Raw genomic sequence first — 57,171 nt, 5'->3', positions numbered from 1 at the left:
GCTGTAGGCGGGCCCGGCGGCGCCGGCGCGGATGTCCAGGCGCTCCCCGAAGAAGTTGCGGTGGCGGTTGACGGAGGCGATGGCGGTACCGTCGGGGGCGCAGAACTCGTGCTTGACCGGGTCCAGGGCCATGAGTCGGGCCCGGGAACCGCCCTTGTCGTAGAAGGGGTCGTCGGCGACCTTCCTGGTGAGGTCCAGACCGAGGCGGGCGGCGGCCTCCCCGATGAACCGGGCACCGTGTTCCAGGTGCGCCACGGCCCCGTCCTTGGTGCCGAGGTAGACGACCTCGCGCATGTGGAAGCCCCACAGGCGGCGCAGTCCGTCGTAGTGGTCCTCGTTGCGGAAGCACCGGCCGGCGGCGGAGAGGCGCAGGCCCTCCTCGCCGACGTCCGTGCCCTCCAGGGAGAGCAGCAGTCCGTAGCAGGTGGCGGACGGGAGGAGGTAGCCGGTGGGGGTCAGGGGGCGCTCGCCGGGGGTCTCCCCGGCGGCCAGGGCGTCGAGGGCGTCCGGGGCCACGCGGCCGGCCCAGACGCCGAGGTGGGGGAAGTTACGGAAGAAGTCCAACCGGGCGAGCCCGTCGACGGGCAGCAGGGGCGGTCCCATGACCTCGGGCGCCCCGGAGTCCGCGGCGAGTCCGGTGAGGAGTCCGTCCAGTCCGCGCAGGAGGGCGGTCAGGGTCGGGTCCAGGGTGACCAGGCCCGGACCGGGGCTCTTCAGGTCGGGGCGCCGGGGGGCGGAAAGGGGTGTGCTCATGGAAACCGCTTCCTCTGGGGGTGGACGAACGGAGCGAAAGCGTGGGGTCGGTCGGGCGGCCCGTGATCACGGGCTCCCCGACCGGGTGCGGGACCGGTGGGCGCGCTCCGCGGGCGGACCGGCGTGGTCGCGCGCCCGGGGTGCGCGTCGGCGCGGGGGCATCGAAGTCGTGTGCCTCGATGTCCGTGGTCGCCGTTGACCGGGGGCGCGCGGCGGCGGTCGGCCGGCCGGCTGATGTCCCATCAGGGGCTCGGTCACGCACGGCGACATTAGGCCGCTCCGCTTCGGAATGTCTAGACCACATGACGGGCATGGCGGAGACGTCCGGACCTTGGCCGAAAATAGCCGTCTGCGGCAATCGGGCCCTCGCGGAGGGCACTTGACAGCAGGCATGGTCTACACCAATTCTGCTCTCGACGCCGCGCCTCCGACCGCCGGATCCGGAATCCGACGGCCGGACGCGGAACCGGTCCGCGCGCCCCGATCCGCCCCCACGGTCCGCCCCCAGCGGCCCGCTCCTCCGGTCCGACGCCGTACCGGGCTCCGGACCACGGCCCGGGCCCCGGACCCGGGCCGGAGCGGCATCCGCGCCCGCCCCGTCGACGGCGGGCCGCGCACCGGACGGCCTCCCGACCCCAGCCCTGGAGGGATCACATGACGACGCCCACCTCCCGCCGCGCCCTCCCCCGACTGCACCGGGCCGCCACCGAACGGCCCTACTTCAGCGCGGACGGCGAGTCCTACCTCGCCGGGACGACCCTGCGCGAGCTGACGAAGTCGAGACCGCTGCGGGTGCTCTCCGAGGCCGATTTCGCGCACTGGCAGACCTTCGGCCACGTCATCGTGAAACAGGCCGTCACCCCCGAGGCCGCGCGCCGACTCCTCGACTTCACCTGGGAGTTCCAGGGCCTCGATCCCGAGCGCCCCGACAGCTGGTACGAGGACCGGCCGTGGCGCTCCGAACTGGACCGGCAGCTGCACGTGTACGGCTTCGTGGAGGCGTACCACCACCAACTGCTGTGGGACAACCGGCAGGCCCGGCGCGTCTACGACGCCTTCGTCGACGTCTGGGACTGCGAGGAGCTGTGGGTCACCCAGGACCGGCTCAACCTCAACCCTCCCAACGTCGGCAACCGCGACCGCGCCCTGATCGAGCCCACCGACCGGGGGTTCGACATCGATCTGCACTGGGACATCGACACCACCCTCGGCGTCCCGCCCCAGCGCGTGCAGGGGATCATCGCACTCAACGAGACGACCCCGGAGGCCGGCGGCTTCCAGTGCGATCCGGAGCTCTTCCGCCGGTTCGAGGAGTGGAAGCTCTCCCAGCCCGCGGACCGGGACCCGCTCCGCCCGGACGTGGACCGCGCCGAGTACCCGGTCGTCCGCCCCCACCTCGAACCGGGCGACCTGCTGATCTGGAACGGTCTGCTCGCCCACGGCGTGGCGCGCAACACCTCCCGGGACCAGGTACGGGCCGTCCAGTACCTGTCGATGATGCCCGCGCTGGAGGAGCACGAGCGGCTGCGGCGGTCGCGGGTCGAAGCCTGGCGACACCTGCGGACCCCCCGCTGGAACCGTACCCTCGTCGGGGATCCCGTCCTGCACGAGTCGAAGCGCTACCCCACCGCCGTCCTCGACCCCCTGGGCAGCCGCCTGCTCGGGCTCACCTCCTGGCACGAGGAGGACGGCGCCGGCGATGGGGCCGGCGAAACTGCCGCGGGCGCTCCCGACGCCGCGTCCGGCACGGCCGCCACCGACCCTCGGGGGGAGTCGACGTGCGCCGAGTCTGCCTGACCCTCCCCACGAACCGCCCGTCCGCCGCGACCATCAGGGCCGTGGCCGAAGAGGCCGCCCACGGCGCCCGGGGCTCCGACACCGAGGTGCACCTCCTCGTCCTGGACTCCTCCGACCCCGCCACGCTCGCCGCGCACCGCGAGGTCGTGGCGGCCCTGTCCCCCGCGCCCGGGGTGGTCGTCCACCACTACGACGAGGACCGGCAGCGGACCTTCCTGCGCAAGGTGATCGAGCGCTCCGGAGCCGCGTCGCCCGGACGACTCCTCGACCTCGTGCTGCCGTCCGGCACCTCCTACGGCGCCTGCACCGACCGGGCCTTCCTCCTCGCGGAAGCCCTCGGCTGCTCCTCCGTGCACCGCCGGGACTCCGACAGCCGCTACCAGTACCTGGACGGGGAGCCGGTCTTCCCCTTCCCGCTGGAGCTGGCGACCCTGGGGCCACCGGCCTCCGAGGTCTCCGGGCGGGTCACGCGCAGCCGGCTCGACCCCGCCTTCGCCGACCGGCCCGTCTCCCTGGTCGGGGGCTCCTTCGTCGGCGAGATGTCCGTCGACCTGGACGAGATCCGCCGCCTGGACCCCGCGGTGTACGAGGAGGTCGTCGGCCTCTCCGTGCCCGAGGGCATGCCGGAACTGTGGCGCCGCAACCTGATCGCGGAGTCCTTCCGGGGCGCCGGGAACACCGCCTTCACCCGCGACCTGACCACCCTGACCCGCGTCAGCCCCACGCGCGTCGACATGTGCAACATCGCCCTGGACCGCGAGGTCTACTCCCGGGTGCCGCTACCGCCCGCCCTCGACACGATCGGCAGCGACTACTTCCTCATCCACCTCGTGCACGACGCCGGACTGCCCGGCGTCCTGCACAACCGACACATCGTCAACTACCACACCCCGGAACGCCGCTCCGGCGCCGGCTTCCTCGCCTACCACCTGCGGTACGCCAAGTTCCTCCTCTCCGGACCGCTGTTCGAAGCGGTCTACGACACCCTGCGGCAGGCCGGCGACGCGCTGCTCGACGGCGACGGACGGATCCGCCCCGAGGCCGTGGCGCCCGCCCTCCGGGCCGGGGCCGCCGTGGACCGCACCCGAGGCGCCGAACGGCTCGCCGCCCTCACCGGCGCGTACCGGAGGCTGGGCGGCCGGTACGCCGAGGCGGCCCACCGTCTGACCGGGCACGCCGAGGAACTCCTCGACGAAGTCCACCGGGACCTCGCCGACTTCGCCCTGCTGGCCGACGCCTGGCCCGCGCTGACCCTCGCCGCCCGGACCCTCGGCGGCCCCGGCCCGGCGAACGGGGCGGTGCGGGGGAGCCGCGCGCAGGACCTCGCGCACGGATCGGCGGACGGGGCCGCGCACACCCCGATGAGCGGAACCACCGGCGACCGGACGGACCGGCGCACCGCGGGGAGCCCCGCATGAGCCGCACGACCGGGCCGCTCCACTCCGCCGCGCCCGCGTCCGGACCGACCGCCGCGGCACCGGACCCCGTGGCCCACACCCGCACCCTCACATACACGGGCGGCGTGCCCGGGCGCGGGCCGGTCACCCTGGGCCAAGCCAACATGATCCGCTGCATGCTGCGGGACGAGCCCGAGCACATCAACATCCACGACGTGTGGCCCGTCCCCCCGGGCACCGACACGGAAGCCGTGCTCACCGCCCTGCGCGCGCTGGTCGTCCGGCACGCGGCACTGCGCACGACCTTCCCGCCCGCCGCGGACGCCGCGGCCCGCGAGCAGGTCGTGGCCTCCGAGGGCTCGTTCACGGTCACCGTGCTGGATCACGAACGGCTCCCCGTGGCCGGCGCCGGCCACGCCGAAGCGCTGGCCCGGCGAGCCCGAGCGGTGCCCTTCCGACTGGACCGGGACTTCCCCCTGCACCTCACCCTCGTCACGAGCGCCGGCACCCCCGTGTTCCTGGCCATGGCGGCGAGCCACGCCGCGACGGACGCCGGTGCCCTGGCCGTGCTCAAGGAGGACTGGCTGGCCCTCCTCGCCCTGCCGGCCGGTGGCACCCTGCCCGCGCCGACCTCGCTCACTCCGCTGGAGCAGGCCGCCGAGGAGGCGAGCCCGGCGGGCTTGCGCAAGGCGGAGGCGTCCCTGCGGCACTGGGAACGGATCCTCCGCACCGGCCCGCAGGCCATGTTCGCGGAACCGGGCGCCGAGGGCACCGAGGTGGCCACGCCGAAGCTCGGGCTCCGCTCGCGCCGGGCGGCCCGCGCCCTGGAGGCGGCGGCGGCACGGACCGGCTCCCCACCATCCACCGTGCTGCTGTCGGCCTGGTGCGCGCTGGTCGCCCACCGCACGGGCCAGGAGGCGTGCGTGCTCGCCGCCCCGACCTCGAACCGCTACCAGCCACGGCTCGTGCGCGCGGTCGGCACCCTGTCGCAGGACGCCCTGCTCCACCTGGACACGCGGGTACCGACCTTCGACGCGCTCCTCAAGAAGGCATGGGGCGCGGCCCTGGGCGCCTACCGGCACAGCCGGTTCGACTCGCTGCGGCTGTGGGAGATGATCGACCGGGTCACCTTCGCGCGGGGCAGCCGGTTCGCCCGCGACGTCGTGTTCAACGACGTCAGCAGCCTGCCCGGCACCGTGGCCTCCCTGAGGGCGGAACCGGACGCGGACGGCGGGGACCCGGAAGGCGGGGGCCCGGAGCACGAGCTGCGCTGGGACGAGGGGCAGGTCCTGCCCACCCGGATGCTGACCTTCGTCCACGCGACCGCACCCGTGCTGCGCCTCGACCTGTGGGCCGATCCGGCCCTCTTCCCCCGCGCCGAGGCGGAGGGCTTCCTCACCGGTCTGGTGCGGCTGTTGGAGGCGGCCGCGATGGCCGACGTGCCCCTCGCCTCCCTCACCGAGGTGACGGGCGTGCGGCCGGTGCCGCGCGGCCCGCAGTGGGTCCGGGCGGACGGCTGCTGGACCTCACCCCCGCTCGTGGCGCGGACGCTGCGCGAGGCGCTGGGCGCCCCCGCCGTCCACGTCACGGCGGACGGACTCACCGCGTACATCGCCGCCGGCCCCGCCGCGGTGACCGCGGAACGGGCGCACACCGCGCTCATGGAGGCACTGCCCGGGCGGCCCGGCGTACTGGCCCCCCGCCGGTACGTGATCGTCCAGGACCCGCCGGCGGAGGCGGACCGGAGCAGCGCGTGGCTCCGTCAACGGATACTCAGCGAAGGGACCGGCCGGGCTCCGGCGGATGTGACATGACGATGGATGAGGCAGTGGTGTCCCCACAGCCGGGCGGCAGGCCGCCCAGCCCCTGGAGGTCGAGCCGCTTCCGGCTCCTGTTCACCGCGCGCAGCGCGTCGCTGCTCGCCGACGGCATGCTGATGGTGTCGCTGACGACCGCCGTGCTCGGCGCCGGATACGGCGCTTCGGGGGTGGGCTACGCGCTGGCCGCGTGGATGGCGCCGATCGTGCTGCTCGTGCTGTTCGGCGGGGTCCTGGCCGACCGGTTCACCCCCCAGGTGATGATGGTGGGCGCGGACCTCGTGCGCATGGTGGCCATGCTCGTGCTGGCACTGCTCCTGATCGGGACGGGCGTACGGCTCTGGCACGTCATGGCGCTGCTGGCACTCAGCGGCGCCGCCACCGCCATGTTCCAGCCGGGGCTGGCGAGCCTGGTCCCGCAGGTCGCCGAGGACATCCAGCGGGCCAACGCCCTCCTGCGGATCTCCGAGGCCATCTGCACCCTGCTCGGCCCCGGGGTGGCGGGCCTGCTCGTCGCCTACTGGAACGTGGCGGGCTCCTTCGCCGTCATCGCGGGCGCGTACGCGCTGAGCGCCCTCGGACTGGCTCCGCTGCGCCGGCTCGGCACCGCCCCCGACACCGACGACGACCCCATGTGGCAACGGCTCCTGACGGGCTGGCACGAGTTCCGTTCCCGGGCCTGGCTGTGGGGGGTGATCTCGCTCTGGGCGGTATACGGCCTGTTCGTCTTCGGCCCGGCGATCCCCCTCACCGCGGTGCTGCTCACCGAGCAGCACGGGGCGGGCGGGTACGGCTGGATCGCCTCGGCCGACGGTGCCGGAACCATCATCGGCGGTCTGCTGGGCATGCGGGTCCGACCCCGCCGTCCCCTCGTGGCGGGGGCGTGCGCCATGCTCTTCTTCTCCCTCAACCCCCTCGCTCCCGCGCTCGGTTGGTCCTTCACCGTGACCGCGCTGACCGGGATGGTGGCGGGCTGCGGGTTCGCCTTCTGGGGGGTCATGTGGGCCACCAGCGTGCAGTCGCACATACCGCTGGCCGTCCTGAGCCGGGTGTCGGCCTACGACGTGGCCGGCTCGATCATGGTCATCCCGGTGGGCCGCGCCCTCGCCGGTCCGGCCGCCGGGGCCTTCGGCGCGGACCGGGTCCTGCTCTTCTCCTCCGTCGTCGGCCTCGTCTGCATCGGCGCGATGCTCTGCGTCCCGGCGATCCGGGCCCTGGGCCGCGCCCCGGAGGGCAAGTCCGCGGACCCCGGGACGCGGCCGCTGCCCCGCGCGGAGGCGACGACGGACTCCTGAGGCACCGGGCGACGGGGCCCGACCCACAACCCGAGGAGGGGCCGGCCACCCGAGAGCGGCCGGCCCGGCCGCCCTCTCCCCGATGCCGGACGGGGGCCGGGATGGGACCATGGGGATGGCTGTGCGTGCTCCGCCTGGTTGCGTCGTGAGGGGTCGCGATGGTCGAAAGACGGCTCCGGCTCTCTTCCCAGGTCGGGACGACCGTGCGCGACGAGGGAGCCGGGGCGGCGTGCGTGCTCCTGCACGGCGCGCCGTTGGACCGGCACGCGTGGGACGGTCTCGTCCCGCTGCTCTCCGACCGCTGTCGTGTGCTCGTCCCGGACCTGCGCGGCCACGGGTCCGCGTCGGAAGGGCGTGCGGCCGGGTCGGTCCGGGAGTTCGCCGAGGACCTCACCGCGCTCCTGGACCTCCTCGACGTGCCGCGGGTGGACCTGGTCGGCCATTCCTTCGGCGGGCAGGTGGCGCAGCGGTTCGCCCTCGACCGTCCCGAGCGGGTCCGCTCCGTGGTGCTGCTGTGCACGCGTGCCAGCCCCTTCCCGCCGTTCCGCGCCGTGGCGGACGAGCTGGAGGCTTCGGGCCTCGGCGATGTCGAGCCGACCGTCGCCCGCTGGTTCCCGGCCGAGGCGGTGGCAGCCGACGTGCCCGCGGTCCGCTACGCCCGGGACCGCGTCCGCGCGGCCGACCCCGCGCGGTGGGCGCGCGTCCTGCGGATGATCGCGGACTTCGACGTGCTGGGGGCGCTCCCCCGTCTGGACGTGCCCGTCTCCGTCGTCGCGGCCGCGCACGATCGGGTGGCCGACCCGGAGGCCATGCGGGGCATCGCCGAGGCCGTTCCCGAGGGGTCCTTCCACCTGTGGGAGGGCGCGCACCACTGCGCTCCGCTGCTCGATCCGCCGGCGACCGCCGATCTCGTGCTCCGGGCCCTCGCCCGGCGCGGCGGTCCCCGCTGACTCCCCGGCCCCTCCCCGTACGAGCACCGCCGACCGCCCGGGCCCCGTGGGAGGGGCCGGACGGCCGGCGGTGGTGGACGGGCCCACGCCCGGCGGGGGCGGACAGGCCGCCGGCCGGGTCGCGCGCCGTCAGGACGGGCGGTTGGTGCGGAAGTCCTCGCGGAGGGCGTCGAGGATGTCCGCGGCCCCGGTGAGGCCGATCGCGCGGCAGCGGTCCGCGCCCGCCGCCAGGCGGGCCATGGCCGCGTCGTAGCGGCCCAGGCCGTTGCCCTCGACGAGGGCGGCGATGCGCAGGGCCTCCGCGCGCGGCACCTCGCCGTCCTCGCCCCCCTCGGTGTGGGCGGCGATGGCGGCCTCGGCGGCGGTCAGGGCTTCCGGGAAGCGCTCCGCCTGGGACAGGACCCGGGCGCGCCGGTAGGCCACCGCGCCCCGTTCGTGCCAGCGGACGAGGGACTCCTCGTCCGTGACGGCGGCGATCAGCGCCTCGCAGCGGTCGAGGTGGGCGAGGGCCGCGTCGATCCCCTCGGCGCCGTCGGTGGCCATCGCCACCCGCGCGAACTCGCACATCATGCGGGCCACGGGGGACGGGTTCGGGCCTTCGGCGTGCGCGGCCACGGCCCGACGGTACGCGGTGTCGGCGGCGTCCCGGTGGCCCGCTTCGGCCAGGGCGACGGCGGCCTCCGCGGCCACCAGGGTGTGGATCTCGCGGTCCTCGGGCCAGGTGGCCACCACCTCGGCGAGGCGCAGGAACTCCTCGGCCGCCGGGAGGTGTTCGTCCAGGGCGCGGAGCCCTCGGGCCAGGGTCAGGCGGACCTGGGCCACGATCCGTTCGTGCTCCGGCGCGCCGGCGTCCCCGGCGGACAGGACGGACTCCAGGACGGCGACCGCGTCGGCCTGCCGGTCGGCGCGGCCCAGGACGTCGGCGAGCTGCAACCGCAGGTCGGTGGCCTCGGCGAAGGAGTCCTCCCGGTCGAGCCGGGCCGCGGCCTCCGCGAGGTGGCGTACCGCGCCGTTCGTGTCGCCCAGGTGTGCGCAGGCGTGGCCCAGCATGCCGTAGGCGGACGCGAGCGGGAATTCGGCGTCGTCGTGGCGGACGGCGTCCGCGATCGCCTGGTGCAGTTGTTCCGCGGCTTCCGCCGGTTCGTCCTTCGCGAGGAGGAGCTGTGCCAGTCGGGCGCGCGGCCGGCCGGCGCGCCAGGGCATGTCGGCGGCGAGGGTGTCCGCGATCGCCGCGCGGAGTTCGCTCTCCGCCAGGACCACGTCGCCGCGTCGGCCGGCCATGTCGGAGGCGAACTGTCGTGCGTTGGCGACGTGTTGGGGGAGGGACAGGCGTTCCGCCTCGGACTTCAGCAGTCCGTTGACCTCCTCGAACCACCCTTCCAGGGCGCCCTGTTCCTCCTCGGGGGCCTCCCGGAGGGCGACGTGGAAGGCGGCGAAGGCGCAGGAGTGCAGGACGCCGAGGTAGGCGGCCGCGCGGTCGGCCGCCGTCTCGGCGCCCGTCTCCAGGGCCTCCTCGGCGGTGGCGCCCTTCTCGATCGGGGCCTCGTCGAGGAGGCGCCGGGCCAGCTTCAGGGTCTTCTCGACCACGGCCCGGACCTCCGCCGCGTCGGGCACGCCCCGGCCGGCGGCCGCGAGGTCGGTGTCCGTGTCGTCGTCCCCGTCCCGGAAGCCCGTGGTGGTCCAGGCGAAGGCGCGGGTGCGCGCGGAGAGGGCGTCCCAGGGCCGGTCGAGCTCGTCGTGCAGTTCGGCCGCCCGCTCCAGTTCGGCGACGCCCTCGGCCGGCCGGTCGTCCCGGGCCAGCAGGAAGGCGCTCTGCTCGGCGAGTTCGGCGCGGAGCAGGTCGGCGGGGCCGGGCGCGTCCTCGGGGGCGCCGGTACCGTCCGCCAGTCGCGCGGCGATCCGCTGCCACAGTCGGGTGTCGGCGGGGTGCCGGGCCTCGGTCGACCGCCGTGCCTCGCGCACCAGTTCCGCGAAGTCCTCGGGGAGGTTCACGGCGGCCGGCGACGGGACCGCGGCGGTCGGGGCGGTCCGCGCGGGACCGCCCGGCACGGCCGCGCTGTGCAGGCCGAGCGGCAGCGGTTCGGCGAGCAGGGGCGGCTGGGCCAGTCGCGCCCGGCGGCGGTCACCGACGGCGGTGGTGCCGTTGCGGGCGTCGAAGGCGGCGGCCAGGGGTTCGGCCTCGGCCCGTACGTGGTCGAGGAGTTCGCCGGCGGTCCAGCTCCGTCCGAGCGGGCCGGCGACGGCGGCGTCCGCGTGCCCGTCGGCCACGATCCGGGCGAGCAGCAGCTCGGTGCCGGTGAGGAAGCCCAGCTTGTCCAGCGGGGCGCCGGTCGCCTCGAACAGCGGTCGGTTCTCCGCGAGGATCTCCAGGCCGCGGCCCTCGTTGCGCGACAGGGCGCAGAATTCCAGGTGCAGGCCGGCCTCGTGGAGCATGCCGGTGTTCCCGCGGACCCGCCGGTAGCCGGTCAGGTGGTGGGAGCGGGCCTCGTCGGCGCGGCCGCTCCGCAGCAGGGGAAGCAGGGCGCGGGCCTGGCTCATCTGCGGTTCCTCGCTGCACGTCGAGTCGCCGTCCAGGACCGTCCGCCAGGTGTCGAGGGCCGTGGCGTCGTCGCCGGCGGTCACGTGGTGCCAGGCGAGCTGTCGGACCTCGCACGCCTCGCAGTCGCTGAGGTCGGTGCGCGGGCGGGTGGCCCACAGGTCGTAGGTGTCGTCGCCGCTGGTTCCGGTGTGCGCGGCGACGTGGTGGCGCATGGCGGCGACGGGCTGGAGGGCGTGGCCGGCCGAGCGGTAGCGGTCGGCCATCCGGTCGATCCAGCCGCCGATGGTGGCCAGGGGCACTTCCGGGACCTGGAGCAGCGAGGTGGTGACCCACTTGAAGCGCCAGAAGACCTGGTGGGCCTCCCATTCGCTGAAGGCGTCGGGCTTCTCGTCCCACAGCTTCAGGAGCCGGGCGAAGACGACCGGTGCCTTGCGGTGCTCGCCGGTGAACTCGTACGCCGTCATGAGTTCCAGCAGGGCGGTGACGAGGACGTCCGGCTGTTCGAACGGCCCGGCCGCCTCGACGAGTTCCTCGGCGGTGACGGTGCGGGGCAGGCCGTGCGGCCGGTCGTTGTTCTCGCGGAGCGCCTCGAAGACGGCCTCGGGTGTGTCCAGCATCTACAGTTCCTTCCGGGGCTCGGAGCCGGGGCCGGCCGCGCCCGGGTGGTGCATGGCGTGGGTGAGCAGGCCCATGAAGGCCCGGTTGAGCAGGGCGCTCTCGCTCGCGCGCAGCGGGCGGCGGCTGAGCAGCAGGGCCTGTCCGTACAGGGCTTCGGCGGTGGTCACCGCGAGGCCCCGCTCGGTGATGGTGAGGGCCTGGCGGACCAGCGGGTTGAGGTGGTTCAGGACGAGGCGGGCCGGGGCGGTGTCCTGGCGCAGCGAGCCGAGGATGTCGGCCCAGAGGCCGTCGCCGTCGGAGGCGAGGTCGGCGCGGGTCCGCTCGTGGCGGGCCTCCCGGTTGTCCAGCAGCAGCGCGGGGGCGGTGACGGGCTGGAAGTCGCGCAGGACCACGTCGCAGTCGTGGGCGCCGATGGTCTCGCGGGCGACGGCGAGGAACGCGGCCGCGCGGAGTTCGGCGGTCGGGTCCACGGTGTCGAGGTGCGCGGTGACGGTGGCCGGGTCCAGGTCGGTGACGGTGGTGCCGGGGCGGACCTCGGGCAGGCGGTGCACGAGGTCGCGGTCGTAGGTGTAGCCGCCGTTGACGACGCCGAGCCCGGCGGCGGAGGCGATGGGCGCGACCTGGCGGAACTCCTCGACGCTGCGGGTGACGAGTACCGTCCGGTGGGTCCGGACGAACTCCTCCAGGGTGACGTTGCCGTCGGTGGTCTCGAACGGCAGCCACGGCAGCAAGATCCGCAGCAGTTCGTCGTCGTAGCGGGCCAGCGCCTTGACCGCGAGGTGGTGGATGCCGACGAACCGGTGCAGCAGCGCGGGGTCGCTGGCCGCCAGCCCGGTCAGCCAGTCGCGGACGCGGTCGCCGAGGGCGTCGCGGACGGCGGCCAGCGTGCCGTCCTCGTAGAGGGCCTCGCGGGAGGCGGTCGGGCGGAGGCTGGTGGTGTCCACCACGCAGCGCACGAAGAACGCCCAGTCCGGGAGGAGTTCGGGCGCCTTGTCGGTGAGCAGCATGCCCTTGAGGTGCACGCGGTGGCCGGCGCGCTGCGAGGGGCTGACGGCTGTCGGGAGGACGTAGGCGACGCCGCGCAGCCCGGCGGCGGGCAGGTCCAGTTCGATGGTGCCGAGCGGTGTGAAGTCGAAGAGGTCGCGGCAGTAGGCGGTGAGCGCTTCGCGGCGGGCCAGCGGGGTGCGGTGCGTCGTCTCCCAGGGCGGTGCGGCCGTGACGAGCTCGCTGTCGCCGCGCGGGCCGACGACGGTGACGGGGTACCGGAGGAGTCCGCCGTAGTGGCGGGCCAGGGCCGTGACCCGGTCGGGGCCCGTCCACTCCGCGTTGTCGGCGCGCGGGGTGAGGCGGACGGTGGTGCCGGGTTCCGGCACGGCCGAGGCGGGCAGGGCACGGAGGCTGTAGCGGCCGTCGGAGTGCCCGCGCCACTCGACGGCGGGCGCCGTCGGATCGGCCGCGGACCGGCTTACGACGGTGATCTCGTCGGCCACCACGAAGCAGGCGAGGAGGCCGATGCCGAACTGGCCGATGAAGTCGCCGCGGGCGGCGTCCAGTCCGGCCCCGTCGAGGGCGCCGTCGGCGGTCCGCTTGGAGCTGTGCCCGATGGTGGCGAGGAACCGGTGCACGTCGGCCTCGGTCAGGCCGATGCCGGTGTCCGTGACGGTGAGGGTGTCGCCGGCGCGGACCGTGATGGCGGCGGGGGCGCCCGGCTGGAGGGCCTGGCGGGCGGTGATGGCGTCGACGGCGTTCTGCAGCAGCTCGCGCAGGTAGACGCGGGGGCTGGAGTAGAGGTGGTGGGAGAGGAGGTCGACCAGGCCGCGCAGGTCGACCTGGAAGGTGTGCGTGGCCTCGGTGTTCTGAGGTCGGGTCACCGGCAGAAGTCCTTCGGTGGGCGCCCGCGCCGGACGGGCGCGGGCGGAAACGGGGTGCGGGGCGGGTGGGAACGGGCGGGGCGGCGGGCGCCGCCGGCGCTTCCGGGCGGCCCCGGCCGCGGGTGGCGGGGCGGCTCGGCTCGGCTCGGCTCGGCTGTGGTCACGTGGCCCGTGGTCGGGCGGTCACGCGTGCGGTCTTTCGGAACGCCGACGGCGCCCTGGACGGACCGCGGACCCGGCGGAGCACACGGGAGGGCCCGTACCGACGAACGGCCGGTGCGACCTGGCGAAACCGGTGCGGCCCGACGTGACCGGCGCCGCCGGGTCAGCGTCCCGCGGCCGAGCGCTGCTTGCGGTAGGCGGCGACGGGGTCGTTGTCCAGGTAGTTCCACGGGGACTCGGTGACCCGGCCCTCGGTCAGTTCGAAGCACTCGCGTGCCGCTTCGCGGTCGCCGGCCAGCGAGAAGGCCATGGCGAAGGCGTTCAGCAGGGAGGCCCAGGAGCGACCCCGTACGAACTCCGGGTGGCGGTAGGAGTGTTCGGCCGCGGCGTGCAGCGATTCCCGCACCTCGGGGAGGCGCATGTACGCGTCGTCCTCGCCGCCGTCGAGGTGCAGCCACTGTTCGATGTGCGCCTCGGCGACGAGCCCGCCCAGCATGGTCCCGGCCGGTGCGCCGAAGACGGCCTCGCGGGCGAAGGCGTGCATCTCCTCGTGGGAGCCGCCCCACTTCTCACAGACCTGCTGGAGCCGTTGGTCGTGGGCGCCCAGGTGCTGGGGGTACCGGCGCACCGTCGCCTCGAAACGACGGCGGGCGATCTCCGGGCCGACCTGGAGGCCCCGGCCGGTGACGAGGAGCCCGTACCAGGGCGCCGACCAGCGCGGTTCCAGCTCGGCGGCCTCGTACAGCCACTCCTCGCCCTGCTGCAGCCGCTCGTGGAACGTACGGAACTGCTCGCGGGACACGTGCTGGGCCCGCAGGCTCGTCCGGGCCTCCCAGCCCCAGGTGATCTGTCGGAAGCCGCCGACGAGCCGGGGCATCGCCGAGGCCGGCTCCGCCTCGATCGCGCGGCCGATCCACTGCTCGACGCCCTGGGTGTCGGCGATCGCCCACACCAGCGCGGTCCGGTTGCCGCTCTCGGAACTCGCCTCCAGCAGCGCGCGCAGCGCCGGCCAGTCCCCCGCCGCCGCGGCCGCCCGTGCGAGCGGCATCTGCGGATCGTCCGCGTCCTTGTCCAGGTAGGCGACGGGCCGGCCCGTCATCCTCCCCAGCGTGCGCCCCATGCCACGGAGCAACGCCATGTCCCCACCCCTTGCCGATGTCACCCGGGGAGACCGTCTGTCCGCTCCCCGTGCGGATAGTGACTATCACGCCCGTCCGACATTCGCACAGTCGTTTGCCGACCCGGCCGCTCGGCCGCTCTATCGGTCGTTTGCGCAGGCAGGAGCGTTTTGATCACGGATTGATCTCGGCGTACAACCCCCTCGCGGTCTCGTCCGTCGAACCTTCGGAACGGGAGAGGACCGACCTGGCGCACGCCTCGCGCGCGGGTCGTACCGATCCCCACGCAGCAGCACCGAGCAGCACCCAGCACCGCCGAGCACCACGTTCCACCCGATCCAGCCGGAGTCTTTCGTGAAGCATCCCTCGCACCGCCGCGGCCCCGCCCGGGCCGCAGTCGTGGCCACCGCCCTGGCCGTCGCGACGACGGTCGCCGGCACGGCCGTCGCTGCCACCGTTCCCGCGCCTGCCGCACCGGGGCCGGTCACGCAGCGCGCGGCCGCGACCGGGGCCGTCGCCGCCACCGAGCCGGAGCCGACCCCCACCGCACCGCTGTACTACCTGACCGGGATGCTCGCGTCGGGGCAGATGTACGTGTACTCGCGCAACGGGCGCGGCGGTCTCGACACCCGGTCGGGGGCCTACGTCTGGAAGGGTCTGAAGCGCGTCGTGTCGGTCGATCCCGACCTGACGGGCTACCAGGACGGCGCCTACCACGTCATGACGAACGGGGTGCTCAACCAGTGGCGCCACGGCGTCCTGAAGAAGGTCGCCACCGGCTGGCAGCAGTACTCCGTCGTGATCTCGCCCGGCGCGCTGGCGCGCGGGGCCCGGCACGCGGACCTGCTGGCCCGGGACGCGCAGGGCGTGCTGTGGCGGGTTCCGTTGAAGGCGGACGGCACGCCCGCGCCGCGGGTCCGGATCGGGGCCGGCTGGAACGCGTACACGCAGATCGCCGGGGTCGGGGACTACACCGGGGACGCCCGGGCCGACCTCGTCGCCCGGGACGCCAAGGGTGTGCTGTGGCTGTACAAGGGGACCGGCGACGGGGCCAGGCCGTTCGCGCCGCGGGTCCGGATCGGCGCGGGCTGGAACGCGTACGACCGGCTGGTGGGGATCGGTGACGTCGACGTCGACCTGCGCAGCGATCTCCTGGCCCGGGACCCGAAGGGCAACCTGCTGCTGTACAAGGGCACGGGCAAGGCAGCGGCCCCCTTCAAGCCCCCGGTCAAGATCGGTCACGCCTTCAACGAGTACCGCGACCTGTTCTGACCGCTCCGACCGGCTCCCTGACGGGCTCTGCCGGAAGGCGACCGGGGGCCGTGGGCCGGCGACCCTACGGGCGCTTCTTCGGGGGCGGCGCCGGGCGGGGCGCCGAGCGCTTGGCCGCTCCGGGGGGCGCCACGATCGGCATCACGGAGTCGGGTTCCTGGGCATCGGGCAGGGGCAGGTGGCGGGCCGGGGAGGAGCGCTTGGCCGCCTCGGGCGGCGTGTGCGTGGCCGGCCGCGAGCCCGGGGGCGGGCCGGGCCGCGGCCCGGTCCTGCCGGAGGGCCGCCCCTCCTCGGCCGCCCGCTCGGTCCGCTCGCCGTCGCGTTCGTCTGCCATGGTCCGGCTCCTCCGCGCTGCTTCGTCCGTCGGCCCGGATGGGCCGTGTCCACTCTCGGTCACGGCCCACCGTCCGGCCCGTCCGCGCATGCCATCCGGGGGACGGTACGGCTCGGGCCGGTGGGCGCCTCAGAGGTGGACGGGGCGGACGTGGGCGGCGGAGAGGTGCAGTTCGTACGGCACCCAGCAGTCGGAGCTGAGGGTCGCCACGAAGGTGCCGCAGGCGCAGCGTTGGTTCATCCCGCCGGTCGGGGTGGCCCCGCAGCAGGCGGAGGAGACGTGCACCAGTTCCAGCCCGCGGGCGTCGTCCGGGTCGACCACGATGTTGCCCCGCGGCCCCCGCGACACCAGACACCCGGTGTGACCGTCGCCCGCGCCGATGGTGCCGTAGCGCGGCATCGCGCGCCGCGGTACCTCGGACACGACGAGCGGGGCGCCGTAGGGCTCCGTCTCGACGGCGTAGTGGCCCGCGGGCACCGTCGGGGGTGACGGACCCGGTTCCTCGTCGTCCGCGAACTCGGGGAACGGGGCCTCCGGCACCTCCGGCAGCCCGATCAACGGCCGCGTCAAGGCCGCGCCGCAGGCGGCGCAGACGAACACCACGGGCCCGGCGGTGCCGCCCCCCGTGGTGTCGCCGTCCGCGGGGCGTACGAGAGGCGGCCCCGGGAGCGGTGCTCTCTCGGACCTGGGTTCCCCGTCGTCCGTGTCCGTCATGGTCACATCCTGAAGGGTCAAAGGGTCAAAGGGTCAAAGAGGCAAGAGGCAAGGGGCAAGGGGCAAAGGGTCAGCGGAATTCGACGGTGATGCCGAGGCCGGTGAGGAAGTCGACCACGTCGTCGACGTAGGGCCGCTCGCCCGCGGTGTCCACGGTCACCTCGGCCAGCGCGCGCCGCGCCACCGCCGCCTCGTGCCAGACGAGGGTGAAGGGGGTGGCGGGTGCCACCCCTCCGCAGGGGCAGCCCCGCAGCACGCCCCAGCACTGGGGGTCGTGGCCGCCGGGTCCTGCCACCGCCTCCCCGAGCGCGCACAGCAGGCCGGGCACGTCGGTGACGTGCCGGCCGTCGAGATGACGCACGGGGGCGGCCACGTCGTCGGAGGCGTCATCGGAGGGGCCGTCGGAGCCGGTGGAGGTGGCGGCGGTGCCGGCCCGCCCCGCTTCGTGGCGCGCCGCGGCGAAGGCCCCCCATTCCCTTCTGCCTTCGGTCGACAGCCCGGCCCACGTGCCGGTTTCGGTGGGCGGGCCCTCGTACCACGCCTCCCAGACCGGCCGGGTCTCCGGGAGCGGTCGCGCGACGGGGCCGGCCGCGAGCCACAGGTCGAGGAGCGTGCCGCCCTCGGTGGACGGGCGGGACGCGAGCACGCTGAGCGCCAGGTCGTTCCAGCTCCGCATCACCTGACCGGACCGGTCCACGGCGAGCAGCCTCAGGCGGTCGCCGTCGGCCCGCGGGCGCACCAGCCGGCGGAGCAGGTACTCACCGGGTTCGCAGCCGATCAGCCGCATCGGCGGCGCCGTGACCAGCGGCCGCAGCTCGCTGTAGAGGCCCTCGATGCGGTGGCAGACGCCGAGCCCGCCGCCGCCGGCCCCGTTGAACAGGCTCCATTCGGCGTCGGCGGGCTCGGTCCGACGCCAGACGGGCCCGCGGGCCTCCGCCTCGACGACCAGGTCGTACCGGGCGGGGTCCGAGGCGGAGGGCTCGGCGGCGGTCAGGACGGCGTCCGGGAGTTCCCAGTGGTCGTCACCGTAGGCTCCGCCCGGATCGCAGGCGGGGTCGGCCCCGAACACGGGGAAGTCCACGATCACGGCGAGTTCCCCGAGGGGAACGGGCCGTCCGGACCCGGCGTGGAATCCTTCGACGGCCTTGAGGAGACGGCCGACGGGCGCGCAGTCCACGAGCATCAGGCGTTCCCGGCGGGGCGCCGGGTCGACGAAGAGGCCGTCGGCTCCCGCGCAGCGCGTCCAGACCGTCAGCTCTCCGTCCCATTCCTCGCTGACCAGGACGTACCTCAGCGGAAGCTCGCGCTCCCACGTCCAGACCGTGTCCTCGGCCTCCACGCCCACCTGCCCCTTCCCCGACCGCGACGACCGGTCCGCCCGCGAACCCGACCTAGAAGACGGTGTCGGCCGGCACCGTCCCGGACAGTAGGGACCCGGCGGCGGCGGGCTTGAACGGGGCCGCCCGGTCGCCGGTGCCCGCGTAGAACTTGGAGTCCGACGCTCCGACCGCGTACAGGTCGATGCGGCCGTCGCGGTCCCCGTCGTCCTGTGTGGCGGAGGCGGGAGCGGAAGCGGAGGAGGGGGCGGCCGGGGTCACGCCGAAGGCGGCGGGTGCCGCGTGCGCGGCCGTGGTCAGGGCCGTGCCCGCCGTGACGGCGAGCACCGTGGTCACGGCGACGGCCAGCCGGTGACGCGTGGCGGTTCGTGCGTGGAACAAGTGAAGTCCTCCCCCGGAAAGGCGGGGCGCGTCGACGCCCCTTGGAAATGACCCGCGACCGCGGGAAAGGTTGTACGGCGGTTCGCGCCGCGTGGCGCGTTCTCGTCGGGCGAAGCCCGGACGACGGGTACGGGGGCGGGCCCGCGCCTCGCCCCCCGTGTCGCCTGCGCGTCGGGCGTGCCGCTCGGCGCGCGTCGCGCGGAGGGTCGGCCGCCGCGGGCGGACCTGTCCCCCACCGATGACGCGCACACTGTACGCAGACGTGTACGTGGTGCGCAAGCGGCTTGTCTTCGGACGGTCGCCGCAGATGGGAGCGCGTGCGCGACGACTGTACCCTCGGCGCGTACATAGTGCGCAGCATGGGGTGTGGGAGGCGTTGTTCGTGGCGACCGGGTCCTGTTCCGTACCGTCCGTGTGGACTCGTTCGAGGGCAGACCGGCCGCCCTCGCACCTGACCCGGGAGGTGATCGTGCGGGAGGCGATCGTGGTCCTGGACGCGGAGGGGGTGGAAGCGCTGACGATGCGGAAGCTCGGGGCCCGGCTCAACGCGGGCGCCACCTCGGCCTACCGGCACGTCGCGAACAGGGAGGAGCTGGTGGAACTGGCCGTGGACGCGGTGCTGGGGGAGGTCGTCCTGCCGGAACCGGAGGGAGCGGTGGGGTGCGGCGGCTCCGGCTGGAGGGCGGCCGTCTCGGAGTGCGCGCGGTCCTTCCGCGCCACGGCGATCCGGCACCCCTGGCTCTGTGCCGAACTGGGCCGGTCCGGTCTGTCCCACGAGGGCCCGAACCTCTCGGCGCTCTCCGCGGGGCTGACCCGGCTGTTCGACGGCGTCGGCCTCGCGGACGTTCCCGGCGCGATCGACGCGGGCTTCGCGTACGCCGTCGGCATGAGCACCACCGAATCGGCCTGGCTCACGACGGTGGCCCGCTCCGGCCTGACCGAGGCCGAGTTCGTCGCCCGGTCCCTGCCCGCCGGCCCGGGGACCGCCGAGACCCACCGGCAACTCCTCCGGGACCCGGCGGCCTTCCGCGACCGGAAGTTCGCGGCCGGCCTCGACATCCTCCTCGACGGCCTCACCACCCGCCTCCCCCACCGCACCTGACCCGGGATCGGCGCGGACGACAGGACCGGGGCGGCGCGCCGGACACTCCCGGCCCGCCGCCCCGGTCGCCGCTCTCGGCTCCGGTACCGCCGGCCGCTACCGCTTCGCCTTCCACCAGGCGTCGGTGGCCTCGCGCAGGGTGTTCGTTCCGCAGTGCACCTCGCCCATGCCGAGGTGGTACGTGTACCAGTCGTCGATGTACGACACCTTCAGGCCCTCGCGCCGGTACGCGGCGCTGACCGCCTCGGTGAACACGTCCTTGCCACCGATGACCGGGCCCCACTGTCGGGGCGCGAGGTAGCGGTCCCGGCCCAACAGCACGCCGTTGACCGCGCCCGGAACGTACGCGCTGGTCATGACGGTGCCGCGGCCGCCCGCGCGATCGGCGCCGGCCGGCAGTCGCTTCTGCTGTCCGTGCTCGCGCAGGGCCTCCGGCAGCGGTGCGCCGCCGGCACCGAGCCGCGACAGCCGCGGCACGCGGTCACCCGCCTCGCCCTGTTCGGTACCGCGCGTGTAGAGGGCGGGCACGCGGACGACCTCGGCGTCCGTGGCGCCGGTCTCCCGCTGGAGGACGGCCAGGTTGGCCTTGACGCGCTCGGCAGCGAGGAGGTTGTCGGCGACCAGCCACTTCGACGCGAGGGCCTGCGCGATGGTCTCCTCGGGTGCCGGCGTCTCCCCGGTCCCCGGCACCGAGAACATCCTGGTCCCGCCGTGCCCCGCCTTCTTCGCGTCCCTCAGGAGCTTCAGCCCCGCCTCCGGATCGGCGATGCCGATCTTCCAGCCGCGCGGAGTGTCCGCCGGGAGGAACTGGACGAACTCGTCGACGTGCCCCACGTGCAGCCAGGACGTGTCCAGCAGCAGCGGGTCCTGGAAGCCTTGGGACGTGAGCAGCGTCCGCATCGCCCGCGCCGGCTTGGAGCCGTTGTCCTTGCGCTCGCCCATGATGATGCGCCCGGCCGGGTAGGAGCGGCCGCCCCGCGCGTACGGCGGGACGGTCTCCAGGTTCCCCATGGAGTTCAGCGTCCACTCCTCCGAGTCCCGGACTCCGGACACCTGGACGACGCCGACGCCGTTGCCCCGCAGCTTCTCGAACAGCTCCCGCCCTGCCGTGCGGTCCGCCTGTGCGGAACGCAGCATCACCCGGATCACCTGTCGGCGTCCGCCGGGGCCGGTCATGCTGACGTAGCCGGGCTCGACGAAGTCCTGGGCCCAGATGTCGCCGTACTTGTCGAAGGTCACCAGGGGCTTGTCTATGCCGGCGGCCTTCGCCTCGGCGGCCAGGCCCTTGACGAAGGCCCGCTGGCGCCGGGCGTAGGGGTCGGAGCCGGGCACCGTGGTCACCATCACCTGCTGGGCCCGTTGCAGGTGATGGTGGGTGAGCAGCGGCGCGGCCCGCAGGGTGACCTCGTCGGAGGCGCTCCGGCCCCGGTCGGTGACGGTCAACCGGATCACCGCGCGGCCGTCCCAGACGGCCGTGTCGCGTATGACGTCCCGGCCCTCGACACCGAACTCCACACCGGAGCGCAGCTCGGCCGCGGTCAGGCGGGTCCGGGTCGTGACGGGCGCCCACGCGTCGCCCCGCTTGACGAAGACCCGGACCTGACGGGCCCCGGCCACGAGACTCACGGACCCCCGGGCCGAGCCGGAAGCGCCCGACAGGGGCACGGAGCGCACCCGTGCCAGGTCGGCGGCGTCCGCGGCCCCGTTCACCACCTCGTCGGCCGCGTCGTTGCACGCGGCGAGTTCGGTATCCGTCAGCTTGCGGCCGCCGGGCCCGATGGTCCTGCACCGCTTGGTGTCATCGTCGATGTTGGGCAGGAAGACCGCGCCCCGCCCGGCGCTCCAGCCGTCCTCTCCGTCGGTGTCGGTCGTCCCGGTGACGTCCACGCGTCCGTCCCGGTCGACGTCCGCCCGGAGGTCGACCTTGGGCGGCGCGGCCGCCGACACCGGCGCGACGGGCACCAGGACGGCCCCGATCGCGGCGACCGCCACGGTGGCGCGCCTCACATGGTTGCTCGTACCCAACACGGTTTCCTTTCAGGGGGGATGGTCCGTCGTCCCCGAAAGAGCCCGGCCGCCACGGGTCCGTTGCCCGGCGCGCCGGGATTCATCCCGCGGTCGCACCCCCTCGCCCCCGCGGACGAGAGACCCGCACCCCGTGGCATGACGACGCGAAGGGGTGCGGTGGGGTATGGGTCGGCTACCGGTCTCGGCTTCAGCTACCGGTCTCGGGATCCGCCTCGGCTTCAGCTGCCGGCTTCGGCTTCGGCTTCGTTGAAGAGTTCCGCGCAGTCGCGGGTGAAGGCACAGAGCCCGGCCACGGTGGCTTGGTACTCGCGCGGATCCCGCACCGTGTTCGACGTGCCCGCGGTCCAGTGCTCCCACAGCCCGCCGGGCGCGAGGTAGAGCGCCGCTCGCTCGGTCACGAGGACCGCGTCGAGGTGGAGCAGCGTGCTCAGCACCCCGGTCTGGTCCCAGATGATGTCGGTTCGGGGCAGGTACCGGTCCAGGTAGGCGCAGAGCAGATCGACGTCCGCGTCGGTGCCGAAGGTGGCGAGGGCGAGACTCGGAGACCCGTGGTAGGCACCCTCGCTCGCCATCAGGCTCTCGCCGAGGCGGCCCCGGAACTCGGTCCTGCCGGCCACGGCGATCAGCCAGCAGGCGACCCGTCGCGCGCGCCATTCGCCGTCGAGGAGCACGTGGAGTTCCGTCGGAGTGATCTCTCGGGCGGCCTGGACGAGCTCCCTCATGAACAGCTCGCGGTCGGTTCCGCTCCGCCGCAGCACGCCACCGTTCAGCTTCATGTACCTGCGCCCGGGCATGACGAACCTTCGGGCCACATCCATCAGTTCGGGGTCGTCGAGAGAGCGCATGCCCGCATTCTCATCCGGCGACGGACCCGATCGCCGGCGGTTTACGCGCGGTCGGTACGCACGGCGCCGACGCGGCGCGGGCTGCTGCATCCGGGCGACGCGCGGGCCGCCGCACCGCCGCCGGGGACGAGCGGAAAGCTATCTTCGTCGCCATGTCGCCGACTCCCCGCACCACGGCCAACCGGTACCCCGAGCGCGTCACCTACGACCGGGAGGACGTGTACGCCATCCTCGACGAGGCCCTGGCCGTCCACGTCGGCTTCACCACCGATCTGGGACCGGTGGTCATCCCGACCCTCCACATGCGCGTCGGCGACCAACTGCTTCTGCACGGCTCGGCGTTCGGGCGTTTCATCCGGACCGCGGCCTCCGGCGCCCCGCTGTGCGTGACGGCCACGCTGATCGACGGGGTCATCCTGGGACGGGCCTCCTCGCACCACTCGGCGGCCTACCGGTCCGCGATGGTCTTCGGCCGGGCCACCGCGATCGAGGATCCCCAGGAGCGCGCGGACGCGCTCGCGCAGGTCGTGGAGAGCGTCATTCCGGGGCGGCTGTCCGGACCGCACGCGGCCCGGCGCCCCAGCGTGGAGGAGGCGGAGTACACGGCCTGCCTGACCATGCCCATCGAGGAGTTCTCGATGAAGGTCCGCGCCGGGTTCGCCCGCGACGAGCCGAAGGACGACGGTGTCGAGTCGTGGGCGGGCTGGATCCCCCTGACCACCACGCCCGGGACGCCCGTCCCGGACACCCTCACGGGCGACCGCTTCCCCGCACCCGCGTACGACCCCTCGATCCACCGCTTCCGCCAGAACTGACCGGCAGAGGGCAGAGGGGAAATCGGTCGCGGTCGCGGGCCGGCGCCCCTAGCCTGCCTGGCATGATGACGGCTGAGGACGTGTTGTCCGTGCTCGACCTGCTCCGGGGCGCGGGGACGGACGTCTGGGTCGGCGGCGGCTGGGGGATCGACTGCCTGGTCGGTGAGCAGACGCGGGACCACCGAGACCTGGACCTGATGCACCGGCAGGAGCAGGAAGGGGCCGTGCTGGCGGCCCTGCGCGGGGCCGGCTTCGTCGAGACGCTGGACCAACGGCCCGTCCGCTTCGTACTCGCGGCGCCGGACGGTCGCGAGCTCGACCTCCACCCGTTGGTGTTCGCCGGGGACGGCTCGGCGGTGCAGGCGTCGCCGGACCCCGCGCACCCCTTCGTCTACCCGTCCGCCGCCTTCGTGTCGGGCACCGTCGGCGGGACACCGGTCCCGTGCCTGTCCGCCGCCCAGCAGATCCACTTCCACCAGGGCTACGAGCCCACGGAACGCGACCGCCACGACATGGCCCTCCTGCGCCGTGCCTTCGGCCTGGCGACGCACTTCTGACCCGGGTTCCGACGCGGTTCCGAGGCAGACCTGCCGTGCGAAGAACCGCGCGCGACGCGGGGAGAGGGCTGGTGCGATGAGAAGGGTGGGGCGGGGAGAAGGGTGGGGCGGGGCGGTCGGAATCGAACCGACGACCTCCGGGATGATCTCGCGGCGCACTGCCCGCTGTGCTACGACCCCGCCCCGAGGGGAACTCTAGCGCGATTCCTCGGCGCGACGCTTCTCGTGACGCTTGCCGGTCAGGCCGATGGCGATCCAGAAGGCCATGATGACGCCACTGATGATCAGGCTCTTGGGAGGGAAGGCGAAGCCCGAGGCGATGACCAGGAAGGACATGAGGAGGATGCCCCGGGAAGAGGTCATGAACCGGTCAGCGGCAAGGATCATGCCGAGGGGTTTCGACGGAGTGGTGGGGCCCTGCTCTTCGGCCATGTGCGCACTTCACCTTTCTTGCGTTGCGGTTGGTACCGGACATGCGCCCCTGGTGGGGTCCCGCGTACTGCCGGGACCCCACCAGGGTTTCATCATGGAGGGTCAGCGAATCAGCGGGTGGCGAAGCCCCAGTGCTGGTTCACCTTGGCGCGACGCTGGCCGTAGCTCTTCTCACGGCGGAAGCTGTCCATCCACCGGCGTGCGCTCTGCGGGGTGCCGACCTGACGCATCCGCGCCCACGAGCCGGGGAAGAAGGCCGCGGCCGCGCCGTAGGCGCCGCTGCGGGCGTAGCCGCCGCGGGTGCGGCGTGCCGTACCGATCCGGTAGTTGGCCATGCCGCCACCTGCGCCGATCGCCGCGCCGATGATCAGGCCGCCGGCGCCGGCGCAGATGCCCGCGGTCGCCGCGATGCACGCGGCGCCGAGGACACCGATGCCCGCAGCGGCCGCCCAGCCGTAGAACCTGCGGTGCCTCCGGATGTGGCGGCCCACCGAACTCTTCTTGAAGCTGTTCCACTTCTTCTTGAACCAGCCCCACTTGCCGTCGAGGTCGTAACGGTTGATCGGGTCACCGTTGACGTACTCGTAGGCGTTCGCGTTGCCGCCGTACACGGGGTCGGCCGAGAGGAAGCGACCCGTGTCGCTTGCACTGCAAAGGGCTCCGGAACGGTCGGGTGGATCCGGGGGCGACCCTGAGCGGACGTCACCCGCGGCGAGGATCGCCTCGTCGTGCCGTGGTCCGCGGCCGTCGGGTGCGGGGCGCTCCTCAGACGAGGTCGAGGAGTCCGGTGTGGACGGCGGCGTGGCCCCGGTACTCGTCCACGAGCCGGATCCGGAGGATCCAGTGGGCGGGACGGCCGTCGTCCAGGACGCGTCGCAGGGGCAGGGCGTTGTCCGGGCCGATGAGCGTGTCCGGACGGCTCGTGCGCGCGTACGGGCCCTGGCCCGAGGTCGGCCCCCGACCCGGGGTCGGGGGCCGGCCCGGGATCGGTGCCGGTTCCGGCGGGGCGGTGAGCCGGCCGATATGACAGGACCCGAGGGTCCGGTCGGCCCGGGCGGCCAGGACACGGACCCGGGTGTGCAGGTCCCGGCCGGTGGAGGCGGCGTGCGGTGACGTGCGGTGGTGGCCGTGTGTTTCCCGGCTCGGGCGGGGAGGGGCCCGGGCCGACAGGGGCATCGTAACCACGGCGGCGGCAGGCGGGGCAGGGGGCGATCCTCCAGCTCTCGCTCGGGGTTCGGCCCGCGAGCTGGAGGGATCTACGGCGGGCGGGCCGCGGTGGGGAGCCGGCGGGGCGCACGGGCCCCTCGCGGGCGCGCGGGCCGTGCGCGGCTCAGCCGTGGGTGCGCAGCAGGTCCCTCAGCCGGTCCTCGTCCGCCCCCGTGAACTGGTCGATCGTGGCCCCGTCCTTGTGGAAAGGTCGGGGCCGCGCTGACCCCGCAGGCGGCGGCGAGCTCCTCGCTGAGGACCACGTTCACGCGGACGAACGCGACGTCCGAGAACTCCGGCGCCTCGGCCACCCGCATCAGCCTCGGCCCGATCCGTTGGCACTTCCGGGCACCGGGCTCTCCGAAGAAGACCACGACAAGTCGGTCCCGGTGCTCCGCCAGGAACCCGTCGAGCTCGGACTTCGTGTCGACCGTGTGCATGCCGCCCCCTTCACCCTCGCTGCGCCTTTCGCCGCGGGCCGTGCCCGTACGACGACCGGCCTCCCCGACAGCCCTACCCCGCGCGAGGGCCGATGACCGTGCCGACCGCACCGACGGGGCAGACCACGAGACCCATGTCCCCGAGGTCCGCGCGGCGGGTCAGCGGATGATGCCGTACCGGAACAGCGTGTACACGAGCGTCGCGGTGCCGGTGACGGCGGTGAGGGTCCACCCCACGGTGATGTCGACGGTGGCGGAGGTGCCGGGGAGGGCGGCCACGGCCCGGCTCAGGAAGTAGCCCGCGTAGGTGCCGGCGACGGTCCAGAGCAGCACGGGGCGGAGCTGGGGGTGGCGTACGAGGAAGTCCCGGAGGAAGCGGGTCGCGCGGCCGGTCGCGGCGGGCGCGCCGGCGCCGACGGCGGTGATCAGGCGCACCACGCGCCGCGGTCCGAACCGCAGCAGCAGCTCGAAGGCCCCGGCCACGGGCACGCACACGAAGAGCACCCGCCAGGAGGCGAAGTCGTCGTGGGGGTCGGAGCCGATGACGAGCTCGTACGCCATGGCGAGGGCGTACCCGCCGCCCAGGGCGGGCAGCAGCCTCGCCAGGGCGCGGCGCGTGGCGCGAGCGGATCGACGGGCCACGGGAGCGGCGCGGGAGGACCCCCACCATCGCCGGATCGTGGTGCGGTGCGCGCTCCCGGTGCCGGTGCCGATGGCCGTACCGGTGGGGAGGGCGGCGGTCTCGTCCCGGTCCTCGGGCCAGGCCGGGGCGGCCCGCTCGCCGAGCAGCCCGGCCGCGGACACGTCGTGTTCGCCGAGGCCCGCCACGTAGTCCCGGAAGGTGACGTGGACGAACCGGAAGCCGCCGCCGGAGCGGCTGAGCAGGGCGCGTTCCGAGGAGTCGGTGAGGAAACGGGACAGGCGCCACGGCAGGACCCGGCGGGCGGCCAGCTCCCAGCGGGCGGACCAGTATCCGAGCCACGTCCCGGCGGGGCCGCTCCCGATCAGCAGGAGGAGCGTGACGAGGAACAGGGCGGCGAGGTCCCGCCACGGTCCGTCGGCCCGTGCGGTGGTCCCGACGGCGGCGAGGGCGACGGCGAGGAAGGCCGCGCACTGGCCACCGGCGACGCGTCCCGAGGCGCGCAGGGCCTGGGAGGGCGCGCCGGGGGCGTCGCCGGCGGCCGAGGCGCCTTTGACGAGGGCGAGCGCGAGGCACATCACGAGGCCACCGGGCACCGCTCCCATGAGCCCGTACGCGAAGCCGAAGGCGACGCCTCCGGCCCAGCCGCCGGCGACCGCGCCGAGGACCCCGCCGACGAGTCCGACGTTCGCGCCGTCGAAGAACGTGGCGGGCAGTCCGGAGAAGAAGTGGCCGACCGATTCCAGGACGCCTGGTTCGTTGCGGCCGGCGAGGATGCCCTCCCAGGAGTAGGCGTCCCCCCAGGGGGAGTCGACGCCTCCGGTGAGGACGCCCACCGTGGCCCCCAGGAGGACCATGGGCACGAGGCGGGGCACGCCCGGGGAGGTGGACGCGCCGGGGGCCAGGGCGACGAACGTGATGCCGAGCGTCCCCGCGCCGATCCAGGCGATGGCGTAGAGGACGAGCCCGGTGTCCGTGACGGTGCCGAGGGTGACCCCGCACAGCAGGCACACCCCCAGCATCACGCCCAGCCCTTGGAGGGCGCCCCGGCCGGCGTCGGCCCACGCCCAGGACCAACGGGAGGCCAGGCGGTCCCGCTCCTCCTGGAATCCGCGGCCGAGGGCGAAGGCCACGGTGCCCGCGGTCGTGAGCTGCGCCAGGTAGAGCGGAGGGCGGCCGGTGAGCAGGGCGGCGCCGGCGAAGAGCGGCAGGGCCACGAGGGCGAACAGGGCCGGCGCGATGAGCATGGCGGCCGCCGTGCGGGTGCTCGGGCCGCGCGCCGGGCGGGCCTCGTAGCCGGCGCTGCTCCAGTCCGGGGTGATCCAGTCGGGGAAGAACACGGTCTCGTCGCGGGAGCGCATCACGCGTGCCAGCAGGACCAGGCGGCGCACGGCGGGGAGGGCCCGCTCAGCGGAGCTGCTGGAGATCCCGGCCTTGCCGGAGCGCGGGCGGCGCACCAGGCGTTCCAGGTAGTGCCGGTAGAGGTGGTTGCGGCGGTCCTCCGGACTGCCGGGGGGTAGGGGCGCCGCGTGCGTGGTCCCGGGGGCGGCGGCGGGAGGCGGATCGCCCGGGGCGGTGCCCGAGGCCGGATCGGCGACGGCACCAGGACCGGCATGGGGATCGGCGTCGGGGTCCGGGTCGGCTGCGGGATCGACGACGGCACCGGGGTCGGCGTCGGGGGTTCCGCCGAGGGTGGCGGCGGCGATGCCGAGCATGAGCGGCGTCGCCAGCAGCTCGGCGAGGGTGTCGTCGGTGGCGACGGCCTCGCGCAGGGCCCGGTAGTCACCCGGCGCATCCGCCAACCGGTCCAGGACGGTGTCGGGGCTCAGGGGCCGCACGCCGACGGCCGACCGGAACGGCAACGGACGGCCGTCGCGGTACTCGGCCTCCCTGCTGGTCAGGATCAACCGGGCCCGGATGTGGGCCGGATCGGCGAAGAACTCGGCGAGCGCGGACCGGCACCGGACCCGGTCCTTGGGCGCCAACTCGTCGAAGCCGTCGAGGAGGAGGTGCACGGCACCCGAGCGCAACCAGCCGGCCAGGAGTTCGGGGGGCAGCGGCCCGTAGTCGTTGTCCATGGCGCCGACCGCCCAGCGTGCGAAGGACTGCCGGTTGCCGCGCCAGGTCTGCAACAGCAGGGGCACGGGCACCGGTTCGTGGTCCCCGTACAGGGCGAGGTCGTGCAGCCGGCGGGCGAGTCGCAGCAGCAGGGTGGTCTTTCCGGAGCCGGGCGCGCCGACGATGAGGAGGCGCTTCCTGGCGGGGCGCAGGACGTGCTCGGCGAAGACCTGTTCCACGGTGAGCGGGGGCGGGTCGGGGAGTCGTTCGCGCGGCCAACCGTCGTCCTCCGCGAGGGGTTCCGGTACGAGGTCGGGTCGGGCCGTGCAGTGGACGTCGAGCCGGACGGGGCCGTGCAGCAGTCCGGTGAGCGGGCCGCTCAGCCAGCGCTCCTCGACCGTCGCGAGGAGGTCGGTCCGGTACGGGTCGGGTTCCCGGCTCCGGCCGGTGGGGGTCCCGCCTCCGGGAGGTGTGTCGGGGGTGGTGGGGCCGCCCGCTCGGGCGGCCCCGGTCAGGGCCGGACCGAGCGCCGTGGTGCCCCTGAGGCCGAGGAGTCCGGCGGCGGCGGTGAAGCCGGGCGCTGACCAGCAGGTGGTGACGGGGACGGCGACCAGCCTGCCGTTGCCGTACCCCTCGTGCGGGGACAGGCCGGTGAGGACGCCGACGAGCCGGTCGGAGGCGAAGACGGCCGCGCCGGAGAAGCCGGCCCAGGCGGCGTGGTCACCGCGTCCCGCGCCGTGCACGTCGACCGCGAGGAGTCCGCTGCGGAACCGGGCCATGGGCCCGATCCTGCCGTCGAGTTGGTCCGAGTCCCGGAGGTTGCGGGCCCGGTCGAACTCGCGTCCCGGGAAGCCGACGGCCGTGCAGGTGACGAAGTCCGATCCGTGGAGCCGGCCCCAGACCGCCTCGGGCACCGCGTCGGGCAGCGCGTCGATCCCGGCTTCGAGGAGGGCGAGGTCGAGGTCCGCGCTCTCCCAGACGAGCCGGGCCCGGTGCCACCCGAGGCGTGCGGCGGGCGCGTCGAGGGGCCGGAAGGTGATGGTGCCCGGCGCCCGGCCGCCGCCGGACCCGGGGACGGCGGGTGGGAGGGGGGAAGCGGGTGCGGCGGGTGGGACGGCCGTGGCGGGTCCGGTCGGTACGGCGGGTCCGATCGGTGAGGTCGGTGCGGCGGGTGCGGCGGGCGACGCGGCTCCCAGGGCGGGTTCGATGACATGACGCGCTGTCAGAATGCCGCGTCCACCGATGAGATAGCCGGATCCGGTCATGCCCCGGTCGCCGGGGGCGCGCGGGTCCGTCCACAGCTGCACCACCCGGCGGGGGTCCGGACCGGTCACCGCGCAGACCTCACAGCGGTCGGAGGTCCGACGGGTCGCCGATCAGCAGGTCACCCCGACCATAGGGACGGATTCCGCCACGCGACTCCGCTCCGGACTCCGCTCCGGACTCCGCTCCGGCTTCCGCTCCGTCCTCCGGAAGGGATTCCGGTCGGGAATCCGGGGCGACCCCCGTGCCCGCCTCCCCCGCCGTGGCCCCGGTCTCGGCCCCGGTGTCCGCCGGCACGTCCATCGGTTCGAGTTCGAGCAGCACGCGGTGCGTGATCGAGCCGGAGTCGGCGCGGGAGGCGTCCCCGGAGGCCACCCAGAATTTGACGCCTCCCGCGACCGACCGGGTGCGCTGGACCTGGACGGCGAACTCGACCTGGACCGAGGCGGCGCGGAACCGGACCCGCGAGCCGCCCCCCTCGGCGAGTGCCGCGAGCAACTCGTGGCGCAGTGCCGCCACCGCCTCCGCGAGCCCGACCCCGTACGTGCCTTCGTCGTGCGCTCCCCCTGCCATGGGGGGACTATGCCCCGCGGGTCCCGTGTCGACCCGGGGAGCCGCGAAGAATACGTCGTCGGGTTCCGGCCCGGGTCAGCGCTTGACCACCGTGATCTTCGCGCGGTTGTCGGCCGGGTCGTCGCCCGCCGGGACCTGGGGGCCGGCGTTCGGGTCGTCCGGATCGGCCGTGGGGAACTCGTGGTAGAGCCGGCTCTGGCCCTTGGCGCCGGCGACGATCCGGTCGATCCTCAGCTTGAACGGGTAGCGGATCTCGGCGCCCGCCTTGAAGGACTGCGGCGGCTTCACGCACCGGTACCAGGTCGTGTCCGCGGTGCGGTCCTCGACGGGCTCGCAGTCCGGGGAGTGCCGGACGACGCTGACGCCGGCGGGCAGGGTCACACGGGTGACCAGCTGCGACTCGTCGGTGGTGCCGGTGCGGCCCGGACCCTTGAAGTCGAAGCCGAGGGAGGCGGCGACGGTCTCCCCGGGACGGCCCTTGAGGGTGGCGCCGACCGCCGTGTAGGTGCGCCGGTTGTCCACCTTGACGTACTGGGTCCGCGCGTTGTCGTACCCGTACAGGTCGAGGGCGAAGGGGGCGGGTCCGGCGGGCGGGGAGCCGGCCGGGACGGTGGGGACGGCGGGCACCGGCTCGATCTTCAGGGTCGTGCCGGTGCCCCGGGCCCAGGTGGTCTTGCCCAGCGCGGCCCGGCGGGTCTCGGGGGTGTCCTCGTACACGCCGTAGTGGGCCGACTCGGAGAAGCCTTCGGCGCCGGCCTTGACGGTGGGGACGGCGGCGAGGCGTGCGGCCGCGCCCGGGGCGAAGGAGCCGGGGAACTCGCAGAGGACGGCCTCGGCGCCGCCCTTGTGGGTGCCGTACAGGCAGTTGCGGTACGTCCCGAAGCGAAGGTCCAGGCCCTCGCTCGCCAGGAGGTGGACCAGGAGCCCCCGGGCCGGTTCCGTGCCCTTGTTGGAGAAGGCCACCGGCAGGTCGAAGGACTTCCCGGGCTTGACCGTGAGGGAGTGCTCCCTGCTCCCCGGGCGCATCACGAGGTCCGGGCCGCCCAACTGCACCTTGGTGCTCCACGGCTTCACGGTGGCGCCCGCGACCTCGCCGCTGATCCCGATGGCGCCGGTGAACCCGGACGCCACGCCCTTGGCCGGGGTCAGTTTGACGATGGCGACCGTGGTGGAGTCGTCGAGGACGGTGTCCGCCTCGCAGACGGCGACGTCCCCGGTGCGCGAGCACCGGTCGCCTCCGTACCAGACCTTCGCGTCGACCTTGCCCTTGAGGGCGGAGAGGTCGAAGGAGACCCGGTAGTGGAGGCGGGACCCGTCGCCCTTCACTTTGGCTCGGAGGTTGACGGAGAAGGACTTCCGCTCGGGGGTCGCCGTTCCGTCGTGGATCGGGAGGACCACGTCGGAGGCGGCGGTCAGGCGGAGTTCGCGGGGCGCGGCTGCGGTGGGGCCGGGTCCGGCCTGGGCGTGGGGGGTGGCGAGGCCCAGCGCGGCCGCCGTCGTGACGGCCGCGGTGAGCAGGTGGATCGTCTTCATGCCCGGTTGGATCCACGAGGGGCGGGCGGAGTTGTGGATTCCATGATCACGAATGGATCACGTCCGACGCCGCCCGCGTCCGGAGCGCTTCGGGCGGAGGCGGGCGAGGGCGGGCGGGCTCAAGCCGGCTTGCGCCACACGGAGACGTGCTTCGTGGAGTCCTGGGTGAACGGAGCGCCGTCCCAGTCCGCGACGCGACGCTCCGGCTCCAACCCCGCGATCCGGGCCATCAGATCGAGCTCGGCCGGCCAGGCGTACCGGTGGCGGGAGTTCTCCCGGCGGTAGCGGACCCCGTCGCCGCCACCGTCGCCCACTCCGCCTCCGGACCCGGGCTCGGGCTCGTCGCGGGTGAAGTGGTGCGAGACGAGGATCTGTTCCACGAGGTCGAAGGTGTCGAAGCCGAGGTGGCGTTCGGAGACGTCGAACGGCACCGCGATCTGACCGGGCGGCAGGAACCGCAGCGGTGGAACGCCCAGCTCGATGACGAAACGGCCGCCGGGCTCCAGGTGCCGGGCCGCGTTGCGGAAGCACTCGACCTGCTCGTCCTGGGTGAGGAGGTTCGTGATGGTGTTGTAGACGAGGTAGACCAGGCTGAACCCGCCCGGCACGACTGTGGTCGCCATGTCCCCGACCACCACCGGGAGTTCGTCCCCGTCGGCCTTGCGCCGCAGCACCGCCACCATGTGCTCGGACAGTTCGATGCCCACCACCGGCACCCCGCGCTTCCGGAGCGGGACGCCGACCCGTCCGGTGCCGATGGCGAACTCCAGCGCCCTGCCGTCTCCGGCGAGTTCGGCGAGGAAGTCGAGGGTCGGTTCGAGGACTTCGGGTGAGGACGCCTCGACCTCCTCGGCGTCGTAGCGGTCGGCGGTCGCACGGGTCCACAGTTCACTGCTCGTCACGGGCGACCACTCTGCCGGGCACGGCCGCGCGCTGTCGACGGAGTTTCGGGCGCCGCGGTTCCCACGGGGGGAGAAGAGGAGGTTCGACGCGGCAAGGCGCAGGAGACGACGGCGATGGGCCGGAGGCGACGGCGATGGGCCCACCCGACCACCGACGCGTTCCGGCCGCCCCCACGCCTTTGTCCGAACTCGCGATCGAATGCAGGGTGCGCGTGGATCTACCATGACCCGTGCACGAACCGGACGGACCTCTGATCCGCGGTCGGAGCGCGGGCCGTGCCCGCGCCCGCTGCCGCATCGCGTGTCCGGGAGCGCGGCCCACCATCCGGAGGGGTCGGGGGCCGCGCTCGACGCCCTCGTCGGGTACGTGCCCGCTCCCGACGCACGGACCGCCGAAGAACGGACCGTCGTGGTCGGGAGTCCCCCGTACACCACCCTCACAAGGACGGTCATGACGCTAGAGCACGGGCATCGGCCCAGCGAGGGCCCCGCGCGCCGGCAGGAGGGCCGGGCGCGCCACGAAGTCCTCGGAACGGCGCCGTCCGCCGGCCGGGAAGGGGCAGGGGAAGGGGGCGGCGGCACGGACCGGAAGGAAGTCGACCCCCCTGCGCCACCTCTGCTCGCCGGGACCACCCCGTCCTCCTTCACCCGCCACAATTCCGCCGTCGCCCGGCTGCTCGGCGTGCCCGACGAGCAGTTCGAGGACCTGCTCGGCATGGCCCCGGCCCACCTGACCGGCGACCGCTTCCGCACTCCGTCCACCACCAACATCCGGATCTGGGAGCTGCTCACCACCCGGGCCCCGTGGACGGAGGTGGCACTCCTGATGGCCCGCCGGGCCGAACTGGGCACCTTCGGCGTGTGGGACTACCTCCTCACCTCCGCCCCGACGCCGCTCCAAGGGCTCCGGGACGCCGCGCACTACGTCGCCGCGATCGGGGACGCGGGCACCGAACAGCTCCTGATCACCGAGGACGGCGGACACGTCACCCTCAGCCACGCCAACGCCGCCGAGCTGACCTATGAAACGGCGTCCGCGATCCGCTCGTTCAGCCTCGGCCTCCTCCGACGACGGCTCGGTGAGGCTCTGGGACGGCCGGTGACACCCGTGCGCGTCGCCGTGGCCGCCACCTCCCCCCGCAGCCACGGCGCGCTGGCGGAGCTGTACGGGACCACGGCCATCGAGTTCGGCGTGCCGATCAGCTCGATCACCTTCCGCACCGCCGACCTGGACGTGCCGTCCCCGCACGCCCCGCCCGGCCTGTCGGACCTGCTGCGGGGCCACGCCGATCGGTACCTGGACGAGGCCGTCCCGCTGTACAGCTGGATCGACGAGTTCCGGCTCGCCCTCGGGGCGGAGGGTCCGGACTCCCCCGCGCTGCGCACGGTCGCCCAACGCCTGGCGATGAGCACCCGTACCCTCCAGCGTCGGCTGGAGGCCTACGGCACCACCTGGAGCGCGGAACTCGAAGCGGAGCGCCGCACCCGGGTCCTGCGGATGCTGCGCACCACCGACCTCCCGCTCGGCTCGGTCGCGGACCGGACCGGCTACGCCGATGTCCGCGCCATGCGGCGGGCGGTCCGCCGGTGGACCGGCCACACCAGCACCGACCTGCGCCGCGGGGTCGCTCCGGAGGGGCCGGAGGGGGCCTCGTAGGGCGCTGAGCACGAGGGGCGTACGGGGGGTGGGGCGGGCGGGTCAGCCACCGGCGCGGAGGACCGCGGCGGGGCTCGTGCCGTAGGCCGTGCGGTAGGCGGCGGCGAAGCGGCCCTGGTGCGGGAAGCCCCAGCGGGCGGCGATCCGGGTGACGGACGTGGTCGTGGGGTCGGCGGCCCTCAACTCCTCGTGGGCGCGGGCCAGACGGACCCGCTTGAGGTAGGCGAGCGGGGTGGTGTCGGCGTGCCGGGCGAAGGCGTACTGGACGGCCCGGGGCGTCACCGGGACGGAGCCGGCGATCTCCGCGAGGCCGATGTCGAGGTGCGCGTTGTCCTCGATGAACCGCACGGCCCGCCGCAGCGTGGCGCCGTGGGCGTCGCGCAGGTCACGGCGGCCCGGATCCGGGGCGTGCCGGACGGTGCCCTCGGTGACGGTGGGGAGGGTGGCGAGGGTGACGGCGGCGAGGTGCCGGGCGGCGGTGCCGACGACCAGGGGGGCGGCGGCGGCCGCCGGGTCGGCCAGGAGACTCCGGACGTGGGCGGTGGTGGCGGCGAGGAGGCGGTGGGCCTCCGCCGAGACCGGCCGACTGCCCGCCAGGCGCTGCACGGGTCCGGCGTCGGGGTCCGCGCCGTCGGTGCGGACCTGCGCCAGGAGTCGGGTGGGGAAGGTCGTCAGTCCGTACCGGGCCGAACGGACCTCCCCCGTGTAAGGGCGGTCGGGTGGGGCGATCAGGAAGGTCGACCCGGCGCCGAAGGCATGCTCACCGGAGGTGTGGACCCCGTCGGCGACCTGTGCGAGGACCACCTGCTCCAGCGGACCGGCGTCGAAGGCCATCGTGTAGCCGAACTCCAGGTCGTCCAGCAGCAGATCGCCCACGGCCCGGCGCGCGATCCGGGCGCGGGTGTCCTCCGGGCGGCCGCCGATGCTCATCGGGGTGTAGGCCGCCGACAGGTACGCCTCCGTCTCGGCCAGGTCCCCGCTCTCGAACACCGACTGCTCCGGCACTCCCGCCACCGCCTTCCCCGCCGCCGTTCCCCCGCACACGGCCCTGTGCCCGGTCGGCGAGGATCCACGTGCTCCGAACTGAAGACGGTACGCCCCCGCGGAGGGCCCGTGCACACCCCGCCTCCGACGGTCGCTCCGGTCTCCGCCCGGTGACGGCGGTCCGCCCTCGTCTCCGGACGCGCGCGTGGTGGGCCGCGGCGCCGTCCGCGCCGGGGCCCACCACGGGTTGGGAGGTTCAGGACCGGCGGCGGTCCTGCAGCGAGTCCTTGACCCCGCGGGCCTTCTCGTCGGCCTTGCCCGCGACCTCGCGGACCTTGCCCTTGACCTGGTCCGTCTTGCCCTCGGCCTGCATCCGGTCATTGCCGGTGGCCTTCCCCGCGGCCTCCTTGGCCTTGCCCTTGAGCTGCTCCATCTTCCCCTTGGCCTTCTCCGACATGACGGAACTCCTTCTCGTGCTCTTCGAAGAGATATCGACAAATCGACAAACTATGCGAAAGGGGGCGAGTGTGCACGAGGAGGGCGCCGATGGTGTCATCGTGGGGGCTCGACGCGAACCCGTCGAGGGGATTGCCGCCGGGGCCCGACGGACCCTGTGCTCCCGGGACGGTCCCGGGTCCGGACTGCCGGCCGGTCGCCGACGCGGGCCGAAGACGCGCGGCGGAGAGCACTCTTCAGTCGCCCGATACGGGGCAGGCGAGCGGACATGGGAACCAGCTCGACACCGGACAGCACATCCGCCCGCTCCGGGGCGGGCGTCACCTGTCGACAGGCCCGGGAGCTGGCCCGGGGTCTCCTGAGACGGCCGGCGGTGGCACCGGAGCGGGTGGCAGACGTGGAGACGGTGGTCACCGAGCTGGTCTCCAACGCCGACCGGCACGGCGGCGGGGTCACGGGCTTCCGCATCGCCCGCCGACCCGGCGGCGTCCTCATAGAGGTCTCCGACTCCTCTTCCCGTCTCCCACGGGAGCAACCCTGGGCGCCGAGCGAGCCCGGCGGCTTCGGGTGGCTGCTGATCAACCGCCTCGCCCTCACCGACATCCGACACCACCGCTCCGGGAAGACCATCATGGCGACGATCGCCACCGCCACCGCCTGCTGAACCAGGGGGCGGGCACCGGCGGCTGACCGGTGGACCTCGCCGCGTGCCGTCCCGCGCGCGCTCTCCTTCGCGCCTCAGAAGGGGGCGTCCGGCTCCTTCACCAGGATCGCGTTCACGGCGTCCTCGGCACCGGCTGCGTACGATCCGGCGACGTCCAGCTCGTAGCGCGCGGCCGCCAGAGCCAGGAAGGCTCCGGCGTCGAAGGGCCGTCGGTCCACCGCCGTCAGGCATCCGGAGGCGCCGCCGCGAGCCCCGGTGCCGAACGCGTGCCAGGCGGACTGGGCCGAAGGGTCCGGCACCCGGAAGTACTGGCCGTCCTCCCACGCGGCCGTGGTCCCGATGTCCACGCAGAGCGCACGGACCCGCGCCAGCGCGGCGGCCTGCGCGGCGGGGTCGCCGCCCGGTGGGACGTCGATGCCGCGCAGTTGCGCGGTGGCGCGGACGGCCCGGTTCAACAGGTACCTGCCGCCCCGGTCCGACCAGGCACGGACCTGCCGGGCCCGCGTGCCCTCGGACGCGGGCGGTGGATCGCCGAGGAGCCGCTGGAAGCCGCGCTGGGCGGCCGCCTGGTCCGGCAGGGCCGCGTGCCGGGAGAAGAGGGCGAGGGGCTCCCCGACCGCCAGGGCGAGCCCCAGCACCACCGGCAGGGCCACGGCCGACCAGCGGGTGGACGGTCGGTGGGAGGAGGGCCGCACGACGCCCCGCCGCCGCGGCTCGCGGGCCCGCCGGCCGCGGCGGGCCCACCCCACCGTCCACCGGAGGAGCACGGCCACCGCCGCGAGGAGGAACGCGGCCATGAGGACGGCGTTTCCGAAGGCCGTCACCTCGTCCAGGGAGTGGAGGCGCCAGACGGGACGCGGTCGGCAGGGACCCTGGCGCACGGAGAGCGGGGCGAGGCAGCCGTCGAAGGACAGGAGGAGAGCCGTGCCGGCGAGGCCGACCACCGCCGCGATCTGGGCCGCGACCAGCGGGACGAGGGGCTGACGGGCCCGGGTCCCCGCCACCAGGGCCGCCACCGCCACCGCACCGGCCGAGGCCAGGAACAGCCAGACGCCGAGGCGCAGTCCTCCGCCCCCACCGTCGGCCTGCTGCCCGGCCCGTTCGGCGTGCAGGTGGGCGAGGGCACCGGCGACGGCGGCCCAACCGAGCACCCCGCCGAGCAGACCGGGGGCCAGCGCGGTGCGCAGTGCGGGGGGAGGCTCCGGGGCGAGGGGGCGGGCGGTGTCGTCGAGTCGGGCCCGGACCACCCACCGCGGCACCCCGCCGCCGAACGGTCCGAGGGCGAGGGCCAGTGCCGGGACGATCCAGGTCACGGCCACCGCGGCGGTGAACAAGGGCCACAGCATCGAGCTCAGGAGCGTCGGAGTCACCGCCACCACGGCCGATACGCCGGTCCGCCCCGTGGTGGTGATCCCCGGGAACGCTTCCCGGACCATCCGGTCGGCACCGGGGGTGACGAGCTGCCAGAAGGCGCCGTACAGCCCTCGTGGTGTGAGCCAGGCGAACCAGACCATGGCGACGACGAGGGCTGCGGCCATGTACTGGAGGAAGACGGGTTTCAGGGATCCGCCGCGCCACGCGCCGGTCCAGAGGCGCGCGCACAGGGTGAGCCACACGGTGAAGACGACGCCGGAGGCCACGATGAGGGGGAAGCCGATCAGGCCGCCGATCCACCACTGCCTCGTCCCGGCGCCCAGGCCCGCCACGAAGCTGCCCGCGCCGAGCCCCGCGCCCAGCCAGAGTCCGGTCCGCACGCCGGTCGGGGCCCGTCGGCCGGTGACCGCCGCGTGCGTCACCGACCGCCACAGTGCCGTTCCGATCACCCCGCACACCAGCACGGCGGAGGGCAGCGCGGTCACCTGGGAGATCCAGGGACTGAGTCGTCGGTACGCGACGGGGGCGCCCAGGACGTGGCCGTGGATCAGGACCGCGCTCGCCCCCGTGAGCAGGGCGGGCAGGGCCCGGAGCCCGAAGACCGGGGCCGGATCGGAGAGCGCGGAGCGACGCACCCGCGCGGAAGGGTGCGTGCTCCACAGGGAGGTCAGGGATCGGGCCGCTCCGCGGAGTCCACCCGGTGAGGGGGGTTCCGAGGCGACCGCGCGGTGGATGTCGGCTCCGCCGCGGGCGGCGGCGAGGTCGGCGTGGACCTCCCGCGTGCGCAGGACGTCTGCCCGGGCCAGGTAGACGAGGGCGGCCAGGACCAGGGGCAGCAGGAGCGTACGGATCTCGTAGGGCGACGGTGCGGGCCGGGCCGACGGGTCGAACGCATCTGCCCGGTGCAGCGCCCACAGCAGGGAGGGCAGCAGGACGAGGGTGCCGAAGGCCCGCCACAAGGCGACGGTCGCGTACGTGACGGTGACGTCGCGGTGGGAGATGTGGGCGAACTCGTGCAGCAGCACGGTGCGGAAGTGGTCCGGGGCGGTGTTCCGGCAGGCGAGGAGCCCGGCGTGGAGGCAGACGATCGGTCGGCGGGTGCTGCCGAGGACCACGGCCCCGGCGGTCGGGGCCGCCCGGTCGACGACGATGCGCGGGACGGCGGACAGCCCGGCCGCCTCGGCGGTGGCCCGGACGAGCCGGAGGACGTCGCCGTCGGGATCGACGGACCGCAGGTCGACAAGGCGGCGCCGCCGGACGGTCCACGCGGGGAGGATGCGGAAGAGCAGGGCGGCGGCGATGACGAGCAGGGCGGGTGCGAGGGCGACCTGCCACCAGGGGGGCACGGGTACGAGCCGGTCCATGCAGGCCCACACGGGGATCGACTGGGCGGCCAGGCGCAGGATCGCTTCCGCCGTGCCGGCCCGGTCCGGGTCCGCTCCGGCGGCGAGCAGGCAGTCGACTCCGTCCGTGGCGCGCCGGGCCCACAGGATCATCAGGGCCAGGGCCCCGGTGGACACCAGCATCAGGGCCGTCAGGACGGCGAAGCGAGCGCCCGTGCCGGCCACCAGCACCCGGTCGTCGACGACGGGGCGGGAGACGACACCGCTCACCAGGTGGCTCCGACGGCCGGATCACCCTCCTCGGGGAGGCCGGGCGGTGGGGCGGGGGGCTCCGCCGGCGCGATCTCCGCCGGGGCGGAGGTCGGGGCCGGGTCGGGGGCGGGGGCCGGGGCCGGCTCCAGGACCAGTGCGGCGACGACGGCGTCCGCGAGTCCTTGAGCCTGCTCGGGCGCGGCACCCTTCAGGAGTGCCGCTTCGAGGACCTGTCGGCGCACCTCCGCCAGCTGCGACCGCTCCAGGGCGGGCAGGACCTCCGGGGCCGAGGGCCGGCGCACGACCCGCTTGAGCCAGTGGCCCGTCCGCCGGAGGGCGCCCTCCGTGGCCACCCCGGCCAGAGTGGACGCGACCTGGTGCAGCACCAGCCACACCACGGGCGTGGCGAGCGCGGCCGCTTCCGCCAGGCCGAATCCCAGCGGCTCCCGATCCCCCCGCCCCGACAGCCGCCGTAGCGCGGCGGCGTCGTCGAGGGCCAGCAACCCGTCCACCAGAACGACCTCGTCAGGTGCCACCCGCTCGACCACCTCACGGACCACGTCCCGCACTCGGCGTCCCCCCGACGCCGACGACGCCCCCACCGAACCCATCCCCCACCCCCATGACGGACCGTCGAGTACAGCCCCTCACGATGGCACGACCACGGGCGGTCGCACCATGCCCCGGCAGCCGGGTCAGCCGGAGCGGGCGTCGGACGGGGCACCCCCCAGGGGGTCCGTCGGGGCGGGGCCCGTGCGCCGCGCCAGGTTGTCGCGCAACGCGGTCAGGCGGTCGATCTCGGCGTCCAGGGCGGCGAGCCGGCGCCCGACGACCCCGCTCGGTGCCGTCCCCGTTTCCGCGGTGCAGCGCGGCGGCGGGTCCTGGGCGAGCAGGTGGAGCCGGTCCGCGCAGCCCCGCAGGTCCTCCACGGTGAAGCCGAGCGCCAGCAGGTCCCGGATGACGCGCACCCGGACGATCTCGGCCGGCCCGTACGCGCGCTGCCCCGAGGCCGAACGGGCGGGCGGATCCAGCAGACCGCGCTCCTCGTAGAACCGCAGCGCCCTGGCCGTGGTCCCGGCCGCCACCGCGGCGTCAGCAATCCTCATCGGCGCACCCGTCCGCACCCTCACCCCTTCGCCCCCACCGTCCGTCGCCGCCATGTCGCGCCCCTCCGCGTCCGCTCCGTCGCTCCCGCACCCGCACCCGGCGGGCGCCCTACACCTCGACCACCACGGCCCCGAAGTACCGGCCCTCGATCAGTCCTCGCAACGCTTCCGGCGCCCGGGACATGCCCTCGACACGGGTGTACGGGAACCGGATCCGGCTGGAACGCAGCCAGTCCCCGAACCGTGCGGTCCACTCCTCCGACACGTCCGGGTGATCCGCTCCGCTGTAACCGCGCGAGGACAGACCCCTGACCACGATCCGGAACGCGTCGAGTTCCACGGGCGCGCTGCCCCCGGCCCGGCGCGGGGACAGTTGTCCGGCCAGGGCGCCCACCAGGGCGAGGCGCGCGCCCTGTCGTGCCGCACCGACCGCGGCGGCCAACTGCTCGCCCCCGACGGTGTCCAGCACGACGTCGATCCCCTCGGGGGCCGCCTCGGCGAGCCGGGCCGCGAAGGGCCCGTCGTCACGCCGGACCACCGCGTCGTACCCCAGCTCGGCCACCAGCCGGTCCGCCTTCCGGGCCGACCCGGTGGTGCCGATCACGCGCCCGGCTCCGAAGAGTCGGGCGATCTGCCCGGCGAGGGACCCCACCGCGCCCGCCGCCCCGGTCACCAGGACCACCTCGCCCTTCCGCACGGGTGCGAGCCGGGTCAGGGCCCCGTAGGCGGCCGTTCCCTGGGGTCGGTCGCGATGCGCGCCGCAGGAGGGTGGGACGGGGACGGCCGCGTGATCGGGCGACGGGGCCCGCGGGCGCCCGGGCCCCGTCGTCGCGCGGTGCGTCCGCAGGTCCACCGTCCACCGGTCCTGCGGTTCGGCCCGCGTCGGGACGCGCGTGTGGGGACACGTCGTGACGCGGACCGTGCGGTGCGGGAGGGGCGCCGCGGCGGGCCGGAACGCGCCGCGCCCGGAGCCGGGTGCGACACGGAGAGACCCCGGGCACCTGTTCCTGTTCCGGATCCTGATCCTGTTCAGGTTCAGGTTCAGGTTCAGGTTCCCGCACGATTCTCCGCCGCACCGACCGCACGAACAAGCAGGGACTCCGCACCGATCGGTGCGCGGAACTCACCAATGACATCGGCCTGTTGGGAGCGGCCGGTACAACCGGAGCGCGGTCCTCACCGCGCAGAGCATGGCGACGTCGTGGACCGCAACGAACGGGGTGGCCGGTGCGGTCACAGACCGCCGAGGCCCGGGGGGTCGAGGTCGACGGCGGGCGGAGGTTCTTCCTGCAGGACCTGCCGGACCTGCCGCGGCGGGGCCGATGCTGCGGGCGGTGGCTTGCCGAACGGGTGCCAGGCGGGTGCTGCCGCGAGCCCGCCCTTCGCGACGCTCAGGAGCACCTCCGTTTCGCGCGAGTCCGGGGCCGCCGCGCGGGCCGCCCGGACGGCGGCCTCTCCCGCCGGAGTGATCTCCGGCGCCCGCGGGTGGCGTGGCCGCTCCTCGGAACGGGTCAGGAACGGGACGGCGACGACGTAGCCGACGAGCAGCGGCCAGGCGCCGGACAGCAGTGCCGACACGACGCCGGTCACCAGGTAGAGCGTCAGGAGCCGGGCCCGCGCCCGGCGGGCCCGTGCGCGGGCGGTCCGCCAAGCGGCGACCTGCGGAGCATCGGCGGCGATGCCCGCGGGCAGGCCCCGCTCCCGCAGGAGTCCGTCCGTGACGAGTCGCCGGCGCAGCTCGTCCCACGGCGGGCGGGACCAGTCGTGGGCGCCGGAGGAAACGGACAGCCGACCGCTCTTCCGCGCCGGTGGGTCGAGCAGCGCCGCTTCCACCTCGTCGCGGGGCACCGGGTCGTTCACCGCGAAGACGTAGCGATCGTATGCCCGGCCCAGGAACGTCAACCGGCCCTCGGCGTGCATCCGTACCAGGGCCACGCCCAGGACACCCGCGGGGCCGTGCGGGTACTGGAGACAAGCCGACTCGTACCACGACAATCCCGTGGCGGGCGGCCGGACCGGGCCCGCGGTCGCGGCCAGAGCCGACCACGCGCGTTCCTCCGCGGACCGGAACCGCACCAGCACGACGGCGGAGAACAGCACGACGAGGACGGCGGACACCACCCCCGCCGCCACAGGAACCGCACCCACCACAGCGCCCTCCCCTGCCCGATCCGGGCCACCGCGCCGGCCGAACGGCCCGCTCGCCCGGGGGTCCAGGCACAGCGTGCCCGCTCGGGAGGCCCGCTACGCCGTGGGCCTCGACCGGGCGGCCGGCGGAGGAGGCCCCGCCGGCCGGGGGCGGGAACGCGCCGCCGGCCGGTGGGGCCGGCTGCCGTCGCCGGCCCCGCCTCACCTGGCGAAGCCGTGGGGAACGGAGAGCGCGGTGTCGATGAAGGCGCGGGTGCGGGCGCTGTCCCCCTGTCGGGCCCGGATGAACGTGCAGTCGACGGTCGGGGCGTCCCGGAAGGGGATCCACACGATGTCCGGCCGTCCCAGGTAGGGCTCCGCTCCGGCGCAGGAGGAGGTGACTCCCTTGTCCGCGGCCACCAGGACGAGCGTCGCCGGCCAGAAGTTGGCGGTTCCGCCCACCGGGACGGTTCGACCGGCGGGGGTCCGTCGCGGGTAGTGCTCCGCCATCCAGTAGTCGGGCATGTTGCCCGAGAGGGTGATCAGTTTGGTGTCCGCGAGGTCCTCCACCGAGACGGACTCGTAGCCGGCGAAGGGGTGGTCGCGGCTGACCAGCAGCACGCGGTCCTGTCGGAACAGCACGGGACCGGCGGTCAGGTCGGGTTCCGCCATCGGGCCCTCGGTGACCTGGAGGTCCACCAGGCCGGAGCGGAGCGGGCCGTAGAGGTCGGTCAGCTGGATCTCGTGGATGCGCACCTCGCAGGCCGGGTGCCGGCTCTGCAGCAGGTCGGCGGCCTTGATCAGGACTTCGGCGGCCATCGGGCTGGAGTAGCCGATGTCGAGGATCCCCTCGATGCCGCGGCCCGCCGAGACCGCGCGGGCCAGGGCGGACTCCATCTGCTCTCTCGCCGGGAGCAGGTCCTCGCGCAGCTGGAGGCCCACGGCCGTCAGGGCGACGCGCCGGCTGGTCCGCTCGAACAGGGGCGCTCCGATCCGCCGCTCCAGTTTCTTGATGGTCTGGCTGATCCGGTCCTGGGCGAGGCCCAAGCGTTCGGTCGCGCGCCGGAAGTGGAGCTCCTCCGCGAGCATGAGGAAGGCGTCCATCTCGTGCCGTTCCATGACACCCCTGTGTATGGGTGGGCTCGGCTCGACGATGGGCCGGTCCGGGTGCCGGCACCAGCCGGACCCATAGACGTTCGAGGCGAGGCCGCGTGATCCGCCCGGATACCGCGTCGCTCCGCACCCCACACGGGCGCGCGAAAGCGCGGACCGTACCGAGTCACCGAGCCCCCCGACTCGCAGCGCACACTGTACGCACCTGTACACGCGGTGCGCAACCGGTATGGCGCGGAGGCCCGGACCGTGCGCGGGGCGCCCCTGGAGGGACGCGCGTGACCGGGCCCGGGCCCGGAGTCAGCCCGGGAAGCGGCCCGTGGAGCGCAGCTGCCAGCGGCGTTCGGCGTACGCGAGGTCGTCGCGCCACAGCCGGGCAGCGGCGGTGCGCATGAGGGGGCGCAGGAGGGGCGCCGCGTGACGGGCCAGGGCGAAGCCGGTGCGGTCCGAGGCGGCGACGACGGCTTCGGTGACCGCCGTGCGGGGCCGGCCCTGCGCGTCGGGGCCGAGCGGGGTCGCATGGGTCTCGACGACGGAACCCGCGCCTTCGCCCTCGGTGATGCGCATGAGGACGGTGCGGGGGCCGGGAGCGGTGAAGACGGCTCGGACCGGTACGACGAGGCGTCCGGCCAGTTTGAAGGAGACGTCGACCGTGAACCGGTCGTCGGGGCCCTCGGGGGTGGGGGTTTCGACGACGGTGAGGTCGACGAAGGAGTAGGGGTGGAACCAGGCCCCGTGCCAGGGGTCCAGCCGGTTGGCGACGATGTCCTCGGGTTCGCAGGTTCCGGCGCCCTCGTAGACGACGGTGACGGCGCCGACGGGGTGGGGGCGTTCCGGGACGACGGGGGTCGGGAGGGGGTCCTCCCCTCCCGCCTCGTCGAGACGTACCCAGAGCAGGACGCCGTCGTCGAAGGCCGGGTAGGGCTTCCAGCCGGCGAACGGGGCCCCGTCGAGGGCGAGGCCGTGCCAGTGGCAGACCAACGTGCCGCACCGTACAGCGCTCCGCGCCAGCGGCGCTCCCAGGTGCGGGCAGGCCCCGGGGCCCGCCCGGAGGATTCCGCCGGTGCCGCGCCAGAGGACCACTTCGACTCCGGCCACGGTGCGGCCCAGCGGGCGGGCGTCGTCCAGGGCGGTCGTGGGGGCCACGACGAACCAGTTCCCCGAGGGGCGGGCCCGTGCCCGGTCCAGGGCCCGGGCGATGAGGGGCGGTCGGGCCTCGCGCCAGGTGGGGCGTTGCCGGTCCCACGGGACCGGTGCGCGGCGCAGCGTGAGGGGCAGGCGGGGGCGCCGCGATGGGGGGCGGGGGTTCACGGGGCTTCCTCGGCGACGTGTCGCAGGGGCGTGTCGTACCGGGCCGGGTGTCCCGTGAGGAGCCGGGCGCGGCGGCCCAGCCGGGCGGCGGTGACGGCGGCGAGGCCGGCGGCGGCGACCGCGGCGCGGGTCCGACGGGGGACGGCGGAACGGCGGTTGAGGACGTCGTGGCCGTCGCGCGCCACGGCGTCGAGGATCCCGCCGTACAGGATGCGGGCGGTGTCGATGCAGGGCCGCGAGAGCGGGTGCAGGAGGGCGAGGCCGGGTCCGGCCTCGGCGTAGACACCGCGGGTGAGGGCTTCGAACTCGCGCAGGGCGGCGAGGACGCGCCGGTCCTTGTGGCCGGTGTCCCGGCAGTGGTGCAGGAGGGGGCGACCGACGCCGTGGGCGGCCAAGAGGTCTGCGGGGAGGTAGACGCGTCCCCGGTCGAGGTCTTCGCCGACGTCGCGGAGGAAGTTGGTGAGCTGGAAGGCGACGCCGAGGGCGGCCGCGTACGGTTCGGCTTCGGCGCGGGGGGCGACGGTGCCCAGGACGGGGAGCATCTGCAGGCCGATGACGGCGGCGGATCCGTGCATGTAGCGGCGCAGGTGGGCGTAGCTGGGGTAGTCGGTGACGGTGAGGTCGGAGCGCATCGCGCCCATGAAGTCGTGGAAGTGGTGGTCCGGGATGTCGTACCGGCGGGCGGTGTCCGCCAGCGCGGTGACGACGGGTTCGTGTCCTTCGCCGTGGCGCAGTTGCCGGTCCAGGTGTTGCCGGAGTGTCTCCAGGCGCACGGAGGGCGGGGCGCCGTCGGGGGTGGGGGTGTCGACGATGTCGTCGGCCCAGCGTGCGAAGCCGTAGAGGGCGTGGACGGCGGGCCTGCGGTCGGGCGGCAGGAGGCGGGTGGCGAGGAAGTAGGTCCTGCCGTGGGCCGCGTTGAGGGTGCGGCAGTGGGCGTAGGCGGCTCTGAGCGCGGGGTCGGTGATGCCCGCCGCGTCGAGTTCGCGGGCGGTCACCGGCTCGCTCCGTTGCGGCGGGTGGCGGGGCGTCGGGAGGCGCCGGTGATGCGGGCCGCGGCGAGTTTCCCGGACAGCAGGGTGGTGGGGACGCCGACGCCGGGGGTGGTGCCGCAGCCGGCGAGGACGGCGTTGTCGGTGCCGCGGACCAGGTTGCGGGGGCGGAAGGGGCCGGTCTGCAGGAAGGTGTGGGCGGCCGAGAAGGGGGTGCCGGCGGCGTGCCCTTGGTCGAGCCAGTGGGCCGGGGTGATCAGTGCCTCCTCTTCGATGGCGTCCGCGAAGCCGTGGAGGCCGCGGTGTTCGAGGGTGCGCACCAGGTGGTCGCGGTAGCGCGGTCCGAGCTCGGCCCAGGCCGTGCCGTGGGGGCCGATGTCGGTGTTGGGGCAGGGGGCGAGGACGTAGTGCAGGTGGCGGCCGGGCGGGGCGAGGGAGGGGTCGGTGGTCGTGGGGCGGGTGATGAGCAGGGACGGGTCGCTCATCAGCTCGCCCCGGCGGGTGAGTTCGTCGAAGGTGGTCCGCCAGGCGGCTCCGAAGGAGATCGTGTGGTGGGCGAGTTGTGGCCAGGTGTGGCGGGTGCCCGCGTGCAGGACGACGGCCGACGGGGCGTGGGTCAGGCGGAGGGGGCGGCGGGGACGGCGGCCGAGCAGGCGGTAGGTGACGGGCAGGTCGGGCGTGAGGACGACGGCGTCGCAGGGGATGCGGTCGTTCGCGGTGACGACCGCGGTGACGTGGTCCCCGGAGCGTTCCAGCGCGGTGACGGCCTCCCCGTAGCGGAGTTCCGCGCCCGCGTCGGCGGCGGCGTCCGCCATGGCCCGGGGCAGGGCATGCATGCCGCCCCGGGGGAAGTACACGCCAGCGACGGTGTCCATGTAGGCGATGACGGCGTAGGCGGCGAGGGCGCGGGCGGGCGGCACTCCGGCGTACAGGGCCTGAAAGGTGAAGACGCGTCGGAGGCGTTCGTCGTCGAGGAAGGCGCCGATGCGGCGGTCGAGACGGCCGAAGCCGCCGAGGGCGGCGAGCCGGGCGAGGTCGGGGGTGAGGAGGTCGAAGGGGGAGTCGAAGTTGGCGTCGATGAAGCGCCGCATCTGGGCCCGGTGGATCCGCCCCAGCCAGGTGCGCAGGCGGGTGTACCCGGCCGCCTCGCGGGGGCCGGCGAAGCGTGCGACCTCTTCGGTCATGGCCTCGGCCTCGGTGTGGACGTCCAGGGTGCTGCCGTCCGCGAACGACGCCCGGTAGGCGGGGTGGAGGGGGGTGAGGTGAACCCGGGCGCGGAGGCTGTCACCGACCGCGGCGAAGGCTTCGTCGGCGAGGTCGGGCATGGTCAGCACGGTGGGACCGGTGTCGACGCGGTAGCCGTCGAGGTCGAGGCGTCCGGCCCGACCACCGGGCCCGGTGTCCCGTTCGACGAGGGTGACGCGGCGGCCCGCGCCCAGGAGGTGCAGGGTCGCGGCCAGGCCGGCGAGACCGGCTCCGACGACGACCACGTGGTCGGTGCTGCCCTTGACCGAGCGGGTCACCGGTCGGCCTCCTCTCGGACGTCGGCAGGTGGGGCCGACGGTGCGGGCGAGGGGGGCGGGGGCCCGGGGGGCTGCCGGTGGCCGTTCGGCGAGGCGACCGCGGTGGCGAGGAGGTCGCGGAGGCGGGCTTCGCCGATCGGGTCGGGCAGGGTGCCGTCGAGCCGGCCGAGAGCCCGGGCGGACAGTCGTTCGATCTTGGTCTCGACCGCGTGCCGGGCACCGGTCCTGACCATCGCCTCCCGGACCTCGTCCAGGTCTGCGGAGGACAGGTCGGCGCGGCCGAGGGCGTGTTCGAGGGTCTTCAGGGCGGCGCGGTCGTCGGCGGACCGGGCCCGTGCGAGGGCTACGGCGGCGAGGTAGGTCGGCTTGCCCTCGCGGATGTCCCCGCCGCAGGTCTTGCCCGTGTCGAGCGGGTCGGCGAAGAGGTCGTCGAGGTCGTCACGGAGCTGGAAGGCCAGACCGAGACAGTGGCCGGCCGAGCGCAGGGCGTCGGTGGTGCCGGCGTCCGCGCCCGCCAGGGCCGCGCCCAGGAGCAGGGGCCTGCCGACGGAGTAGAGGGCGCTCTTGAGGCGGGCGGCACGCAGCGCTTCGACGGGGGAAACGGTTCCGGTCAGCTGACCGTGGAGGTCGAGCAACTGGCCCGCGACCATCTCGGTGCGCAGCTCGCTCCACAGCCCGCGGACCGCGGCCGCCCGCCACGGGTCGAGCACCGTCCCGGCCACCAGGTCGTCGGCCCAGGCCAGGGCGAGGTCCCCGGCGAGGATCGCGGCCGCTTCCCCGAACCGGTCGGCGGCGGGGCGCGGGGCGCGGTGGCGGTGGCGCCGGCTCGCCTCGGCGTGGAAGGCGGGCCGGCCGCGTCGCAGGGTGGCCCCGTCCATCACGTCGTCGTGGATCAGGGCGCAGGTCTGGAGCAGTTCGAGGGCAGCCCCGATCCGCAGGGCCGCGGCGGCGGTCGCGGCGTCCGACCCGCCACAGGCGCGCAGGGCCCACCACAGGAGTCGGGAGCGTCGGCGTTTGCCGCCTTCGCGGGTGAAGCGGGCGACCGGTTCGGCGAGTTCCCGGGCGAACAGCGGGTCGAGGGTCCCGGCCGTGTCGAGTCGTGCGGCGAGCCAGAGCGTGAGAGCACGGTCGACGGCGCCCGGTACGTCGGCGTCGACGGCGGCCGGATCCACGGTGTGGGGACCGGGATCGCTCACGGCGTGCCGGGTGGGGGGTGCGTCGGGGCCGTCCTGGTCGTCGGGATCGGCAGGGGTGCGCGGGGCGTCGGAAGGTGGTGGTGCTTCGCGGCGGGAGGGGGCTACCGGGTGGGTGCCGGTCCGTGACGGGGACACCGGATGTTCGTTCGCTCGGCTCGGGCGCATCCCGGTTCCTCTCGTCGTGGTACCGAATCGCTCACTGGGGCTCTTCCCTCCCTTCCCCGACCGCGGATGCGCGGTCGGGGAAGACGGGGAAAACGGGGCTAATGCCATCGGGTGGACGCGTCCGGGTGGGTGACCGTGGGAGCGGCACGCATCCGATCGGGCCGCCGCGCGGGAAGGCTGGTACGTCGCCTGCCCGTGCGACGCGGGACGAACCTCCGGCGCGTCGCCGTGTGCGCGCCGCAGGAGCGGGAACGAGCGGTGAGGGAGGGAGCCGGGATGTCGCGGACCGACGTGCTGATCATCGGGGCCGGTGCGGCCGGGCTGTCCCTGGCCCACCGGCTGGCCGGGCCCGTCCCGAACGGCCGGACTCCGTCGGTGCTCCTGGTCGACGCTCCCCCGGGGCCGTTGCGGCCGGCGCCGCGCACCTGGTGCTTCTGGGAATCCGGGCGGGGCCGTTTCGACGCCGCGGTCCGCTACCAGTGGCGGCACCTGCGGGTGCGTCCGCCCGTCGGACCCCCCGTGGAGGGGGACATCGCCCCGCTGCGGTACAAGATGATCCGCTCCGACGACTTCGAGGCCCTGGTGGGCCGTGCCCTCGCCACCAGTGCCCACGTGCGCCGCCTGGAGGCCGTGGTGGACGCGGTGGTCGAGGTGCGCGAGGGGGCCCTGGTGTCGATGACGGAGCCTGAGGGACGGGAGCGGGAGGTGACGGCCCGCTGGGTGTTCGACTCCCGTCCCCTGGACCGGCTTCCGGCCGCGCGCACCACGCTGCTCCAGCACTTCCGGGGCTGGTTCGTGCGGACGGCCCGACCGGTGTTCGACCCCCGCACCGCCGAGTTGATGGACTTCCGTACCCCGCAGCCCTCCGAGGGGCTGTCCTTCGGCTATGTCCTGCCGACGGCACCGGACGAGGCGCTCGTGGAGTACACCCGCTTCTCCCGGCGGGTCCTCACGGAGACGGAGTACGAGTCGGAGCTGCGGCACTACACCGCCGAGGTCCTGGGCCTGGGCCCACTGGAAGTCGTCGCCACGGAGCACGGGGTGATCCCGATGACGGACGCCGTCCTGCCGCGCCGGACCGGCGCGTCCGTGTTCCGGATCGGCGCCGCCGGCGGGGCGACCCGTCCCTCCACCGGCTACACCTTCGCCGGGCTGCAGCGGCAGACGCGGGCGGTGGCCGCGGCGCTCCGGCAGGGCCGGCCGCCCGTGCCGCCGCCGGCGCACTCCGCGCGCTCCCTGGCCATGGACGCGGTGCTGTTGCGGGCCCTCGACAGCGGGCGCCTCGACGGCCCCGAGCTGTTCTGCCGCTTGTTCGCCCGCGTCCCCGCGGCCCGGCTGCTGCGCTTCCTCGACGGCGACACCGGCCTGGTCGAGGACATCCGGGTCGGACGGCACGCCCCGGCCCGGCCCATGGTGCGCTCCGCCCTCGAACTGCCGCGGCTCCCCCGGAGGCCACCCGCATGACCCCCACCCGCGCACACCGACCCGCCCCGGAGGCCCGATGACCCTGCTGCGCGACGCGGAACTCGCCGCCGCCTTCGACCACGCCTCCCGCAGTTACGACGTGCTGGTGGCGGCCAACCCCGGCTACCACGCCCACCTGCGGCGCTCCGTGCGCCGCCTGGGTCTGCCCGACGGCGGTCGGGGCCTGCGGGTCCTGGACCTCGGCTGCGGAACGGGCGCTTCCACGGCCGCGATCCGCTCGGTGCTCCCCGAAGCCGCCGTCACCGCCGTCGACGCCTCCGCGGGCATGCTCGCCCGGGCCACCGCGAAACCGTGGTCGGACGGGGTGCGCTTCGTCCACACCCCGGTCGAGGAACTGCCGCGAGCGGGGATCGGGGACGGGTACGACGCCGTGTTCGCCGCCTACCTCTTCCGCAACGTGCGCGACCCCGACGCCGTGCTGCGCACCGTCCGCACGCTCCTGAGGCCCCGGGGCCGGCTCTCCGTCCACGAGTACAGCCTCAGCGGACGACGCACCGACCGGGCGGTGTGGACGGGCGTCTGCCGCGGCCTCGTGCAGCCCGTCGCGACCCTGCTGGGCAACGGACCCCTCTACCGACACCTGTGGTCCAGCGTCGTCCGCTTCGATCCCGCCGACCGGTTCGCCGACCGCGTCCGCGGCGCCGGCTTCGACCGGGTGCGGGTGCTGCCCCTGCCGGGCTGGCAGACCGGCATCACGCACACCTTCGTGGCCGCCCGACCCGCGGGAACCCGGTGAACGGGCGGCCGGAGGGCCGGAGCCGCGCGGCCGCCGGCGGCCGGGACCGCCGGGCCCGCGTGATCCCCGCCGCGCCCGGGGCCGACCGCGCGCCGGAGGGAACCACCGCCGCGGTGGTCGGCGGCGGGATCGCCGGCCTCGCCGCCGCCACCGCCCTGGCCGAACGCGGCGTGACCGTGACGCTGTACGAGCGCGAGGCGTACCTGGGCGGACGAGCGGGGGGCTGGCCCACCCGGCTCTCCGACGGCAGCACGGTGACGATGAGCCGTGGCTTCCACGCCTTCTTCCGCCAGTACTACAACCTGCGCGGCCTGCTGCGCCGCACCGACCCCGCCCTGGACCGGCTGGCCGGGCTCCCCGACTACCCCCTGCTGCACGCGGACGGCATGCGCGACGGCTTCCGGCACGTGCCGCGGACCCCGCCGTGGAGCGCTGTCGGGTTCGCGGCGCTCAGTCCGTCCTTCCGGCTCCGCGACCTGCGCGCCCTGGACCCCCGCGCCGCCCTGCCACTGCTCGACGTCCGCGTGCCCGAGGTCTACGAACGCCTCGACCGCCTCAGCGCGCAGGCGTTCCTGGACGCGATCGGCTTCCCCGCCCGCGCCCGCCACCTGGCCTTCGAAGTGTTCTCGCGGAGCTTCTTCGCCGACCCCCGGGAGCTCTCGGCCGCGGAAATGGCCCTCATGTTCCACATCTACTTCCTGGGCTCGGCCGAGGGGCTGCTCTTCGACGTGCCCGTGGCCCCCTACCCGCAGGCCCTGTGGAACCCCCTCGCCGAGTACCTGCGGCGCCACGGTGCCGAGCTGCGCACCGGCCGCCCCGTCGACGGGGTGGCGCCCGACCCCGACGGCGGTTTCACCGTCACCGCCGGTGACGACGAGCAGCGGTACGACACCGTGGTGCTGGCCCTGGACGCGGCCGGGCTCAGGCGCCTCGCCGCCGCCTCGCCCCTGCTGGGCCCGCCCGAATGGCGGGCGCGCGTGGCCCGCCTGCGCACCGCGCCACCGTTCCTGGTCACCCGGCTCTGGCTGGACCGGCCCGTCGCACCCGACCGGCCGGGGTTCCTCGGCACGAGCGGCTTCGAGGGCCTCGACAACGTCAGCGTCCTGGACCGCTGGGAGGACGAAGCGGCCCGGTGGGCGGCCCGTACGGGGGGCTCCGTCGTCGAGCTGCACGCCTACGCCGTCCCCCCGCGCGAACCCCGCACCGTCGTGCAGGACCGCCTCGTCGAACAGCTGCGCCGCGTCCACCCCGAGACCCGGTACGCCACGGTGGTGGACGCCCGGCACGAGTGGCGCGAGGACTGCCCCCTGTTCCCCGTCGGCGGATACGAGGACCGTCCCACCGTCCGGACCGGGGTGCCGGGACTGGTGGTCGCGGGCGACTTCGTGCGCACCGGGCTGCCGGTCGCCCTCATGGAACGGGCCGCCACCACCGGCTTCCTGGCCGCGAACGCGCTGCTGGAACGCTGGGGCGTCCGGGGCCAGACCCTGTGGACCGTCCCCGACCGCGGACGGAGCCCGCTCCTGCGCAAGGCGGTGGCCCTGGCGGGCCGCTGAGCCCGCCGGACCTCACGTTCTCCCACCGGCGGCACCGCGGCGGGGGCAGGAGCGGGAGCGGGTTTCCGGGCCCGCGCACCGGGCAGGCGGCCGGACACGGACCGGACGGCGGAGCGGAGCGGGACCTCGCGCTCCGTGCTCGTGATCGGCACCGACCCGGGCCCGCACCGGTTCGCCACCGGCCCGCGCGGCAGCGGACCGGGTCGAGCCGTCCGGTCCGGGCTCCCGGCCTCGACCCGGCCCGCGGGCAGAGGGGAGCTCGTCCGCGTCAAGGAATCCGCACCGGGCAGGAGGGGCCGAGGACACGGCTCGGAAACCGCGGGATCCGAACCGGAACCGAGGACGCGGAACGCAGGAGGAGGAGACATGAGGTGGCAGGAGGCGCCGGTCCGGGCAAGGGCGCTGATCACGAGGGTCGCGGCGTACGGCGACAGGGCCCTCCGGGAGCCGGGACCGGAGCGCGCCGAGCTGGTGCTGGGCGCGAAGTCGGTGACGGCGGCGGTCGTCGCGTGGGTGCTGGCCCGCCACCTGCTGCCGGTCGCCGTGGCGACCTTCGCGCCGTTCACCGCGTTGATCGCGCTGCGCAGGACCGTGTACCGGTCGGTCCGCGACTGCGTCCAGTACGTGGCGGCGATGGGGGCGGGAGCCTCCCTCGCCGCCGCCCTGGCGGCGTGGGCGGGTATCCACGCCTGGTCCTTCGCCGTCCTGGTGCTCCTCGCGCTGACCGTCGGGCGGCTGCACCGACTCGGCGCCCAAGGCGTGCAGGTCGCCGTGGTGGCCTTCTTCGCCTTCTCCTCGGGCGGCGGCCGCATCGACTACATCGGACACCTCGCCGCCTCCGTGGCCATCGGGGCCGCGTGCGGGCTGGCCATCCACATCCTGCTGGCACCCGCCGGGCACCTGTTCCGCCACCAACGGACCGTCGCATCGATCTGCTCGGAAATCGCATCCGAGACGCGCGCGTTGGCGGAGGTCTTCGACCACGCCGACACGGATCCCCACAAGGTGCGGCGAATGCGCTCCGACTGGCGGCGGCTCGCCTCCGACTGCGACCGCCTGCACGGTTCCCTCGACGAGGAGGCGGACAACGCCCGGCTCAACCCCCGCACTGCCCCTTCCACCGTTCCTTCCGCGCTCGCCCGCACCCGCGAGACCCTGACCGTCGCCCAACGCTGCCTGGACCACCTGCGGTCCATCACCCGCACCGTCGAGTACCTCCTGACCGACTCGCACCACCAGGCACTCCAGCCGGCCTTCCGCAGCGGCTACCGCGACGTCCTCGACGCCGCGGCGGCTGTGGTGGAAGAGATCGGTCAGGCCGCCCCCACCGACCCCGCGCGCCTGCGTGACCTCCTGGAGCGGACGGCGGATCGCGTCACCGACCTGGAGGCACTGATGCGGCCCGAGGCCGCACCTGCCGCACCCACCCTCCAGGGGACCCTGCTCACCGATGCCTCCCGGCTCCTGACGGACATCCGCGGCAACCTCCACGTCCTCGCTCCCGACCCGACGACGTGACCTTCCGCATACCGGCCCGCCCGTCACAGCGTGTCGGGGTCGACCCGTTCGAGGGGTGAAAGCGCCGGGCCCTGGAGCACGTCACCGTCGACTCCGAAACGGGACCCGTGGCAGGGGCACTCCCAGGTGCGTTCTGCGTTGTTGAAGGCCACCAGGCAACCCAGGTGGGTGCAGACCGCGGACACCGCGTGCAGGGCTCCCCGGTCGTCGCGGTGCACGGCGCACGGCTTCCCGCCGTTACGGACCACGGTGCCCTCGCCCGGCGGCAGGTCACGAACGGAGCCGTTGCTGCCTTCGCCGAGGGTGTCGAGGCGGTCCTTGACGAAGTGCCTGCCGGTCTCCCACTGGGCTTTGAGGAAGGCGGGTGCGGAGCGGACGGCGGGCCCGACCCGGCCGGGATCGTACAGACCGGCCCAACGCTGGGGCGTGCCGGCGACGAGGGAGGCGAGGAGGGAACCGGCCATCACCCCGCCCGTCATGCCCCAGCCGGCGAAGCCGGTGGCCACGTACACCTCGTCGCCCGCGGCGGGGAGCCGGCCGATCAGGGGAACCGTGTCGGTGGCGCTGTTGTCCTGGGCCGCCCAACGCTGCGAGAGCTCCACCGCGGGGAAGTGCTGTCGCGTCCACTTCTCCAGCCGGGCCCAGGCCTCCTCGGTGTCGCCGCCGGAGCCGGGGGTGAAGGACTCGCCGGTGACGATGAGCAGGCGGCGGCCGTCGGCGAGCGGCGCCGTGCGCACGGACCGCTTGCCGCCCTCCGCGGTGATGTACATGCCCTCCGGGTCCCGGTCGACGGACAGGGGCCCGGCGACTACCAGGTCACGGTGCTGGGTGAGCCGGGTGCTCAAGAGGGCGTGGTCGAAGACGGGGTGGTGGGTGGCCACGACCACGTGCCGGGCGGCGACCGTGACCTGCGTCTGCGTGGTGAGACGGTGGGGACTCCCGGCATCCAGGGCCACCACACGGGTGCCGCCGTGGATGCGCGCACCGTGGGCGAGGAGGTCGTCCACGAGCCCGCGGAGGTACTTCAGCGGATGGAACTGGGCCTGGTCCTCGACGCGGACCGCCCCGGCCACCGGAAACGGCAGGCCCGTCTCCGTCACGAACGACGCCTCGAGGCCGGCCTCCCGTGCCGCGTCCGCCTCGGCGCGCAGCGCCCCGACGCCCTCGGGATCGAGGCAGTACGTCAGGGCCGGACGGCTTTCGAGCTCGCACTCCACACCGAGTGCGTCCGCCACCTCGAAGACGTGCCGCAGCGCGGCACTCTGGGAATCCGCGTAGTCGCGGGCCGCGTCCGGACCACGCTTCTCGCGGAGGGTGGCGTAGACCGTGGAGTGCAGGGCGGAGAGCTTGCCCGTGGTGTGACCCGTGACGCCGCAGGCCGGCCGGTCCGCTTCCAGGACGATGACGCTCAGGCCCGCTCGGGCCAGCTCCCTGGCCGCACTCAGACCGGCGATGCCGGCACCGACGACGGCGACGTCCGCCTCGGCGGGCTCGGTGAGGGGGGCGAAGGAGGGGAAGGCCGCGGTCCGCATCCAGTGGGAGGCGCCGGCGGTGGGGTGTCGGTTCATAACGGGCGACTTCCCCCGGAACCGGTGCCGGATGCGCCGCCTCGGCCGGCCGGTGGCCCGCTCTCCCGGTCCGGGAGCCTGACGGTGTCCCTCCCGCCACACCCCCGCCATCTGCGGCTGCCGGGCGGGGGCGGCCCTCAGGGAAGCGGGACCCCGCCGGTGGCGTTGACGATCTCGCCGGTGATGTAACCGGCCTGGGGCGAGGCGAGAAAGACGTAGGCGGGCGCCATCTCCGCCGGTTGCGCCGGACGGCCCAGGGGTGACTGCTCGCCGAAATGCTCCGTGTCGGGCATCGTCGCCGGGATCAGCGGGGTCCACACCGGTCCCGGGGCCACGGCGTTGACGCGGATGCCGCGCTCGGCGAGCATCTGGGCCATCCCGTGGGTGAAGGAGATGATCGCCGCCTTCGTCATGGCGTAGTCGAGCAGGTGCGGACTGGGCTGGTAGCCCTGGACCGAGGTGGTGTTGATCACGCAGCCACCGCGCGGCAGGTGCGGGAGAGCCGCGCGGGTCAGCCAGAACATCCCGTACAGGTTCGTCTTCATCACACGGTCGAACTGCTCCGTGGTGATCGCCTCGATCCCGTCGGGCTGGGACATCTGATAGGCGGCGTTGTTGACCAGGATGTCGATGCGGTCCAACTCGGCCACGGCCAGGTCGACCAGCCCCGCGCACTGCTCCTCCTCGCGGAGGTCACAGGGCACCGCCACCCCCGTGCGGCCCGCGGCACGGACGAGACGGAGCGTTTCCCCCGCGTCGTCCGTCTCCTCCGGCAGGTGGGTGAAGACGACGTCCGCGCCCTCTCGGGCGAAGGCGAGGCAGACCGCCCGCCCGATCCCCGAATCGCCTCCGGTGACCAGAGCCGCCCGGTCGAGGAGCGTCCCGTGACCGTGGTAGGAATCCTCGCCGTGATCGGGTCGGGGGTCCATCTCTCCGGTCGAGCCGGGGGGTTCCTGTTGCTGGTCGGGGAACGGCGGCCGAGGGTGACGGGTGACGGGGTCAGGTACCGAGGATCGGGTGGAGCCGTGCGCGGGCATGGTCGTTCTCCTCGTTCTCGTGCACTGCGGGCGGAAGGCCCGGAGCGTCCGATCAGATGGCGGGGTACGTGGCTGCCTTGAGGCGGCGGGCGAGGTGGGCGGTGTTCGCGGCGAGGGTCCTGGTGGTCGTGGCGGTCTTTTCGGGGGTCTTGTCGAGGTCCTGGTAGTCGGTGCCCTGCATGGCTTCGCCGACCCAGTAGGTGACGGCGTTCGGCGCGAGGGAGAAGCCCACGTCGTTGAGGCCCTGGAAGAGGTCGGCGCT

46 protein-coding genes and 3 pseudogenes (1 of these 49 only partly in view) are annotated in these 57,171 nt (G+C 74.6%); 15 read left to right on the top strand and 34 right to left on the bottom strand.

The genetic code is table 11. The features are described 5' to 3' along the window. A protein-coding gene (locus ABTZ17_RS11790) for a class-II aminoacyl-tRNA synthetase family protein (protein ID WP_352195404.1) crosses the window boundary here: on the bottom strand, positions 1 to 753 show its 5' portion. Its footprint begins 102 nt before the window's first position; only the first 753 of its 855 coding nucleotides appear in the window; its start codon is at positions 751 to 753; its stop codon lies beyond the left edge, outside the window. 654 nt (positions 754 to 1,407) lie between these two features. Here ABTZ17_RS11790 and ABTZ17_RS11785 point away from each other — a divergent pair. The 5 genes from ABTZ17_RS11785 to ABTZ17_RS11765 all read left to right on the top strand — a co-directional run bounded on the left by ABTZ17_RS11785 (position 1,408) and on the right by ABTZ17_RS11765 (position 8,009). Continuing rightward, positions 1,408 to 2,550, top strand: coding sequence for a phytanoyl-CoA dioxygenase family protein (locus tag ABTZ17_RS11785; protein ID WP_352195403.1), 1,143 nt, complete (start codon positions 1,408 to 1,410; stop codon positions 2,548 to 2,550). Beyond that, the gene (locus tag ABTZ17_RS11780; RefSeq protein ID WP_352195402.1) at positions 2,532 to 3,968 is read left to right on the top strand and encodes a DUF6271 family protein; all 1,437 of its coding nucleotides are present in this window, start codon (positions 2,532 to 2,534) and stop codon (positions 3,966 to 3,968) included. The genes ABTZ17_RS11785 and ABTZ17_RS11780 overlap by 19 nt, the downstream gene beginning before the upstream one ends. Then, a complete protein-coding gene (locus ABTZ17_RS11775; RefSeq protein ID WP_352195401.1) occupies positions 3,965 to 5,761 on the top strand; it encodes a condensation domain-containing protein in 1,797 nt (598 codons plus the stop codon). The genes ABTZ17_RS11780 and ABTZ17_RS11775 overlap by 4 nt, the downstream gene beginning before the upstream one ends. Then, on the top strand, positions 5,758 to 7,059 hold the full coding sequence (locus tag ABTZ17_RS11770; RefSeq protein WP_352195400.1) for an MFS transporter: 1,302 nt from the start codon (positions 5,758 to 5,760) through the stop codon (positions 7,057 to 7,059). The genes ABTZ17_RS11775 and ABTZ17_RS11770 overlap by 4 nt, the downstream gene beginning before the upstream one ends. Positions 7,060 to 7,262: 203 nt before the next feature. Next, entirely contained in the window at positions 7,263 to 8,009 is a 747-nt protein-coding gene (locus ABTZ17_RS11765; RefSeq protein ID WP_352195399.1) for an alpha/beta fold hydrolase, read from the top strand. Between the two features lie 129 nt (positions 8,010 to 8,138). On the opposite strand, the gene ABTZ17_RS11760 is transcribed toward ABTZ17_RS11765, so the two are convergent. The 3 genes from ABTZ17_RS11760 to ABTZ17_RS11750 form a co-directional block, all read right to left on the bottom strand. After that, positions 8,139 to 11,165 carry a hypothetical protein gene (locus tag ABTZ17_RS11760; RefSeq protein WP_352195398.1) on the bottom strand — a complete coding sequence of 1,009 codons (3,027 nt, stop codon included), beginning with the start codon at positions 11,163 to 11,165 and terminating at the stop codon, positions 8,139 to 8,141. After that, positions 11,166 to 13,043, bottom strand: coding sequence for an HSP90 family protein (locus ABTZ17_RS11755; protein ID WP_502994646.1), 1,878 nt, complete (start codon positions 13,041 to 13,043; stop codon positions 11,166 to 11,168). Positions 13,044 to 13,362: 319 nt separating this feature from the next. After that, positions 13,363 to 14,337, bottom strand: a complete 975-nt coding sequence (locus ABTZ17_RS11750) for a hypothetical protein (RefSeq protein WP_352195396.1) — start codon at positions 14,335 to 14,337, stop codon at positions 13,363 to 13,365. A 334-nt stretch (positions 14,338 to 14,671) separates the two neighbouring features. On the opposite strand from ABTZ17_RS11750, the gene ABTZ17_RS11745 reads away from it, so the two are divergent. Further along, complete coding sequence (locus ABTZ17_RS11745) at positions 14,672 to 15,589, top strand: hypothetical protein (protein WP_352195395.1); 918 nt, start codon at positions 14,672 to 14,674, stop codon at positions 15,587 to 15,589. Positions 15,590 to 15,653: 64 nt separating this feature from the next. Here the strand turns inward: ABTZ17_RS11745 and ABTZ17_RS11740 are convergent, their stop codons facing one another. The 4 genes from ABTZ17_RS11740 to ABTZ17_RS11725 form a co-directional block, all read right to left on the bottom strand. Beyond that, a complete protein-coding gene (locus tag ABTZ17_RS11740) occupies positions 15,654 to 15,923 on the bottom strand; it encodes a hypothetical protein (RefSeq protein ID WP_352195394.1) in 270 nt (89 codons plus the stop codon). Between the two features lie 129 nt (positions 15,924 to 16,052). Next, positions 16,053 to 16,637: a hypothetical protein gene (locus tag ABTZ17_RS11735; protein WP_352195393.1), complete on the bottom strand. Its 585-nt coding sequence runs from the start codon at positions 16,635 to 16,637 to the stop codon at positions 16,053 to 16,055. 70 nt (positions 16,638 to 16,707) lie between these two features. Continuing rightward, complete coding sequence (locus tag ABTZ17_RS11730) at positions 16,708 to 17,976, bottom strand: barstar family protein (RefSeq protein WP_352195392.1); 1,269 nt, start codon at positions 17,974 to 17,976, stop codon at positions 16,708 to 16,710. A 52-nt stretch (positions 17,977 to 18,028) separates the two neighbouring features. Further along, positions 18,029 to 18,355 (bottom strand): hypothetical protein, encoded by a 327-nt coding sequence (locus ABTZ17_RS11725; protein WP_352195391.1) that lies wholly within the window; start codon positions 18,353 to 18,355, stop codon positions 18,029 to 18,031. Between the two features lie 469 nt (positions 18,356 to 18,824). Here ABTZ17_RS11725 and ABTZ17_RS11720 point away from each other — a divergent pair, with 469 nt between their 5' ends. After that, positions 18,825 to 19,457: a TetR/AcrR family transcriptional regulator gene (locus tag ABTZ17_RS11720; protein WP_352195390.1), complete on the top strand. Its 633-nt coding sequence runs from the start codon at positions 18,825 to 18,827 to the stop codon at positions 19,455 to 19,457. Between the two features lie 96 nt (positions 19,458 to 19,553). Here ABTZ17_RS11720 and ABTZ17_RS11715 read toward each other — a convergent pair whose 3' ends face one another. Further along, positions 19,554 to 21,482 carry a protein-arginine deiminase domain-containing protein gene (locus ABTZ17_RS11715; protein ID WP_502994645.1) on the bottom strand — a complete coding sequence of 643 codons (1,929 nt, stop codon included), beginning with the start codon at positions 21,480 to 21,482 and terminating at the stop codon, positions 19,554 to 19,556. Between the two features lie 221 nt (positions 21,483 to 21,703). Further along, positions 21,704 to 22,330: a DUF6000 family protein gene (locus tag ABTZ17_RS11710; protein ID WP_352195389.1), complete on the bottom strand. Its 627-nt coding sequence runs from the start codon at positions 22,328 to 22,330 to the stop codon at positions 21,704 to 21,706. Positions 22,331 to 22,482: 152 nt separating this feature from the next. Between ABTZ17_RS11710 and ABTZ17_RS11705 the strand changes: the two genes are divergently transcribed. Then, positions 22,483 to 23,145, top strand: coding sequence for a pyridoxamine 5'-phosphate oxidase family protein (locus ABTZ17_RS11705; protein WP_352195388.1), 663 nt, complete (start codon positions 22,483 to 22,485; stop codon positions 23,143 to 23,145). A 65-nt stretch (positions 23,146 to 23,210) separates the two neighbouring features. Continuing rightward, positions 23,211 to 23,702, top strand: a complete 492-nt coding sequence (locus tag ABTZ17_RS11700) for a nucleotidyltransferase domain-containing protein (RefSeq protein WP_352195412.1) — start codon at positions 23,211 to 23,213, stop codon at positions 23,700 to 23,702. Between the two features lie 103 nt (positions 23,703 to 23,805). On the opposite strand, the pseudogene ABTZ17_RS11695 reads toward ABTZ17_RS11700, so the two are convergent. The 9 genes and pseudogenes from ABTZ17_RS11695 to ABTZ17_RS11655 all read right to left on the bottom strand — a co-directional run bounded on the left by ABTZ17_RS11695 (position 23,806) and on the right by ABTZ17_RS11655 (position 32,749). After that, a pseudogene (locus tag ABTZ17_RS11695) lies at positions 23,806 to 23,884 on the bottom strand. A gap of 13 nt (positions 23,885 to 23,897) precedes the next feature. Then, entirely contained in the window at positions 23,898 to 24,134 is a 237-nt protein-coding gene (locus ABTZ17_RS11690) for a hypothetical protein (protein WP_352195387.1), read from the bottom strand. Positions 24,135 to 24,244: 110 nt separating this feature from the next. Continuing rightward, positions 24,245 to 24,745 (bottom strand): RHS repeat-associated core domain-containing protein, encoded by a 501-nt coding sequence (locus tag ABTZ17_RS11685; RefSeq protein WP_352195386.1) that lies wholly within the window; start codon positions 24,743 to 24,745, stop codon positions 24,245 to 24,247. A 154-nt stretch (positions 24,746 to 24,899) separates the two neighbouring features. Then, complete coding sequence (locus ABTZ17_RS11680; RefSeq protein ID WP_352195385.1) at positions 24,900 to 25,310, bottom strand: hypothetical protein; 411 nt, start codon at positions 25,308 to 25,310, stop codon at positions 24,900 to 24,902. An 80-nt stretch (positions 25,311 to 25,390) separates the two neighbouring features. Then, complete coding sequence (locus ABTZ17_RS11675; RefSeq protein WP_352195384.1) at positions 25,391 to 25,780, bottom strand: thioredoxin family protein; 390 nt, start codon at positions 25,778 to 25,780, stop codon at positions 25,391 to 25,393. 159 nt (positions 25,781 to 25,939) lie between these two features. Next, on the bottom strand, positions 25,940 to 29,812 hold the full coding sequence (locus ABTZ17_RS11670) for an NACHT domain-containing protein (protein ID WP_352195383.1): 3,873 nt from the start codon (positions 29,810 to 29,812) through the stop codon (positions 25,940 to 25,942). A gap of 10 nt (positions 29,813 to 29,822) precedes the next feature. Then, complete coding sequence (locus tag ABTZ17_RS11665; protein ID WP_352195382.1) at positions 29,823 to 30,314, bottom strand: trypco2 family protein; 492 nt, start codon at positions 30,312 to 30,314, stop codon at positions 29,823 to 29,825. Positions 30,315 to 30,389: 75 nt separating this feature from the next. Next, positions 30,390 to 31,847, bottom strand: coding sequence for a hypothetical protein (locus ABTZ17_RS11660; RefSeq protein ID WP_352195381.1), 1,458 nt, complete (start codon positions 31,845 to 31,847; stop codon positions 30,390 to 30,392). Positions 31,848 to 31,966: 119 nt separating this feature from the next. Beyond that, on the bottom strand, positions 31,967 to 32,749 hold the full coding sequence (locus ABTZ17_RS11655; protein ID WP_352195380.1) for a class I SAM-dependent DNA methyltransferase: 783 nt from the start codon (positions 32,747 to 32,749) through the stop codon (positions 31,967 to 31,969). Positions 32,750 to 33,431: 682 nt separating this feature from the next. Here ABTZ17_RS11655 and ABTZ17_RS11650 point away from each other — a divergent pair. Then, the gene (locus ABTZ17_RS11650; RefSeq protein ID WP_352195379.1) at positions 33,432 to 34,406 is read left to right on the top strand and encodes an AraC family transcriptional regulator ligand-binding domain-containing protein; all 975 of its coding nucleotides are present in this window, start codon (positions 33,432 to 33,434) and stop codon (positions 34,404 to 34,406) included. Positions 34,407 to 34,448: 42 nt separating this feature from the next. Here the strand turns inward: ABTZ17_RS11650 and ABTZ17_RS11645 are convergent, their stop codons facing one another. Together ABTZ17_RS11645 and ABTZ17_RS11640 are read right to left on the bottom strand one after the other, a co-directional pair. After that, positions 34,449 to 35,411 (bottom strand): helix-turn-helix transcriptional regulator, encoded by a 963-nt coding sequence (locus ABTZ17_RS11645; protein ID WP_352195378.1) that lies wholly within the window; start codon positions 35,409 to 35,411, stop codon positions 34,449 to 34,451. 235 nt (positions 35,412 to 35,646) lie between these two features. Next, entirely contained in the window at positions 35,647 to 35,847 is a 201-nt protein-coding gene (locus ABTZ17_RS11640) for a CsbD family protein (protein ID WP_352195377.1), read from the bottom strand. 267 nt (positions 35,848 to 36,114) lie between these two features. Here ABTZ17_RS11640 and ABTZ17_RS11635 point away from each other — a divergent pair, with 267 nt between their 5' ends. After that, entirely contained in the window at positions 36,115 to 36,510 is a 396-nt protein-coding gene (locus ABTZ17_RS11635; protein WP_352195376.1) for an ATP-binding protein, read from the top strand. Between the two features lie 74 nt (positions 36,511 to 36,584). Here ABTZ17_RS11635 and ABTZ17_RS11630 read toward each other — a convergent pair whose 3' ends face one another. From ABTZ17_RS11630 to ABTZ17_RS11585, 10 genes and pseudogenes are all read right to left on the bottom strand, one after another. Beyond that, positions 36,585 to 39,497: a M48 family metalloprotease gene (locus tag ABTZ17_RS11630; RefSeq protein WP_352195375.1), complete on the bottom strand. Its 2,913-nt coding sequence runs from the start codon at positions 39,495 to 39,497 to the stop codon at positions 36,585 to 36,587. After that, positions 39,494 to 40,015 carry a hypothetical protein gene (locus ABTZ17_RS11625; RefSeq protein WP_352195374.1) on the bottom strand — a complete coding sequence of 174 codons (522 nt, stop codon included), beginning with the start codon at positions 40,013 to 40,015 and terminating at the stop codon, positions 39,494 to 39,496. Before ABTZ17_RS11625 ends, ABTZ17_RS11630 begins: the two co-directional genes overlap by 4 nt. Before the next feature lie 159 nt (positions 40,016 to 40,174). Continuing rightward, positions 40,175 to 40,585, bottom strand: a complete 411-nt coding sequence (locus ABTZ17_RS11620) for a MerR family transcriptional regulator (protein ID WP_352195373.1) — start codon at positions 40,583 to 40,585, stop codon at positions 40,175 to 40,177. Between the two features lie 109 nt (positions 40,586 to 40,694). Further along, positions 40,695 to 41,321 (bottom strand): annotated as a pseudogene (locus ABTZ17_RS11615) (zinc-binding dehydrogenase); the annotation flags it as partial. 497 nt (positions 41,322 to 41,818) lie between these two features. Then, positions 41,819 to 42,733, bottom strand: coding sequence for a hypothetical protein (locus ABTZ17_RS11610; protein ID WP_352195372.1), 915 nt, complete (start codon positions 42,731 to 42,733; stop codon positions 41,819 to 41,821). Between the two features lie 201 nt (positions 42,734 to 42,934). Then, a complete protein-coding gene (locus ABTZ17_RS11605) occupies positions 42,935 to 43,831 on the bottom strand; it encodes a LysR family transcriptional regulator (protein WP_352195371.1) in 897 nt (298 codons plus the stop codon). A gap of 294 nt (positions 43,832 to 44,125) precedes the next feature. Beyond that, positions 44,126 to 45,136, bottom strand: coding sequence for a Rieske (2Fe-2S) protein (locus ABTZ17_RS11600; RefSeq protein WP_352195370.1), 1,011 nt, complete (start codon positions 45,134 to 45,136; stop codon positions 44,126 to 44,128). After that, positions 45,133 to 46,131 (bottom strand): phytoene/squalene synthase family protein, encoded by a 999-nt coding sequence (locus ABTZ17_RS11595; RefSeq protein WP_352195369.1) that lies wholly within the window; start codon positions 46,129 to 46,131, stop codon positions 45,133 to 45,135. The genes ABTZ17_RS11600 and ABTZ17_RS11595 overlap by 4 nt, the downstream gene beginning before the upstream one ends. Then, complete coding sequence (gene crtI, locus ABTZ17_RS11590; RefSeq protein ID WP_352195368.1) at positions 46,128 to 47,648, bottom strand: phytoene desaturase family protein; 1,521 nt, start codon at positions 47,646 to 47,648, stop codon at positions 46,128 to 46,130. The genes ABTZ17_RS11595 and crtI overlap by 4 nt, the downstream gene beginning before the upstream one ends. Then, positions 47,645 to 48,844: a polyprenyl synthetase family protein gene (locus tag ABTZ17_RS11585; protein WP_352195367.1), complete on the bottom strand. Its 1,200-nt coding sequence runs from the start codon at positions 48,842 to 48,844 to the stop codon at positions 47,645 to 47,647. The genes crtI and ABTZ17_RS11585 overlap by 4 nt, the downstream gene beginning before the upstream one ends. A gap of 441 nt (positions 48,845 to 49,285) precedes the next feature. On the opposite strand from ABTZ17_RS11585, the gene ABTZ17_RS11580 reads away from it, so the two are divergent. The 4 genes from ABTZ17_RS11580 to ABTZ17_RS11565 all read left to right on the top strand — a co-directional run bounded on the left by ABTZ17_RS11580 (position 49,286) and on the right by ABTZ17_RS11565 (position 54,304). Next, complete coding sequence (locus ABTZ17_RS11580) at positions 49,286 to 50,473, top strand: lycopene cyclase family protein (protein ID WP_352195366.1); 1,188 nt, start codon at positions 49,286 to 49,288, stop codon at positions 50,471 to 50,473. Positions 50,474 to 50,510: 37 nt separating this feature from the next. Next, positions 50,511 to 51,230 carry a class I SAM-dependent methyltransferase gene (locus ABTZ17_RS11575; RefSeq protein ID WP_352195365.1) on the top strand — a complete coding sequence of 240 codons (720 nt, stop codon included), beginning with the start codon at positions 50,511 to 50,513 and terminating at the stop codon, positions 51,228 to 51,230. Next, complete coding sequence (locus ABTZ17_RS11570; RefSeq protein WP_352195364.1) at positions 51,227 to 52,786, top strand: FAD-dependent oxidoreductase; 1,560 nt, start codon at positions 51,227 to 51,229, stop codon at positions 52,784 to 52,786. The genes ABTZ17_RS11575 and ABTZ17_RS11570 overlap by 4 nt, the downstream gene beginning before the upstream one ends. A 366-nt stretch (positions 52,787 to 53,152) precedes the next feature. Then, positions 53,153 to 54,304 carry an aromatic acid exporter family protein gene (locus ABTZ17_RS11565; protein WP_352195363.1) on the top strand — a complete coding sequence of 384 codons (1,152 nt, stop codon included), beginning with the start codon at positions 53,153 to 53,155 and terminating at the stop codon, positions 54,302 to 54,304. Between the two features lie 23 nt (positions 54,305 to 54,327). On the opposite strand, the gene ABTZ17_RS11560 is transcribed toward ABTZ17_RS11565, so the two are convergent. From ABTZ17_RS11560 to ABTZ17_RS11550, 3 genes and pseudogenes are all read right to left on the bottom strand, one after another. Further along, positions 54,328 to 55,872: an FAD-dependent oxidoreductase gene (locus ABTZ17_RS11560; RefSeq protein WP_502994644.1), complete on the bottom strand. Its 1,545-nt coding sequence runs from the start codon at positions 55,870 to 55,872 to the stop codon at positions 54,328 to 54,330. A 137-nt stretch (positions 55,873 to 56,009) separates the two neighbouring features. Further along, on the bottom strand, positions 56,010 to 56,909 hold the full coding sequence (locus ABTZ17_RS11555) for an SDR family oxidoreductase (protein WP_352195362.1): 900 nt from the start codon (positions 56,907 to 56,909) through the stop codon (positions 56,010 to 56,012). 52 nt (positions 56,910 to 56,961) lie between these two features. Continuing rightward, positions 56,962 to 57,171 (bottom strand): annotated as a pseudogene (locus ABTZ17_RS11550) (NADPH-dependent oxidoreductase); the annotation flags it as partial.

Source organism: Streptomyces sp. NPDC097619 (genome assembly GCF_040302735.1).
GTDB lineage: Bacteria > Actinomycetota > Actinomycetes > Streptomycetales > Streptomycetaceae > Streptomyces.
Note: the sequence above shows the minus strand (reverse complement) of the source record. Positions and strands in the feature narration are given on the sequence as shown.

Bases quoted from the DNA above. Each gene is read 5' to 3' on its own strand.
- ABTZ17_RS11785 (WP_352195403.1), top strand. From the start codon at position 1,408: ATGACGACGCCCACCTCCCGCCGCGCCCTCCCCCGACTGCACCGGGCC.
- ABTZ17_RS11775 (WP_352195401.1), top strand. From the start codon at position 3,965: ATGAGCCGCACGACCGGGCCGCTCCACTCCGCCGCGCCCGCGTCCGGA.
- ABTZ17_RS11770 (WP_352195400.1), top strand. From the start codon at position 5,758: ATGACGATGGATGAGGCAGTGGTGTCCCCACAGCCGGGCGGCAGGCCG.
- ABTZ17_RS11760 (WP_352195398.1), bottom strand. From the start codon at position 11,165: ATGCTGGACACACCCGAGGCCGTCTTCGAGGCGCTCCGCGAGAACAAC.
- ABTZ17_RS11750 (WP_352195396.1), bottom strand. From the start codon at position 14,337: ATGGCGTTGCTCCGTGGCATGGGGCGCACGCTGGGGAGGATGACGGGC.
- ABTZ17_RS11740 (WP_352195394.1), bottom strand. From the start codon at position 15,923: ATGGCAGACGAACGCGACGGCGAGCGGACCGAGCGGGCGGCCGAGGAG.
- ABTZ17_RS11735 (WP_352195393.1), bottom strand. From the start codon at position 16,637: ATGACGGACACGGACGACGGGGAACCCAGGTCCGAGAGAGCACCGCTC.
- ABTZ17_RS11710 (WP_352195389.1), bottom strand. From the start codon at position 22,330: ATGCGCTCTCTCGACGACCCCGAACTGATGGATGTGGCCCGAAGGTTC.
- ABTZ17_RS11705 (WP_352195388.1), top strand. From the start codon at position 22,483: ATGTCGCCGACTCCCCGCACCACGGCCAACCGGTACCCCGAGCGCGTC.
- ABTZ17_RS11700 (WP_352195412.1), top strand. From the start codon at position 23,211: ATGACGGCTGAGGACGTGTTGTCCGTGCTCGACCTGCTCCGGGGCGCG.
- ABTZ17_RS11690 (WP_352195387.1), bottom strand. From the start codon at position 24,134: ATGGCCGAAGAGCAGGGCCCCACCACTCCGTCGAAACCCCTCGGCATG.
- ABTZ17_RS11680 (WP_352195385.1), bottom strand. From the start codon at position 25,310: ATGCCCCTGTCGGCCCGGGCCCCTCCCCGCCCGAGCCGGGAAACACAC.
- ABTZ17_RS11675 (WP_352195384.1), bottom strand. From the start codon at position 25,780: ATGCACACGGTCGACACGAAGTCCGAGCTCGACGGGTTCCTGGCGGAG.
- ABTZ17_RS11665 (WP_352195382.1), bottom strand. From the start codon at position 30,314: ATGGCAGGGGGAGCGCACGACGAAGGCACGTACGGGGTCGGGCTCGCG.
- ABTZ17_RS11660 (WP_352195381.1), bottom strand. From the start codon at position 31,847: ATGAAGACGATCCACCTGCTCACCGCGGCCGTCACGACGGCGGCCGCG.
- ABTZ17_RS11640 (WP_352195377.1), bottom strand. From the start codon at position 35,847: ATGTCGGAGAAGGCCAAGGGGAAGATGGAGCAGCTCAAGGGCAAGGCC.
- ABTZ17_RS11635 (WP_352195376.1), top strand. From the start codon at position 36,115: ATGGGAACCAGCTCGACACCGGACAGCACATCCGCCCGCTCCGGGGCG.
- ABTZ17_RS11620 (WP_352195373.1), bottom strand. From the start codon at position 40,585: ATGAGGATTGCTGACGCCGCGGTGGCGGCCGGGACCACGGCCAGGGCG.
- ABTZ17_RS11605 (WP_352195371.1), bottom strand. From the start codon at position 43,831: ATGGAACGGCACGAGATGGACGCCTTCCTCATGCTCGCGGAGGAGCTC.
- ABTZ17_RS11580 (WP_352195366.1), top strand. From the start codon at position 49,286: ATGTCGCGGACCGACGTGCTGATCATCGGGGCCGGTGCGGCCGGGCTG.
- ABTZ17_RS11575 (WP_352195365.1), top strand. From the start codon at position 50,511: ATGACCCTGCTGCGCGACGCGGAACTCGCCGCCGCCTTCGACCACGCC.
- ABTZ17_RS11565 (WP_352195363.1), top strand. From the start codon at position 53,153: ATGAGGTGGCAGGAGGCGCCGGTCCGGGCAAGGGCGCTGATCACGAGG.
- ABTZ17_RS11560 (WP_502994644.1), bottom strand. From the start codon at position 55,872: ATGAACCGACACCCCACCGCCGGCGCCTCCCACTGGATGCGGACCGCG.
- ABTZ17_RS11555 (WP_352195362.1), bottom strand. From the start codon at position 56,909: ATGCCCGCGCACGGCTCCACCCGATCCTCGGTACCTGACCCCGTCACC.